General features: G+C 36.5%; 59 protein-coding genes and 1 other RNA gene (1 of these 60 only partly in view). 8 read left to right on the forward strand and 52 right to left on the reverse strand.

Annotation, left to right across the window (positions count from 1 at the left end):
• Positions 1 to 233: 233 nt before the first annotated feature.
• Together ACE3RB_RS10765 and ACE3RB_RS10770 are read left to right on the forward strand one after the other, a co-directional pair.
• Positions 234 to 1,160: a bifunctional riboflavin kinase/FAD synthetase gene (locus ACE3RB_RS10765; protein WP_332386659.1), complete on the forward strand. Its 927-nt coding sequence runs from the start codon at positions 234 to 236 to the stop codon at positions 1,158 to 1,160.
• A complete protein-coding gene (locus ACE3RB_RS10770; RefSeq protein ID WP_374464231.1) occupies positions 1,144 to 2,187 on the forward strand; it encodes an acyltransferase family protein in 1,044 nt (347 codons plus the stop codon). Before ACE3RB_RS10765 ends, ACE3RB_RS10770 begins: the two co-directional genes overlap by 17 nt.
• Positions 2,188 to 2,202: 15 nt before the next feature.
• Here the strand turns inward: ACE3RB_RS10770 and ACE3RB_RS10775 are convergent, their stop codons facing one another.
• Positions 2,203 to 2,694, reverse strand: coding sequence for a hypothetical protein (locus ACE3RB_RS10775; RefSeq protein WP_374464232.1), 492 nt, complete (start codon positions 2,692 to 2,694; stop codon positions 2,203 to 2,205).
• A gap of 73 nt (positions 2,695 to 2,767) precedes the next feature.
• Positions 2,768 to 3,121: an MmcQ/YjbR family DNA-binding protein gene (locus ACE3RB_RS10780; RefSeq protein WP_047433219.1), complete on the reverse strand. Its 354-nt coding sequence runs from the start codon at positions 3,119 to 3,121 to the stop codon at positions 2,768 to 2,770.
• 115 nt (positions 3,122 to 3,236) lie between these two features.
• On the opposite strand from ACE3RB_RS10780, the gene ACE3RB_RS10785 reads away from it, so the two are divergent.
• A complete protein-coding gene (locus ACE3RB_RS10785) occupies positions 3,237 to 3,893 on the forward strand; it encodes an NAD(P)H-binding protein (RefSeq protein ID WP_332386654.1) in 657 nt (218 codons plus the stop codon).
• Between the two features lie 4 nt (positions 3,894 to 3,897).
• Here ACE3RB_RS10785 and ACE3RB_RS10790 read toward each other — a convergent pair whose 3' ends face one another.
• The 12 genes from ACE3RB_RS10790 to ACE3RB_RS10845 all read right to left on the reverse strand — a co-directional run bounded on the left by ACE3RB_RS10790 (position 3,898) and on the right by ACE3RB_RS10845 (position 14,911).
• Positions 3,898 to 4,161, reverse strand: a complete 264-nt coding sequence (locus tag ACE3RB_RS10790; RefSeq protein ID WP_374464286.1) for an ADP-ribosylglycohydrolase family protein — start codon at positions 4,159 to 4,161, stop codon at positions 3,898 to 3,900.
• On the reverse strand, positions 4,083 to 4,787 hold the full coding sequence (locus ACE3RB_RS10795) for an ADP-ribosylglycohydrolase family protein (protein WP_374464233.1): 705 nt from the start codon (positions 4,785 to 4,787) through the stop codon (positions 4,083 to 4,085). The genes ACE3RB_RS10790 and ACE3RB_RS10795 overlap by 79 nt, the downstream gene beginning before the upstream one ends.
• 10 nt (positions 4,788 to 4,797) lie before the next feature.
• Positions 4,798 to 5,373, reverse strand: coding sequence for a glutathione peroxidase (locus tag ACE3RB_RS10800; protein ID WP_131434190.1), 576 nt, complete (start codon positions 5,371 to 5,373; stop codon positions 4,798 to 4,800).
• Between the two features lie 33 nt (positions 5,374 to 5,406).
• A complete protein-coding gene (locus tag ACE3RB_RS10805) occupies positions 5,407 to 6,069 on the reverse strand; it encodes a histidine kinase (RefSeq protein ID WP_374464234.1) in 663 nt (220 codons plus the stop codon).
• A gap of 97 nt (positions 6,070 to 6,166) precedes the next feature.
• On the reverse strand, positions 6,167 to 6,889 hold the full coding sequence (kdsB, locus tag ACE3RB_RS10810; RefSeq protein WP_131434194.1) for a 3-deoxy-manno-octulosonate cytidylyltransferase: 723 nt from the start codon (positions 6,887 to 6,889) through the stop codon (positions 6,167 to 6,169).
• 141 nt (positions 6,890 to 7,030) lie between these two features.
• Positions 7,031 to 8,017: a phosphatase PAP2 family protein gene (locus ACE3RB_RS10815; protein WP_374464235.1), complete on the reverse strand. Its 987-nt coding sequence runs from the start codon at positions 8,015 to 8,017 to the stop codon at positions 7,031 to 7,033.
• 231 nt (positions 8,018 to 8,248) lie between these two features.
• The gene (locus ACE3RB_RS10820) at positions 8,249 to 9,502 is read right to left on the reverse strand and encodes a pyridoxal phosphate-dependent aminotransferase (RefSeq protein ID WP_374464236.1); all 1,254 of its coding nucleotides are present in this window, start codon (positions 9,500 to 9,502) and stop codon (positions 8,249 to 8,251) included.
• A gap of 22 nt (positions 9,503 to 9,524) precedes the next feature.
• Positions 9,525 to 10,436 carry a hypothetical protein gene (locus ACE3RB_RS10825; RefSeq protein ID WP_374464237.1) on the reverse strand — a complete coding sequence of 304 codons (912 nt, stop codon included), beginning with the start codon at positions 10,434 to 10,436 and terminating at the stop codon, positions 9,525 to 9,527.
• A 16-nt stretch (positions 10,437 to 10,452) separates the two neighbouring features.
• A complete protein-coding gene (locus tag ACE3RB_RS10830) occupies positions 10,453 to 12,168 on the reverse strand; it encodes a phospho-sugar mutase (protein WP_374464238.1) in 1,716 nt (571 codons plus the stop codon).
• Between the two features lie 54 nt (positions 12,169 to 12,222).
• Positions 12,223 to 12,924, reverse strand: coding sequence for a GIN domain-containing protein (locus ACE3RB_RS10835; RefSeq protein WP_374464239.1), 702 nt, complete (start codon positions 12,922 to 12,924; stop codon positions 12,223 to 12,225).
• A gap of 417 nt (positions 12,925 to 13,341) precedes the next feature.
• The gene (locus ACE3RB_RS10840; protein ID WP_374464240.1) at positions 13,342 to 14,292 is read right to left on the reverse strand and encodes a glycosyltransferase family 2 protein; all 951 of its coding nucleotides are present in this window, start codon (positions 14,290 to 14,292) and stop codon (positions 13,342 to 13,344) included.
• Between the two features lie 16 nt (positions 14,293 to 14,308).
• On the reverse strand, positions 14,309 to 14,911 hold the full coding sequence (locus ACE3RB_RS10845) for a DUF4199 domain-containing protein (protein ID WP_002979206.1): 603 nt from the start codon (positions 14,909 to 14,911) through the stop codon (positions 14,309 to 14,311).
• Positions 14,912 to 15,042: 131 nt separating this feature from the next.
• On the opposite strand from ACE3RB_RS10845, the gene ffs reads away from it, so the two are divergent.
• An RNA gene (ffs, locus tag ACE3RB_RS10850) (signal recognition particle sRNA small type) lies at positions 15,043 to 15,140 on the forward strand.
• Between the two features lie 118 nt (positions 15,141 to 15,258).
• Here the strand turns inward: ffs and ACE3RB_RS10855 are convergent.
• The 6 genes from ACE3RB_RS10855 to gyrA all read right to left on the reverse strand — a co-directional run bounded on the left by ACE3RB_RS10855 (position 15,259) and on the right by gyrA (position 22,362).
• Positions 15,259 to 15,945: a metal-dependent hydrolase gene (locus tag ACE3RB_RS10855; RefSeq protein ID WP_374464241.1), complete on the reverse strand. Its 687-nt coding sequence runs from the start codon at positions 15,943 to 15,945 to the stop codon at positions 15,259 to 15,261.
• 119 nt (positions 15,946 to 16,064) lie between these two features.
• Positions 16,065 to 16,511, reverse strand: coding sequence for an SRPBCC family protein (locus ACE3RB_RS10860; protein ID WP_374464242.1), 447 nt, complete (start codon positions 16,509 to 16,511; stop codon positions 16,065 to 16,067).
• A gap of 18 nt (positions 16,512 to 16,529) precedes the next feature.
• Positions 16,530 to 17,459 (reverse strand): 1,4-dihydroxy-2-naphthoate octaprenyltransferase, encoded by a 930-nt coding sequence (gene menA, locus ACE3RB_RS10865; RefSeq protein WP_374464243.1) that lies wholly within the window; start codon positions 17,457 to 17,459, stop codon positions 16,530 to 16,532.
• A gap of 74 nt (positions 17,460 to 17,533) precedes the next feature.
• A complete protein-coding gene (locus tag ACE3RB_RS10870) occupies positions 17,534 to 18,370 on the reverse strand; it encodes a 1,4-dihydroxy-2-naphthoyl-CoA synthase (RefSeq protein ID WP_002979196.1) in 837 nt (278 codons plus the stop codon).
• Positions 18,371 to 18,701: 331 nt separating this feature from the next.
• Positions 18,702 to 19,736, reverse strand: a complete 1,035-nt coding sequence (locus tag ACE3RB_RS10875) for a tetratricopeptide repeat protein (RefSeq protein ID WP_374464244.1) — start codon at positions 19,734 to 19,736, stop codon at positions 18,702 to 18,704.
• A gap of 28 nt (positions 19,737 to 19,764) precedes the next feature.
• A complete protein-coding gene (gyrA, locus tag ACE3RB_RS10880; protein ID WP_374464245.1) occupies positions 19,765 to 22,362 on the reverse strand; it encodes a DNA gyrase subunit A in 2,598 nt (865 codons plus the stop codon).
• Between the two features lie 149 nt (positions 22,363 to 22,511).
• Between gyrA and ACE3RB_RS10885 the strand changes: the two genes are divergently transcribed.
• On the forward strand, positions 22,512 to 22,826 hold the full coding sequence (locus tag ACE3RB_RS10885) for a DUF4286 family protein (protein ID WP_041461755.1): 315 nt from the start codon (positions 22,512 to 22,514) through the stop codon (positions 22,824 to 22,826).
• A gap of 40 nt (positions 22,827 to 22,866) precedes the next feature.
• On the opposite strand, the gene ACE3RB_RS10890 is transcribed toward ACE3RB_RS10885, so the two are convergent.
• The 4 genes from ACE3RB_RS10890 to ACE3RB_RS10905 form a co-directional block, all read right to left on the reverse strand.
• Positions 22,867 to 23,082, reverse strand: a complete 216-nt coding sequence (locus tag ACE3RB_RS10890; protein ID WP_374464246.1) for a hypothetical protein — start codon at positions 23,080 to 23,082, stop codon at positions 22,867 to 22,869.
• Positions 23,083 to 23,199: 117 nt separating this feature from the next.
• Positions 23,200 to 23,385 carry a quinol oxidase subunit 4 gene (locus ACE3RB_RS10895; RefSeq protein WP_374464247.1) on the reverse strand — a complete coding sequence of 62 codons (186 nt, stop codon included), beginning with the start codon at positions 23,383 to 23,385 and terminating at the stop codon, positions 23,200 to 23,202.
• A gap of 190 nt (positions 23,386 to 23,575) precedes the next feature.
• Positions 23,576 to 24,067 carry a GNAT family N-acetyltransferase gene (locus ACE3RB_RS10900; RefSeq protein WP_002979187.1) on the reverse strand — a complete coding sequence of 164 codons (492 nt, stop codon included), beginning with the start codon at positions 24,065 to 24,067 and terminating at the stop codon, positions 23,576 to 23,578.
• Between the two features lie 4 nt (positions 24,068 to 24,071).
• Positions 24,072 to 24,584 carry a DUF421 domain-containing protein gene (locus tag ACE3RB_RS10905; protein WP_374464248.1) on the reverse strand — a complete coding sequence of 171 codons (513 nt, stop codon included), beginning with the start codon at positions 24,582 to 24,584 and terminating at the stop codon, positions 24,072 to 24,074.
• A gap of 116 nt (positions 24,585 to 24,700) precedes the next feature.
• On the opposite strand from ACE3RB_RS10905, the gene ACE3RB_RS10910 reads away from it, so the two are divergent.
• Positions 24,701 to 25,246 carry a hypothetical protein gene (locus ACE3RB_RS10910; RefSeq protein WP_374464249.1) on the forward strand — a complete coding sequence of 182 codons (546 nt, stop codon included), beginning with the start codon at positions 24,701 to 24,703 and terminating at the stop codon, positions 25,244 to 25,246.
• A 30-nt stretch (positions 25,247 to 25,276) separates the two neighbouring features.
• On the opposite strand, the gene ACE3RB_RS10915 is transcribed toward ACE3RB_RS10910, so the two are convergent.
• From ACE3RB_RS10915 to ACE3RB_RS10940, 6 genes are all read right to left on the reverse strand, one after another.
• Positions 25,277 to 25,411, reverse strand: coding sequence for a hypothetical protein (locus tag ACE3RB_RS10915; RefSeq protein ID WP_002979182.1), 135 nt, complete (start codon positions 25,409 to 25,411; stop codon positions 25,277 to 25,279).
• A gap of 114 nt (positions 25,412 to 25,525) precedes the next feature.
• Positions 25,526 to 25,930 (reverse strand): hypothetical protein, encoded by a 405-nt coding sequence (locus tag ACE3RB_RS10920; protein ID WP_131434224.1) that lies wholly within the window; start codon positions 25,928 to 25,930, stop codon positions 25,526 to 25,528.
• Positions 25,931 to 26,244: 314 nt separating this feature from the next.
• On the reverse strand, positions 26,245 to 29,076 hold the full coding sequence (gene uvrA, locus ACE3RB_RS10925; RefSeq protein WP_374464250.1) for an excinuclease ABC subunit UvrA: 2,832 nt from the start codon (positions 29,074 to 29,076) through the stop codon (positions 26,245 to 26,247).
• Positions 29,077 to 29,365: 289 nt separating this feature from the next.
• Positions 29,366 to 31,249 carry a type VI secretion system baseplate subunit TssF gene (locus tag ACE3RB_RS10930; protein WP_374464251.1) on the reverse strand — a complete coding sequence of 628 codons (1,884 nt, stop codon included), beginning with the start codon at positions 31,247 to 31,249 and terminating at the stop codon, positions 29,366 to 29,368.
• Positions 31,250 to 31,273: 24 nt separating this feature from the next.
• Positions 31,274 to 31,714, reverse strand: a complete 441-nt coding sequence (locus ACE3RB_RS10935; protein WP_374464252.1) for a GPW/gp25 family protein — start codon at positions 31,712 to 31,714, stop codon at positions 31,274 to 31,276.
• Between the two features lie 166 nt (positions 31,715 to 31,880).
• Positions 31,881 to 33,293 carry an APC family permease gene (locus tag ACE3RB_RS10940; RefSeq protein WP_374464253.1) on the reverse strand — a complete coding sequence of 471 codons (1,413 nt, stop codon included), beginning with the start codon at positions 33,291 to 33,293 and terminating at the stop codon, positions 31,881 to 31,883.
• Between the two features lie 142 nt (positions 33,294 to 33,435).
• On the opposite strand from ACE3RB_RS10940, the gene ACE3RB_RS10945 reads away from it, so the two are divergent.
• Positions 33,436 to 33,933, forward strand: a complete 498-nt coding sequence (locus ACE3RB_RS10945) for a DUF4920 domain-containing protein (protein ID WP_374464254.1) — start codon at positions 33,436 to 33,438, stop codon at positions 33,931 to 33,933.
• Positions 33,934 to 34,139: 206 nt separating this feature from the next.
• Here ACE3RB_RS10945 and ACE3RB_RS10950 read toward each other — a convergent pair whose 3' ends face one another.
• Complete coding sequence (locus tag ACE3RB_RS10950; RefSeq protein ID WP_374464255.1) at positions 34,140 to 35,249, reverse strand: M14 family zinc carboxypeptidase; 1,110 nt, start codon at positions 35,247 to 35,249, stop codon at positions 34,140 to 34,142.
• A gap of 960 nt (positions 35,250 to 36,209) precedes the next feature.
• Here ACE3RB_RS10950 and ACE3RB_RS10955 point away from each other — a divergent pair.
• Positions 36,210 to 36,746 (forward strand): helix-turn-helix transcriptional regulator, encoded by a 537-nt coding sequence (locus ACE3RB_RS10955; protein ID WP_374464256.1) that lies wholly within the window; start codon positions 36,210 to 36,212, stop codon positions 36,744 to 36,746.
• A gap of 461 nt (positions 36,747 to 37,207) precedes the next feature.
• Here the strand turns inward: ACE3RB_RS10955 and ACE3RB_RS10960 are convergent, their stop codons facing one another.
• The 21 genes from ACE3RB_RS10960 to ACE3RB_RS11060 all read right to left on the reverse strand — a co-directional run.
• Positions 37,208 to 38,380: a proline dehydrogenase family protein gene (locus tag ACE3RB_RS10960; protein ID WP_374464257.1), complete on the reverse strand. Its 1,173-nt coding sequence runs from the start codon at positions 38,378 to 38,380 to the stop codon at positions 37,208 to 37,210.
• A gap of 64 nt (positions 38,381 to 38,444) precedes the next feature.
• Positions 38,445 to 39,374, reverse strand: coding sequence for a UbiA family prenyltransferase (locus ACE3RB_RS10965; RefSeq protein WP_374464258.1), 930 nt, complete (start codon positions 39,372 to 39,374; stop codon positions 38,445 to 38,447).
• Between the two features lie 10 nt (positions 39,375 to 39,384).
• Entirely contained in the window at positions 39,385 to 40,311 is a 927-nt protein-coding gene (locus tag ACE3RB_RS10970; RefSeq protein ID WP_374464259.1) for a mevalonate kinase, read from the reverse strand.
• A gap of 187 nt (positions 40,312 to 40,498) precedes the next feature.
• Positions 40,499 to 41,989 carry an MFS transporter gene (locus ACE3RB_RS10975; protein ID WP_374464260.1) on the reverse strand — a complete coding sequence of 497 codons (1,491 nt, stop codon included), beginning with the start codon at positions 41,987 to 41,989 and terminating at the stop codon, positions 40,499 to 40,501.
• A gap of 106 nt (positions 41,990 to 42,095) precedes the next feature.
• Positions 42,096 to 43,274 carry an acetyl-CoA C-acyltransferase gene (locus ACE3RB_RS10980; RefSeq protein WP_002979154.1) on the reverse strand — a complete coding sequence of 393 codons (1,179 nt, stop codon included), beginning with the start codon at positions 43,272 to 43,274 and terminating at the stop codon, positions 42,096 to 42,098.
• Between the two features lie 54 nt (positions 43,275 to 43,328).
• A complete protein-coding gene (locus tag ACE3RB_RS10985; protein WP_374464261.1) occupies positions 43,329 to 43,739 on the reverse strand; it encodes a hypothetical protein in 411 nt (136 codons plus the stop codon).
• A 2-nt stretch (positions 43,740 to 43,741) separates the two neighbouring features.
• The gene (locus ACE3RB_RS10990; protein ID WP_374464262.1) at positions 43,742 to 44,146 is read right to left on the reverse strand and encodes a hypothetical protein; all 405 of its coding nucleotides are present in this window, start codon (positions 44,144 to 44,146) and stop codon (positions 43,742 to 43,744) included.
• Between the two features lie 149 nt (positions 44,147 to 44,295).
• Positions 44,296 to 45,390, reverse strand: coding sequence for a hypothetical protein (locus tag ACE3RB_RS10995; protein ID WP_374464263.1), 1,095 nt, complete (start codon positions 45,388 to 45,390; stop codon positions 44,296 to 44,298).
• 79 nt (positions 45,391 to 45,469) lie between these two features.
• Positions 45,470 to 46,177, reverse strand: a complete 708-nt coding sequence (locus tag ACE3RB_RS11000) for a hypothetical protein (RefSeq protein ID WP_374464264.1) — start codon at positions 46,175 to 46,177, stop codon at positions 45,470 to 45,472.
• Positions 46,143 to 46,697 (reverse strand): RNA polymerase sigma factor, encoded by a 555-nt coding sequence (locus ACE3RB_RS11005; RefSeq protein WP_374464265.1) that lies wholly within the window; start codon positions 46,695 to 46,697, stop codon positions 46,143 to 46,145. Before ACE3RB_RS11005 ends, ACE3RB_RS11000 begins: the two co-directional genes overlap by 35 nt.
• A gap of 114 nt (positions 46,698 to 46,811) precedes the next feature.
• Entirely contained in the window at positions 46,812 to 48,194 is a 1,383-nt protein-coding gene (locus ACE3RB_RS11010; protein WP_374464266.1) for a nucleoside permease, read from the reverse strand.
• A gap of 22 nt (positions 48,195 to 48,216) precedes the next feature.
• The gene (locus ACE3RB_RS11015) at positions 48,217 to 48,816 is read right to left on the reverse strand and encodes a bifunctional nuclease family protein (protein ID WP_332386621.1); all 600 of its coding nucleotides are present in this window, start codon (positions 48,814 to 48,816) and stop codon (positions 48,217 to 48,219) included.
• A 189-nt stretch (positions 48,817 to 49,005) separates the two neighbouring features.
• Positions 49,006 to 49,953: an electron transfer flavoprotein subunit alpha/FixB family protein gene (locus tag ACE3RB_RS11020; protein ID WP_374464267.1), complete on the reverse strand. Its 948-nt coding sequence runs from the start codon at positions 49,951 to 49,953 to the stop codon at positions 49,006 to 49,008.
• Between the two features lie 39 nt (positions 49,954 to 49,992).
• On the reverse strand, positions 49,993 to 50,739 hold the full coding sequence (locus ACE3RB_RS11025; protein WP_374464268.1) for an electron transfer flavoprotein beta subunit/FixA family protein: 747 nt from the start codon (positions 50,737 to 50,739) through the stop codon (positions 49,993 to 49,995).
• Positions 50,740 to 50,984: 245 nt separating this feature from the next.
• Entirely contained in the window at positions 50,985 to 52,001 is a 1,017-nt protein-coding gene (locus ACE3RB_RS11030; RefSeq protein WP_374464269.1) for a T9SS type A sorting domain-containing protein, read from the reverse strand.
• A 223-nt stretch (positions 52,002 to 52,224) separates the two neighbouring features.
• Positions 52,225 to 52,929 (reverse strand): SDR family oxidoreductase, encoded by a 705-nt coding sequence (locus tag ACE3RB_RS11035; RefSeq protein WP_374464270.1) that lies wholly within the window; start codon positions 52,927 to 52,929, stop codon positions 52,225 to 52,227.
• Between the two features lie 79 nt (positions 52,930 to 53,008).
• Positions 53,009 to 53,926 carry a T9SS type A sorting domain-containing protein gene (locus tag ACE3RB_RS11040; protein WP_374464271.1) on the reverse strand — a complete coding sequence of 306 codons (918 nt, stop codon included), beginning with the start codon at positions 53,924 to 53,926 and terminating at the stop codon, positions 53,009 to 53,011.
• A 209-nt stretch (positions 53,927 to 54,135) separates the two neighbouring features.
• Entirely contained in the window at positions 54,136 to 55,515 is a 1,380-nt protein-coding gene (locus ACE3RB_RS11045) for a dipeptidase (protein ID WP_278353239.1), read from the reverse strand.
• A gap of 156 nt (positions 55,516 to 55,671) precedes the next feature.
• Positions 55,672 to 55,944 carry a hypothetical protein gene (locus ACE3RB_RS11050; RefSeq protein ID WP_374464272.1) on the reverse strand — a complete coding sequence of 91 codons (273 nt, stop codon included), beginning with the start codon at positions 55,942 to 55,944 and terminating at the stop codon, positions 55,672 to 55,674.
• 136 nt (positions 55,945 to 56,080) lie between these two features.
• Positions 56,081 to 57,226 carry a class I SAM-dependent methyltransferase gene (locus ACE3RB_RS11055; RefSeq protein ID WP_374464273.1) on the reverse strand — a complete coding sequence of 382 codons (1,146 nt, stop codon included), beginning with the start codon at positions 57,224 to 57,226 and terminating at the stop codon, positions 56,081 to 56,083.
• Between the two features lie 192 nt (positions 57,227 to 57,418).
• Positions 57,419 to 57,522 carry the 3' end of a GxxExxY protein gene (locus ACE3RB_RS11060; RefSeq protein WP_374464274.1) on the reverse strand. The gene runs 280 nt beyond the window's last position, so the window shows 104 of its 384 coding nt (coding positions 281-384); its start codon lies off the right edge, out of view — the gene reads right to left on this strand; the stop codon is at positions 57,419 to 57,421.

Raw genomic sequence — 57,522 nt, forward strand, 5'->3', positions numbered from 1 at the left:
ATTTTACCTTTAATTTGGTTTGCCATTGCTAAATTTTTTCTTGGTGCAAATATAGTGATTCTTCATAAACCCGCAATTGGTAAAAAAAAGATTTTTATCATGCTTTTGCAAATTTACCAATACAGCAATTTCCCCCTCACACACTCATATTTTGCCTTCCGGAAATATTGATACATCGTTATATTGATAGATTGTTACATTATATCTATATTTGCAATCAAAATTTTTCCGTTTTGAAAGTTTTCAAGAATTTTACAGATTATTCCTCACAAAAGCCTTTAGCATTATCTTTAGGAATGTTTGACGGGGTGCATCTCGGACACAAAAGTATTATCGATGAGCTGGCTAAAATAGGTACAGAAAACAATCTGGAAACTGCTATCCTTACTTTCTGGCCGCACCCAAGGTTTGTTTTTAATCCTAATGAAGATTTAAAGCTTCTGAATACCCTGGAAGAAAAGAAACAGCTGGTTGAAAAATATGGCATTGATAATCTGTTCCTGAAAGAATTTGATGAGGAATTCAGAAACCTGACCGGAGAAGAGTTTGTACGTCAGATTTTAATTGATAAGCTCAATGTAAAATACCTTATTATAGGATACGATCATTCTTTCGGAAAAAACAAAAGCGGAAATTTTGAGCTTCTTCAAAAATTGTCAAAAGAACTTGATTTTGAGGTTGAACAAATGGAGGCTATCAATATCCATGAAAACAACATCAGCTCCACAAAAGTGCGTAATGCGCTTTTAGCAGGTAATATTAAAGAAGCCAACGAAATGCTGGGCTATTTTTATTCTGTTTCCGGAACTGTGGTGCATGGCAAGAAAATCGGAAGGACTATAGGATATCCAACAGCCAATATTGATACGGAATCTATCAAGCTTTTACCTAAAAAAGGAGCTTATATTGTAGAGGTGTTTGTAAAAGGCAACCAATACAAAGGAATGCTGAGCATTGGAACCAATCCGACGGTAAACGGAGAAAAACTGACTGTGGAGGTTTATATCCTTGATTTTGATGATGATATTTATGACGAAAAGATTACGGTAAGTTTCAGAGATTTTCTTCATGATGAAATCAAATTTGAAGGTCTTGACAAGTTGATTGAAAGGCTGGATGAGGATAAAAGATTAACACAGGAATATGATTTCAAGGAGTAATAATTTTGACTTTTTAAGGCTTGTTTTTGCAAGTCTTGTTGTCATTACCCATTCCTATGCTCTTTCAGGGGCTGCTCAAGGCGATCCTCTGTCACAACTCACCCATGGACAAATGGAATTTTCTTATCTGGGAGTTCATGGTTTTTTCATTATTTCCGGATATCTGATTTTTAAAAGTCTGCTCCGCTGCAAAGGTCTTCCGGATTTTTACTGGAAAAGGCTGTTAAGGCTTTTCCCCGCACTCCTGGTAGTACTTTGCCTTACCGTATTACTGGCTCCGGCTGTATATGAAAGTACTGTTCCGTATTTAAAGAATACTTCCGTATATACTTATATTCCCCAGAATCTTACTTTATTCTTCCGTCAGAAAGGCATTGATGGCGTTTTTGAAACCAACCCTTATAAGCATAGTATCAACGGGAGCTTATGGACAATCTGCTATGAATTCAGTATGTATGTTATGGTATCGTTCCTTTTCTTTATCCGGGAAAAGACTTTTGTGAAAATTGTTGTCATTCTGCTATTTATATCAAGCTATATTTTAAGCATTTTCCATCCTTATTTTCTTTACGGATTGTTTCACAAGTTGGCATTGGGAAGCAATCATTTTTACAATCTGATGTGCTTTTTCGCCGGAGGAATGGTATTGACTTATCTGAACACCAACAAAAGAACAGAAAACATTCTCATTATACTTTCCTTCATCGTTCTTATAGTGAGCCTATACTTAAACATCTTCAGGTATACCTGTTATATTACCCTGCCTCTGCTTGTCATACTTATTGGTAAGAGCTCTACCCGGTATCTCAATAAGGTAGGAGAAGTGATTGGTGATACATCTTACGGGATTTATATTTATTCCTTCCCGATCCAACAGGCACTGATGTACTTTTTTAAACTGGATACAGCTATGCTTTTTATACTTTCATTACCGCTTTCAATTCTCCTGGGATATATTTCCTGGCATCTGATCGAAAAGAAAGCATTAGGATATAAAGATTTATTTACAAAAAAGGCTATTCCGTGAGAATAGCCTTTTGATTTACTTCAATACTTTTAAGTAGATTTTCTGAGTTTCATTGTTCAGTTTTACATTCGGAAACTGCTTGTCATAGTCTATAACAATATCGCCTTTTTCGCCGGCTTTCCCGTTGCCGTCAGAATCCCAGCTTATCGCCACATAATATTTGGCAGGACCTGCAGGCTTTGGATTAATCTTGCTTTCTGCATCTTCAGGTATAGGCAGATTGATGGTAAAAGGTACCGACTTCTGCTCATATTCCTGTTCTGTAATTAATGTGGCAGGAGCATCAGCCAGTTTTTCGTCTATTCCATATAAGCTTACTTTGAGCAGGGCACTTTTTATGGTGAATTGATCTGTCCCTGAAAATTCTATTTTAAGAGTTCCGGGAGTTTTCTCAGAAGCTGATACAGCAGGTTCTGTTTTTGTGTCAGTGTTTTTATTTACCGGCTTGGTGCAGCTTGTCAGCATCAATGCTCCGGCTGTTACGAATAATAAAAGGTGATTTCTCATTTGTTATTTATTTATTATTAAATATATATTTCACTGCTGAAAGATAACAAATACCATACCCCTGCCTTATTCTCTATAAAGAATTGACTTCATTCTGAGCTTTTTTAGTCAGGGATTTAAAAACCAGATCATAGGATTGGTCAATAAGTTTAAAGATCAAATCTCTTTTCAATCCATCTACTGTTACAGAATTCCAGTGGGTTTTGTTCATATGGTAGGCACCTGTAATCTGTGGATACTGCTCACGAAGCTCTGCACTCCATTCGGGATCTGTTTTTACATTGATTGCCAGTGGCTGCCTTTCAAGACCCATCAATAAAAACATTTTGGTATCTACCTTCATTACAAGTGTTTCATTATCAAACGGAAAACTTTCCGTAACTCCTTTTTTAGCAAGGCAGTAATCTAAAATTTCGTTGGCATCCATATTCAATATGAGTAATGAGTGATCAATAATGAGTAATGATTAAATTAGTTCTTTACTCTTTAATTCAAATTTAGTAAATTTAAGAAAGAAATAATCTCACAAAATCACAATTATTATGAAAGCTCTGGTAATAGGTGCTACAGGTGCCACAGGAAAAGATCTGGTGAATCAGTTACTCAATGATAAAGAATTTGATGAAGTGGATATTTTCGTCAGAAAGCCTGTTGATATTCAAAATGATAAGCTTAAGGTTCATGTTGTGAATTTTGAAAAGCCTGAAGAATGGAAAGATATGGTAAAAGGCGATGTTGCCTTTTCGTGTCTGGGAACAACCTTAAAGGATGCCGGAAGCAAAGAAGCCCAGAAAAAGGTAGATTTTGATTATCAATATGAATTTGCAAAAGCGGCAAAAGAGAACAATGTGGAAGATTATATTCTGGTATCAGCTTACGGAGCCAATCCACAGTCTAAGATTTTCTATTCCAAAATGAAAGGTGAACTTGAAGAAGCTGTAAAACAGTTACATTTTAATAAGATCACTATTTTCAAACCGGGAATGCTTGAGCGAAAAAATTCTGAGAGAACCGGAGAAGTGTTAGGCAGCCGCATTATAAAATTTGCCAATAAGCTTGGGCTGCTGGAAAGTCAAAAACCTCTGCCGACTGATATTCTGGCAAAGGCAATGATTAATTCTTCGAAAATAAAAAGTAACGGTTATTCCAGTATAAAACTGGGGAATATTTTCTGTTTTGCGGAAAAAAGCAACCAATAATATTTTAACTTATCTTCTGTTTTGTTGTATCAATAACCTGCTTGATCCATTTGTAATCGGGTAATTTCCTAAGTTTTAAAATTAATTCATAAGGAATATTTTCAGTTCCGATCAATGTTCCGGCAATTGAAGCGTTGGTATCTGTATCTCTTCCCGAAAAGATAATTTGTTTCAACATTTCTTCCAGACCTAAATCAATAATTTTGGTTGAGCAATAAATTGCAAAAGGAACTGAATTAACAACATAGCCATTATTGCCAATTTTGATATTTCTGAAATTGAAGTGTTATTTCCAATTGAATTGATTTCGATTAAGCTGTCTCTTACATTTGTATCAGGAATTTCTGGAATAATAATATCAAAAAGGTTATTTTTTCCATTCCAATCAGAATTGAGGATAGCTTTTATAGAAAGAAAAACAGCCAAAGCTCCAGAAAAGGCTTCATCATTTCTATGTGTTAATTTACATGCTTCGTAAACATTCTGTCTTGTAATATCTGAGAAAAAAGCAAAGGGAGCAATTCTCATCGCTCCACCGTTTCCAGCAGCAAACTCTCCGATTCGTCCAGCCTGACTCCAATGAAGACCTGCTTCAGTATCTAAAATTGCTTTAAGTGTAGAAGCGCCAATTCCTGTTAATTTGCGACTTCTGTAATATTCTATAAATCTATTGATAAGATTTTCAGGAGTAAAGCTATCAGACAGAACCTCACAGGTTGCCAGTGTCATTTGTGTATCATCTGTAATACTCCAAACTCTTCGCTTTATGCTCTTTTTTCCTAAATAATAAATATGTGAATCATCGGTTTCTACTTCATTTTCATAGCTGCTTCCCCACGCATCTCCAATTGCTCCGCTAATAATACAGGCTTCAAACCGATCCAAAAAATCCATATAATAATTCTTATTTCAGATACTTTGTAATTGCCTCATCTGTTGGCTTTGTAGTGCTTACAAAAGAGTCAATCAGTTTTCCGTTTTCATCAACCAGAAATTTGGTAAAGTTCCAAAGGATGCTTGTATTTTTTACTCCGTTTAGCTCTTTCTCTGTTAAATATTTAAAGATAGGAGCTGTATCATCACCTTTTACAGACACTTTTGCAGCCATAGGAAATGTTACACCATAGTTTTTCTGGCAGAAAGCCCCGATTTCAGTATTCGTTCCAGGCTCCTGTCCGCCGAAATTATTGGCAGGGAAACCTACTACTACCAGCTTATCTTTATACTGTTCGTATACTTTTTCAAGATCTGCATACTGCGGGGTAAATCCACATTCTGAAGCGGTATTGACAATCAGGATTTTCTTTCCTTTGAAATCAGCAAAATTGATTTCTTTACCATCAAGACTTTCTACTTTGAAGTCGTATATTGTTTTTCCCATAAGTTCATTGGTTTTAGCTTTAGAAACTTCACTTTTTTGGTTGGTGCAGCTTTGCAGAAATGCGATGAATGAAAGCAGCAGTAAAAAAATTTTTTTCATTTTTTATAATTTTTTGCAGCGAACCGCAGTTAATTAAAACTTAAAAATATTTGCCGGAAACACTTTGTTGATATCAATTCTGTTAAGCAGCATCACATAATCTCCGTCTTTCTTGGCACTTGAAGATTCTATTCTGAAAGGCATGGTAAGGTTTCCAACTTTTTTAAAATCAGAATATACCAACGTTTCATCTTTTTTCACTTCTTTGATCAGCATATATGTCTTTGCATCAAAATAATACATGTTCTTATTGACATTCTTGGTCAGTTCAACCTTATGGCAGTAGATCTCTCCTACTTTTTCTTTTCCAAGATATCTGGCTTCAAAACCTTTGTTTTCCCAATCAATGAAGTCATTGTCAAAACTTTCCGGAACATATTCAGGGTATTCCTGAAGTTTGTTAGCTGCATAATTCATGGCATAGCCTTTAGTTCCGTCATAGCCTTCAATTGCTGTTTCTTTTCCTCCGACAGTAATCAATGTTTTAGTAAGATTCGGACGCTGCTGATAGATTTTTATCGGATATTCATCTTTGATTCCCAGTATTACTTTTCCCTGAAGCAATACCGAATTCAATAATTTCCAATTGGTTAACCCTCCGGATAATTCAATGTTTTTGTCAATAATTTCCTTTGCGGTCTGTGCAAATACGACATGCGAAAATATCAGTCCGAATACTAATAATAACTTCTTCATTAATTTTATTTATAAATTCAAATATAGGGGGATTTCTGTAAAATTACAAAAAGGCAAAAGAGCGGGTTGATAATTTGCTTTTTTGCCTTCAATATTTTTAAATCAGCTTTCTGGCTTTTTCCAGATCTTCCGGGGTATCTATGCCCACTCCTATGAAATTGGTTTCTATCATTTTGATTTTCATTCCGTATTCAAGATAGCGTATGCATTCTATTTTTTCGGATATTTCCAAAGGTTTCATAGCCAGTTTTGAAAACTGCAGCAAGGCTTCTTTTCTGAAAGCATAGACACCAATATGTTTAAAATAGCTTACATCATAAGAAACTTCCCTGTGAAAAGGAATTACAGAACGGCTGAAATACAAAGCAAAACCATTGTTATCCGTAATCACTTTTACGTTATTCGGGTTTTCTATTTCTTCTTTTTCATGCAGCTGTATTTTTAAAGAAGCTAAAGAGATTTCCTGTTGATCATCATGTCTGAAAACTTCTATCAGCTGCTGTAATGGCTCTAATTTAAGGAAAGGCTCGTCTCCCTGAACATTGATCACGATATCACAGTCTATATGCTGTACAGCTTCGGCAATACGGTCGCTTCCGGTCTCATGCTGGCCTGTCATCACAGCTTTTCCTCCGTTTTTTTGAATTTCGTCAAAAATAATTTCAGAGTCTGTAGCCACAAATACTTCATCAAACAGTCCGGTTTCCACTACATTCTGATACGTTGTGGTAATAACGGTTTTTTCTCCTAAAATCTGCATCAGTTTTCCTGGAAAACGGCTGGCTTCGTAGCGGGCAGGAATAACAGCGATTATTTTCATTCAGTAAAAATATTAAGTAATTCTCTTTAATTCAACAGGTTTCCATTTCAGCATATACCAAGCTGCCATGTTTCCTTTATATTGAGATCAAATGTAGTGAAAAGTATCTTATTTACTATACAAAACAGAGATTTCAGCAGCTTAAAAAGAGAGTTTTACACCTATCATATTGTATTCCCATTGGCGGGATGCCACAAAGTTGAGATTATATTTTGTTTTTCCTATCGTTCCTTCTGATGAAGTATATCTGCTTTTTGAGATTGTTTTTCCGATAAAATATCCCATTAACAGAGCTAAGGGATAATCTGAAGCCCAGTGTACTTTACTCTGCATCATTTGAAAACATAATGCTCCTGCTAAGGTATACCCTACCGGCTTAATCCATTTTGCGTCAGGATAATTGTCTGCAATCACCGTAATACCAGCCATAAAGGTTGTTAAATGTCCGGAAGGCATTGCATCATAATTCGAGGTGTTTTTACTGAATGCTGAAAAGCTCGGAAACGGATTCCATGCTCCTCCTTTATTACCGTTTATCTCAGCAATAAAAGGGCTTTCTCTCCCTGTAATTCTTTTAAGGGTTTGGGTGAAAACTCCGGAAAGAATTAAACTTTCCATCAAACTGCTGGCTGTAGCCTGTGCCTTGTAATCATTTTTGATCAGGCCATAAGTACCAAAACCAATACCTATCAGCACCAAGGTAGAGCCGTTCCCTATCAGATACAAGGTAGACCCGATATCTTTTGGAATTTTAAAGACACCACCTATTTTGTGATAGTTATTATCTTTATCCATTCCCCATCTTTCTCCCAGCTCCCTGGAATTGTCAATAAGCTTTTGATCAAAAGGTAAGAGAATAAGGGTTGCAGCCACTGCTCCTCCAAGATAGTAACCATGATCTTTCGCTATGAAATCTTTATTGGTATTGATAAAATTCCGGGGTAATTTGGTTACAAAATCCAGTAACCTGGGCTTTGGGTAGGTTCTGACAGATCCGTCCTTTAACGTATAGGTTTGTACTTTTGTCAACTCAGATTCCTTTGGAAGTTCTTTTATCTTCAATGTATCAACCTCTTGTGAGCATACCAGTATTGAAACTGGTAAGAGTAGAAATCTCAGTTTTTTCATCGTTGTAATTTTCAACTTTTTATATTTAGGCGTGTAAAATCCCAAAGATAACTCCTGGCTGAGTGTCTTACAAAGCAGTTATTTAACTTTTAATATTTATTTAATTTTTATGTTATCAGTTTAAATATTTAATAAAAACGAATCGACTCTGTCCAGAATGACAATGCTAATACAGGTTCTTGTTTTAACGATGCCATGCCGGACAGAGTCGAAGCATTTATTATCTGAAGGTTACTTTAAATTGTTCAAAGCATTTTCCAGTTTCGGAAGCATCACTTTAATCTCATCCACTGCCAATCCTCCTACAGAAGCACGGAACCAAGGTTCTGATTTTTCTTCCCCGAAAGCTGAGAATGGTACTAAAGCAACACCTGCTTCATTAATTAAGTAAAATACCAGATCTGAAGAGTTTCCGATAACAGCTCCGTCAGGTTTTGTTTTTCCGATATAATCAAGCTTAATGGTAAGATAAAGTGCTCCCATCGGCTCAATACTGTCTACAGAAAGACCTTTTGCTTTCAAATCCTGAACTCCGTTATGAAGAACTTTTAAACTTTCTTCAAGCTTAGCTTTAAAATCGTTAACGAAAGTATTCACGTTATCCGGATTTTCATAGAATTTAGCGGTTGCCTCCTGCTCAGGTTTTGGTGCCCATGCTCCAACGTGTGTCAGAAGCGCTTTCATTTTATCAAGAATATGAGAAGGACCAAATCCCCATCCTACACGAACTCCGGTTGCAGCAAGGCATTTTGAAATACCGTCGATATAGATGGTGTAGTCTTTCATTTCAGGGAAAAGAGAAACAGGATCTACGTGCTCTGCTCCAAAAGTAAGGCAAGAATAGATCTGGTCATACATTAAGTACAACGGTTTTTTATCGGCTCCTCTTTTGTTGTTTTCAGCAATTACCAGTTCGCAGATTTCTGAAAGCTGTTCTTTTGTAAACATTGTTCCAGTAGGGTTCAATGGTGAACAAAGTGCTAATAAAACAGCTCCGTCCAGGTGAGGTCTCAGGTCATCAGCAGTCGGAAGGAAATTGGTTTCAGGTTTTGTTTTTACTTCTACAGCATTGGCTGAAGTAAGGTAAGCGTAGTGATTGTTGTTCCATGATGGTGTAGGATATACTACTTTATCTCCTTCATCTACGATGGTTTTGTATACAGCATAGATCAAAGGTCTTGATCCTGCAGTAATTAAAATATCCTCAGGTGAGTAATCCAGGTTCCATCTTTTTTTAAGGTCTTTGGAAACTTCTTTTCTTAAAGATAAAAGTCCGTTTGCAGGAGGATAGTTCGTCAGATTATTCTGATAAGCTTTCTGAATCTCTTCCTTCAGCAATGCCGGAATAGGATAGATATTAGAATTCAGATCACCAATAGTAAGATTGGCAATTTCCGCTCCCTTTGCTTTTAAGTCATTTACTTCGTTACCAATTTTTACAATTTCAGAACCGATCAGGTTCGCTGCTAATTTTGAAACTTTCACTTTTTTTTATTTAAAATTTATATTATCGTTCGCTGTTGATCTTCTCATATATTTGATCTACCGGCATTTGAGCATCAAAAAGGGCTATTGCTTCTTTTGCTTTTTTTGCCGTGTTGGAATTCGGATATTTTTTGATAATCCTGTTAAATTCCGCTCTGTTTTCATCGTACAGTTTTCCGGTCCCTTTATCCAAATCTCTTTCGAAGGTGGGTGTATTATCCATTCCTAAAAGATAATCAGACAAATACATCTGATATCCCGGTTTCACATCCTTTACAAGCTTACTTCCAGGATATCTATTCATAAAATTCTCCCAGAATATCAGCCTGTCTCCCAGCTGTTCCCAGGAAATTATCAGTCCTGCGTCCGCGGCATAATTGGATTCGCTTTCTTTGTCATTCTGTAAAATATAGGCTTCATAATCCGGAGTTACCTTATTCTTAAACAAAGAAGAATAATATCCCGGGACAGTCCATATTTCAGTCATTCCTTCTCCTACTTCCCTGAATTCAAGACCTGCTTTTTTCAGTTCTGAAGCTATCTTTTTAATATTGTCCGGAAAGTTGTACCGATCCTTATCTGGATCATAATAATTCACATATTTATCCAAAATATCAGCATGCAAATTCATCAGACATTCTGTATACTTATCTCTTATTTTTAAATAATCTTCATATACTTTGTCATTCTGTTCCGGATTGTTTCCAGCCATTTCTTTTTCGATTTTTGTCCGGTACCATTGAAGAGACGTGATATAATCCTCCGTTTTGCTGGCAGGTGAACAGGCTGTATCTATCGGTTTGTACTGATCTTCTTTGGATTCAGTTCGGGCAATTGAATCACTTTTCTGCTTTATTCCTGCAGCTGCTGCTTCCTTTTTACAGGAAATTACAGCTGCAGAGAGTAAGCAAACTGCTATTATTTTTTTAATCATCTGCTGCTTCGGAAAATTAATCCAGTTTCAAATCTGTTTTAACGGCTCCGATTTTAGCTTCCAATGATTTTAATTTGTCTCTGAAATCTGCTTCTGAAGTGATAGAATCCTTTACAGAAACATAAAACTTGATTTTTGGTTCTGTTCCTGATGGTCTCACGCATACTTTTGTTCCATCCTGTGTGTAATAGATCAATACATTGGATGCAGGAATATCATTCATTACTTTTTTCTCATTTGTAGAAACGGTAAGGCTTGTCTGTTCCTTGAAATCCTTAACTAGCTCTACCGGTGATCCAGCAAGTTCTTTTGGAGGATTTTCACGGAAGTTTTTCATCATATTCTGAATCTCTTCAGCACCCTCTTTTCCTTTTCTTACAATATTGATTAATCCTTCGTAATACATTCCAAGATCTTCATAAATCTCGATCATGTACTGATACATTGTCCTTCCATTGGCTTTACACCAGGCTGCAATTTCACATGCTAAGAGGATACTTCCGCAGGAATCTTTGTCACGAACGAAATCTCCGGTCATAAATCCGAAACTTTCTTCACCACCACACACAAATTTCTGCTTTCCTTCTGCTTCACGGATCATTTTTCCGATCCATTTGAATCCGGTAAGGCCTACTTTACATTCAACTCCGAATTTTTGTGCTATGTCAAAGAAAATATCCGAGGTCACAATCGTAGAACCTATAAATTCTTTTCCTGTAATTCTTTCCTGCTTTCTCCATTCATTCAGGATATAGTAAGTAAGGATGGTATTGGTTTGGTTACCGTTCAAAAGCTGCATTTCGCCATCAAGGTTTCTTACTGCAATCCCTAATCTGTCTCCGTCCGGGTCTGTTCCGATCACAATGTCTGCATTGGTAATTCTTGCCAGATCCATTGCCATTTCAAGTGCTGCAGGTTCTTCCGGATTTGGAGAATCTACTGTCGGGAAATTTCCGCTTGGGATCATCTGCTCTTTAACAAGATCTACTTTTTTGAATCCTGCTTTTGCAAGGGCTTTAGGAACGGTTGTATAGGTTGTTCCGTGGATAGATGTGAAAACAATATTTAAATTTTCTTTTCCAACATTCTGATAGGTAGAGTTTTCAATGCATGCATCGATATATACATCGTCCTGCTCCTCTCCGATCCATTCGATCAGATCATCATTTCCGTCAAATTTAATTTCTTCAAATTTTACAGAATATACTTCTTTAATAATGGCTTCATCATTAGGTGGAACAATCTGTGCTCCGTCGTTCCAGTATACTTTGTAACCGTTATATTCCGGTGGATTATGAGAGGCTGTCAATACAATTCCTCCGTTACATTTTTTATCACGAACGGTGAAAGATAATTCAGGTGTCGGTCTGTGGTCTTTGAAAAGCAATACTTTAATTCCGTTTGCTGTCAAAACATCTGCCACCAGCTTCCCGAATTCTTTTGAGTTATTACGAACATCATAAGCGATGGCCACTTTAATCTCTTCACCTTTGAATTGCTGCAACATGTAGTTAGCCAATCCCTGTGTAGCCTGTCCTAATGTATATTTATTCAAGCGGTTGGTTCCTACTCCCATTATCCCGCGCATTCCTCCTGTCCCGAATTCCAGTTCTCTGTAGAAAGAATCTTCCAGATCAGGGGAATTGCTGTCAATCAGTAATTGTACAGCATCTCTCGTTTCTTTATCGAAGGTATCACTTAACCAAAGTTTCGCTTTTTCTAGTGTATTCATATTTATATGTTGTTCTTTATAGTTGTAAAGTTCCTGCTTTTAATAATACTGTTTTTAATCCAGTTTTTTGTTTTCGACCTTCGTCGTCTTATCAATTTTAAACGCCCTGATCGGATCGTTATAATAGACAAATTTTGCGGTATTCTGAATATGTCCTTTTAAAGAATCTTTTACATTTACTTCTGCATAATTCCCGTTTTTAGAATCAATATTCAGATTGGTGATCTTCCAGTAAGGAGCAATTAAACTCGCTGTATCTGAGATTTTTATAACCGCTTCTTTTGTTAATCCTAAAAAATTAGCCCGGCTTCTGTTCTGCATTTCCACTTCTGCCCTTCTGGTGTTTACAGATCCCATGAAGCTGGCATTATTCTTCATAGCAAGCCTGAAATTATCAGTTTTAATTTCGCTTGAAATATTCATCTCTACAGAGTCTGAAACCGCTACTTTTTCAAGGTTATATTTTGAATAGATTGTTACATTATAAAAATCAACTCCCTTTGTCCCTCTTTTTTCTTTAATGAAAAGCGTTTTGTCTTCTACATCCACATCCAGATTGTTAGCTACATTCGGGTAAGTTTCTATTTCCACAAAATTTTTAGGCCCTCTGGCATAAAATACACGGAATTTTCCTTCCAGATCAAGGTTGACGAATTCCGGTACATCCACATCTTTCTTCTCAATATTTCCTTTTGGAGAAACTTTTCCGCAGGAAACCAGTGCCGCCAGCATTAATGTGTATACAACTTTTTTCATATTTAATTTTAAATATTCTATATTACAATCGCAACGATTTTTACTGAAAATCTCTGAAAGGTTTTTCTCCCGTCTTACCGGACCTTCAATAATTACTTCGAACAAAAATAGGATTAAAATTTCTAAAAATCTTTGTCTTTTGACAATAAAATACCTGATAATTTTCAATTTTTAGGCTTTTGAAAGAAAGTCTGTTCTGATTCTCTTTTCCTTACATTTTATCTGATCAGTTCAAAATACAAAAAGCACTCTGTCTTGTAGAGTGCTTTTATTTATTGGGATTGAAATAATTATAACATAATTAGTTGTGATCTAACTACATGTTAGTATTAAACCACAAATTGCACTAATTTGAACACTAATATCACAAGCACTCTTAGTGTCATTTGTGAAATATTCGAGTTATTAGTGTTTAAACTATATCACCTCATCAATATTATAATTCTTATGCTCGCGGTTGGTTCTGATAATCATTTCTCCTAAGAATCCTGCGATAAAAAGCAGTGTTCCCATAATCATCATTGTTAGGGCAATATAGAACCATGGATTATTGGTGATTAAATGTCCGTAAATTCCTCTGGCAACGTCAATCAGTTTAGAAATTCCCAGCCAAAGTGCAGAGAGGAAACCGACAATAAACATTAAAGTTCCTACTGCTCCGAAGAAATGCATTGGTCTTCCCCCGAAACGGCTTACAAACCAAAGGGTTATCAAATCCAGAAATCCTCTGATAAATCTTTCCGTTCCGAATTTGGAAGTTCCGTAAGGTCTTGCCTGATGCTGTACCTCTTTTTCGGTAATTCTTCTGAAACCCGCATTGGCAGCCAATACCGGGATATACCGGTGCATATCTCCATATACATCAACAGATTTCACGACCTGTCTTTTATAGGCCTTCAGACCGCAATTGAAATCGTGAAGATAAACTCCAGATACTTTTCTTGCTGCAGCATTGAATAGTTTTGACGGAATATTTTTCGTCATTACATTATCAAAACGCTTCTTTTTCCAACCGGAAACGATATCATAATTATCATTGATCACCATATTATACAGCTCCGGAATTTCTTCAGGGAAATCCTGTAAATCGGCATCCATGGTAATCACCACATCTCCGTTTGTTCTTTCAAAGGCGGCATGAAGCGCCTGGGATTTTCCATAATTTCTGGAAAATTTAATAGCGTGGATCTGAGGATGCTGTACTTTCATATTCTCAATAATGCTCCACGACAAATCCGTACTTCCATCGTCTACAAACCAGATTTCATAAGATAAACCATTGGTTGTGCATACTTTATCGATTCTTGAAAAAAGCTCTTCCAGAGAGTCTTCTTCGTTCAGTAACGGAATAACTATAGATAAATTCATTTAATTTTAATAAAAATTAGGCTTGATTTGTTTCTTCGGGCTGATGTATTGTTCTTGTTCTGAAAAATGCTCCGAAAAACACCGACAAAACTACGTAAAATATAAGAATTGCTGCAAAATATCCTGAAAAATGACTCGCAGTCAGCATATCTTTTCCTTTAACTGCTTCAGGAGTGAAGCTTTGTAGTCTTTCTTTGTATTTCTGATCCAGCTCATCAATATCTTTCTGATGTTTCAGAATTTTTCTTGCAGAGGTATATTCTGTATCCAGTTCTGATTTTTGTCTTTGAACATATTGATAGTTCAGCAGGCTTTTGGCAGCAGGATCTACAAAGTTTAAGAAAGCATAAATGCTGAAGATGGAAAGAATTCCTCCGATGAACATCGGTACGAATGCTCTTTTGAAAGCTTCTTTGAATTTTACCACTCTATGTTTGTTCCAGTAAGATTTTACAGACCAGAAAGCTGCCCCTGCATACAAAACAGGCAAAAGAAAAGCATTGGCTTTCAGAGAAATATCAAAATAATTGATTCCTGAGAAAAAAGTATATACTACAAAGAAAACGATCATTGTAGCGATAAAAAGTATAATTCCTAGTGTTGATGGACTTTTCGTCATATTTAAATTTTTAGAAAAAAGTTGAAAAATTTTCCCTCTAAATGTCAGGCGATTAGCTTTACCACTGCATTTTTTCAACTAATTTTCTCTAATAAAGTTTTGAAGTTTATAAAATATTCCTACCTTTGCAATGGCAAGTCCTAAACAACCAGCTCCTGAGAATCCTCCAGGGTGGGAACGCAGCAAAGGTAATCGGTCGTAGCGGTGTGATTTAGGTAGCTTGCCATTTTTTTTTTGATTTAAAGTAAGAAGAGAGGTAATTTGATAATTATCTTTTTTTGTTTTTAATACCTTACACATCATTTTCATTTTTCTAATTTTCAGATTACCTCCGGTTCCGTTATTGATTAAAATTCGAACGTCTCTCCTAATTTCGGTAAAATCAGTTCTACATTTTTATCAGCAAAATGCTTTAATGCACTTTCATGATTGATTTCAATAGCAGGAAAGGTATCAAAATGGCATCCGATTACTTTCGGTGTTTTTAACAGTTCTGCAGCTGCAAAAGAAGCTTTTCTCGGGCACATTGTGTAGTGACTTCCGATGGGAAGGATAGAAAGATCGATGTTTCCGTATAATCTCGGGAACAGCTCCATATCCGCCATTACTCCTGTATCCCCAGCCAAATAGATGTTCTTACCTTCAGGAAGTCTGAAGATATACCCTACAGGAACGCCTCCGTAGCTTCCGTCCGGGAAAGAACTTGTATGGTGAGCCGGAACCATGGAAATTTTAAGATCGTCGATTTTTGCCGATCCTCCAAGGTTCACATCATCTGTATTTTTAGCCTGCTTGAAATATCCGCATACTTCAGGAACCCCAATGATGGTAGCTTCAGGATAATGCTGCAATACTTCTCCTACATCGGCAATATGATCACCGTGCGCATGAGTTAACAGGATGTAATCGATTTTTTGGGCAGAAATATCAAAACCTGATTCTGCTTTTTTGTAGTTGTAAAAAGGGTCACTCAGAATTGTTTTGTCCTTGTACGTGAACAGGAAACAATTTTGCCCTAAGAATTGTATTTTCATTTTAAATTTAGTTTCAATTATTATTAAACACAAATGACTCAAATAATTTCACAAACAGCACAATAAGATCAGTGATATTCATGAAAGCATTCGTGCCATCCGTGTTGTCTTTAATCTAATTATTTCGATGGGAACTTATCCTCAATCAGATTGAGTTTTATTCTATGCTCCAGATAGGCTTTGCAACCGTCTAATACCGTTGTAAAACCTCCTGTATTGTCATTAATTACTTTCAGCAGATCTTCACCTGCCTGGCTGAATCCGTAGCTTTTAATGATAACGAGAGTTCCTTTTTCCATGGTTCTGAATTCATAGTCTACGTTTACTGAAGGCTCTCCCCATTCTGTTCTGATCAGTTGGTTCGGAATAATCTGGTGAACCTTCACTACATTTTTTACTCCATACATTTCCCATTCCCAGGTAACGGTCTTACCTTCTTCCAGTCTTCCGGTAGATTTGGTAAACCAGAAATTAGTGGTCACTTCCGGATTGATAAATGCTTCAAAAACATCTTCAACCGGTTTTCGGATAAGCATCTGAGCTTCAACATATGCATTAGAATTCATGATATAATATTTTGGATTTTAGTGAAATAAATTAAGTCCGGCTGCTGTAAGGATTGCCATTACAAAGGTCATGATCCCTACCTGCTTTAAATATTGATCTAATTCTTTCGGCTCTTTTACAGATAAAATCTTTCTTCTCAGTTTTGATAACGGGAATAACAGAATCATTACAATGAAAACATAGTAGTTCTGCTCCTGCATGAATCCGTTTATTCCTAAAAACGTAAGAATAAGCAATAATGGAAGCTGTAACAGCACCATTTCGTAGATCATTGCATTTTTGAATCCTATTTTCAAAGCAAAGCTGTTTTTCCCTGATAGTCTGTCGCTTTCAATATCTCGCATATTGTTCAGGTTAAGAACCGCCATACTCATCATTCCAACGGCTGTTCCCGGTAATAACATATCCCAGCTGAAAGTTTTTGTAAACAGGAAATAGCTTCCACACACAGAAACAAGCCCAAAGAAGATAAACACAAAGATATCTCCTAGCCCCATGTATCCGTAAGGCTTTTTACCTACAGTATACCCAATGGCTGCCAGAATACTTGCCACTCCCAATCCTATGAAGATATAGAATTCATTCATATAGTTTGGAATGAAAGCTACATACAGTAAAGCAATGGTTGCAATGAATGATAATGCTGCGAAAAGAATCACTGCATTTTTCATTTGTTTTGCCGTAATTTTCCCTGAGGCTACCGCTCTTGCTTCTGCTTCATTGATTCTTTTGGCATCGGTTCCTTTTACCCCGTCACCATAATCATTGGCATAGTTTGATAAAATCTGGTATAAAAGCGTTACCAAAAGGGCAAGGGCAAAAATCTTCCAGTCCCAGGTTCCTCCTTCTCCGTAAAGCCTCCATTTTGCAATGAAAGCTCCCATAATAATCCCGCTTAAAGAAAGCGGCAAAGTCCTTAGCCTTGCGGCTTTTATCCAATCCGTCATAAATTTATAAGTAATGAGCAATGGGTAATAAGTAATGAAAAATATTGCTCATTACTTATTACTCATCACTAATGTTATGATATCCATTGATCTTCTCCGAAATTAGGTTTTCTCTTTTCAAGGAATGCATTTCTTCCTTCTTTAGCCTCTTCTGTCATATAAGCCAGACGGGTAGCTTCTCCGGCGAACACCTGCTGCCCTACCATACCATCGTCTGTAAGGTTCATCGCAAATTTCAGCATTCTGATAGAAGTCGGAGATTTTGCCAATATTTCCTGAGCCCACTCGTACGCTGTATCTTCCAGCTCTGCATGAGGAACTACCTTATTTACCATTCCCATTTCGAAAGCTTCCTGAGCGGAATAATTTCTTCCTAAAAAGAAAATTTCACGGGCTTTTTTCTGTCCTACCATTTTAGCAAGATAAGCAGAGCCATACCCACCATCGAAACTTGTAACATCAGCATCTGTTTGTTTGAAAATAGCATGTTCTTCACTTGCCAAAGTAAGATCACATACAACATGAAGTGAGTGTCCTCCACCAACTGCCCATCCCGGAACCACTGCAATAACCACCTTTGGCATAAAACGGATCAGACGCTGAACTTCAAGGATATTCAAACGGTGTCTTCCGTCTTCTCCTACATATCCCTGGTGTCCTCTGGCTTTCTGATCTCCTCCGCTACAAAATGCCCATCCTCCGTCTTTGGGACTTGGCCCTTCTCCTGAAAGCAATACAACCCCTATGGAAGGATCTTCATAGGCATCATAAAAAGCATCGTATAATTCCGAAGTTGTTTTGGGTCTGAAAGCATTACGTACCTCAGGTCTGTTGAAAGCAATTCTTGCAACTCCGTTACATTTTTTATAGGTAATATCTTCGTATTCCTTGGCGGTTTTCCACTCGATCATCTTATAAAATTTTTCTCAAAGATACGGAATTACAGAGAATTTCTGAAGGTGAAATTTAAGGTTCATTTCTATAAAAAACAGAAATTTTGAATGCATAAATTCGGTATGAAGAATTTTCAGCAGAAACTGTATAGGAGGGCTGGTAACAAATTAAACCTAACAGGTTTTAAAAACCTGTTAGGTTTATAGATTTTAATTCAAAATTATAACAGATCTAAAAGCTCCTACATGAAATATGAAATCCGGATAAGAACTGCAGCCAGCACTTTCTGTTTAAATAAAAAACCGGAACAGAAATGTTCCGGTTTTTTATCTGTTGTTATCAAAATGATTATTTTGCTCCAGCAGCTGTAAGTTCAGCTTCTTTAGCTTTCATTTCTTTAACTTTATCCATGTTTTTAGTTACTACATAAATTTCTTTTAATGCAGAAACCGCATCAAGACTTTTTGGATTGGCTTTATACCATCCTTCAGCGTATGGTAAAGCTTTTGCAAATCTTTCTCTTCTTGCGTCGATCAGTTTAGAAGCTTCATCCGGCTTGTCTTTTCTCAATGCATTGATTTCACCTACTACTTTAGCATCGTCACCGATCGTAGTGTATACTAAGTTCTGATATGCATCAGAAAAGTCAGGTTTAAGCTCAACTGCTTTTTTGAACGCTTCCAAAGCATCGTTAACTGTAGCTGGGTTTTTAGCCTGCATTACTCCAAGGTTGTACCAGTTTGTAGCATCGTTAGGGTTTTTAGCTAACTGCTCTTTCAATCCTGAAACGAATTTGTCTGTATTTCCTGACTGAAGGTATGCTGTAGTCTGAGCTTCTTTAAGCTTTGCATTATTAGGAAACTTTGCCAATCCTTTTTCGATAACAGCAAGAGCTTCCGGTTTTTTCACATTAAGAAGTAATGAAGCAAGAGTCTCATATAAATCCGGTTCTATACTTTTTGTCTGTTCTGTTTTGAAATCAGTATAGTCTGAATTTTTCTTCATCAGCTCCCACGTTGCTTTATCAAGATTTACAACCTGTCCTGTTTTCTTTTCTTTTGCAGTGTAAGTAGTTTCTACTCCTGTAAATCCGAAATTAACAAGATCTGTATATATTTTGATAGACTGGTCACTGTTATTGGCTAACGCATGGCTCAATCCCGCATAATACATATATATTTTGTTGTCTTGTCCGTTAGCTTTCAATAAGTCATAAACTTCAATAAACTTAGGTGCTGCAGCTGCATAATTTTTTGCATTGTATGCATCCATAGCGGCCTTGTTGGTTTCCTGAAGCTGAGCGTTCAGAGCATTGGCATCTTTTTTCTGCCCAAAAGCAAAAGCAGACGCTACGATAGCCATTCCTAAAATTAGTTTCTTCATAATAACTATTTTATATTAATTGTACAATTTATTCTTCAGAATCAGAATTCTCATTTTCCTCTGCTGAATCTTCATTTCCAGCCTGAGGTACTGTATTGTCTTCCTGGTTATCAAATAGCGATCCTACAACTCCTTCTTCTGTTTCTTCAAGTTCTTCAGAATCTTCTTCTACATCTTTATCCATTTCTACTTTTGCAATGGCTGCAATTTCGTCATTTTTCTTAAGGTTGATCAGTTTTACTCCCTGAGTATTTCTACCCATTACTCTCATCTCATCCATTCCCATTCTGATGGCAACACCGGATTTGTTGATAATCATCAATCCATCTTCGTCTGTTACGTTTTGAATAGCAATCAGATTACCTGTTTTTTCAGTAATGTTCAGAGTAATAACTCCTTTTCCTCCTCTGTTGGTAATTCTGTAGTCTTCTACTGCAGTTCTCTTACCATATCCTTTTTCAGATACCACAAGTACTGTTTCGTTTTCTACATCGTTCACAACAATCATACCAATAGCTTCGTCACCATCTTCAAGCAAGATTCCTCTTACCCCGATAGATCCTCTACCTACTTCTCTTACCTTCTCTTCAGGGAAACGGATACATTTACCATTTTTGGTAGCGATCATGATCTGAGAATTTCCGTTTGTCAGGTAAGCTCCCAATAACTGGTCATTATCTCTGATCTCAATAGCATTCACCCCGTTTACTCTCGGTCTTGAATAAGCTTCCAATGATGTTTTCTTGATGGTTCCGTTTTTGGTTACCATCACAACGCTCATTTGATTTACATATTCGGAATCTTTAAGGTTATTGGTTCTGATATAAGCTTTGATCTTATCATCCGGTTCAATGTTGATAAGGTTCTGCACTGCTCTTCCTTTTGCTGTTTTGGAGCCTTCCGGAATTTCAAATACTCTTAACCAGTAACATCTTCCTTTTTCTGTAAAGAACAGCATATACTGGTGGTTGGTTGCAGAAACAATATATTCAAGGAAATCGGAATCCCTTGTTGTTGCTGCTTTATTACCTACACCTCCTCTGCTTTGGATTTTATATTCTGAAAGTGAAGTTCTCTTGATGTATCCTGCATGAGAAATAGTAAGAACTACAGATTCGTTCGGGATAATATCTTCGATAGACATTTCTCCTCCTGAGTAATCTATTTCAGTTCTTCTTTCGTCTCCGTATTTTTCTTTGATCTCAAGTAATTCTTCTTTGATGATCTGGAATCTTCTCGGCTCATTCGCTAAGATGTCTTCCAAATTCGCGATTTCTTTCATGATCGCATCGTATTCATCACGGATCTTATCAAGCTCCATTCCCGTAAGACGGGCTAATCTAAGATCAAGGATTGCCTGCGCCTGGATATCAGAAAGCTCAAAAGCTTCAATCAAGCCTTCTTTTGCAGCCTGCGGGTTCGCACTGTGACGGATAATAGAAATAGCTCTGTCTAAAGCATCCTGAGTGCCAATCACTTTCATGAAGCCTTCAAGGATATGTGCTCTTTCTTTTGCTTTTTTAAGCTCAAACTGAGTTCTTCTTACAATGACCTCATGTCTGTGCTCTACAAAGTGATGAATGATATCTTTAAGGTTCAGCTGCTCCGGTCTTCCGTGTACCAATGCAATATTATTTACACTGAAAGAAGTCTGAAGTGCTGTATATTTATATAATAGGTTAAGGACAACATTCGGAATGGCATCGTTTTTCAATTCGTAAACAATACGAAGTCCTTTTCTGTCCGATTCGTCTCTGATCTCGTGGATACCAGGAATTTTTTCGTCCTTAACAAGCTCTGCTGTTCTGGCAATCATTTCAGCTTTGTTCACCTGATAAGGGATTTCAGTAACGATAATAGCGTTTCTGTTTCCGATTTCATCAAAGTTAACTTTAGCTCTTAAAACCACTCTACCTCTTCCTGTATGGAAAGCGTCTCTTACTCCATCGTAACCATAAATAATACCTCCTGTAGGGAAATCCGGAGCAATAATATGCTGCATTAATTCATCGATCGTAATTTCTTTGTTATCGATATAAGCACAGATTGCATCTACAGATTCTGATAGGTTGTGCGGTGCCATATTGGTTGCCATCCCTACTGCAATACCTGAAGTACCGTTTACCAAAAGATTCGGAACTTTTGTCGGCATCACTGTCGGCTCCTGTAAGCTGTCGTCAAAGTTATTCTGAAAATCAACCGTTTCTTTGTCCAGGTCTGAAAGAACCTCATCAGAGATTTTTTTCAGTCTTGCCTCAGTATAACGCATTGCTGCAGGAGGGTCACCATCCATAGAACCGAAGTTACCCTGCCCGTCTACCTGGGGATAACGTAAGCTCCAGTCCTGAGCCATTCTTACCATAGCATCATACACAGAGGAATCTCCGTGCGGGTGGTATTTACCCAAAACATCCCCAACAATTCTCGCAGATTTTAAATATTTTCTATTAGAAAACACCCCTAGTCCATACATACCGTAAAGTACTCTTCTGTGAACGGGTTTCAAGCCGTCTCTTACATCCGGTAGCGCTCTGGAAACGATAACCGACATCGAATAATCGATATAAGACGACTTCATTTCATCAACAATGTTGATAGGAATCAGTCTTTCTCCTTCTTTTTGCATAAACAAATTTTATTGTAATGATATTCAGACCCTTAGCTGTAAGTCCGAAAATTATTTATTTCCAATTTTTATTAACGGGCTAATTTACGAAAAAAATGCCGATTTTTGCTGTAGAATTTATCCAAAAAATCTTAAAAATTCATAAAAATATGAGCGTATTAAGTATAACTTTCCACTGTACAAAAGACAGGCTAGAAGAATGGGAAAATTATATTGATGAAACACTGGTTTTAATGACTGAAAACCTGATGGATGTAAGCAAATATATTCTTTCTGAAGTGCACAGCGACTTTATTGAGGAAGGAAAAAATTATAATCTCCTGCTAATTTTTGATAATAACGACCTTCGTGAAGATTTTATTAAAAGTGAACTTTTGAATATTTCCGAAAGGATTGAGAAAAAGTTCGGGCAGGAAGTGATGGTTTTTAACACTTTTCTTAATCCGAAAAAAACAAGATTATAATAATCATAAAAAAGCACTGAAAAAATTCAGTGCTTTCTTTTTATCTGTGATTTCCATGACCGTGACCTTTGTGATGTCCATGTCCGCGATCATCATAAATATACACTTTCTTTACCTGGCCTGGTGCGTAGTACCTCGCACTTCCGCCATAATACCTTTTTGCATGACCTGGCGGCATTCTTCTTCCATGATGCTCATGTACCACACAAGAGGACAACAACAATGCTACCACAGCTGCTCCTGCGATTTTAAACATACTTTTCATTATTTTCACTTTTTCAATTTCGATAGCGAAATATATCAATGATAATGCCAAAAAGTATTTAAATCAACATCATGCAGATAAAAATCAACTGTTAATTTTTATTCCTGATTAGTGACCATATCTTTTTTTCACTTGTCCCGGAGCATAATCTTTTGCGCTTCCACCGTAGATTTTTTTAGCCTGGCCCGGCGGAAGTCTCTTGGTCTGATATCCATATCCATTATCATAAGCGACACACGATGTCATCATCGATACTATAATAACAGCTCCTGTAATTTTAATGATACTTTTCATTATTCCCACTTTTTCAAATTTGAGTTAATATAACAATGGTAATGCCAAAAATTAAAGTCCAGGGTTTAAAGACGGAATATACAGTGTGTTAAGGTCAATGGTCAATTTTGCTTCGCAAGTCAATAGTGAATTTTGTTATGGAGATAGTTTGCTGCTTATTAAACAAAATCATCAATTATAATTTATAATTCTAAATGATTTCACTTCTTTTTTCCATCAGAATAACGTCTTTCCACTCTCCATTGAGCTTCCCAATTTTTTTACGGATACCTACCATTCTGAAACCGTTTTTCTGATGAAATTTAATAGAAGTTTCGTTTTCGGAGAAGATATTGGTCTGTAATGTCCAGAATCCGTGATCTTCGCTGTCTAAAATCAATTTTTTAAGCAATACGGAACCCAGTCCCTTTCCCTGGTATTCGTTATCAAAATAAATGCTTACTTCTGCAACTCCTTTATAACATTCTCTTTTGCTGACCGGTTTTAAGGCACACCATCCCACAACTTCGTTATTTTCATTTTCCAACACCCAGCGGCAGTCGTTAAAATATCCCATGCTCCAGGCTTCAGCAGTTGGGACTTCTGTTTCAAAAGTGGAAATTCCACCGTCTATTCCCTGGCGGAAAATTTCCAGGACTCTGGCCTCATCAGTGGGAAGCATTTCTCTTAATTCGTAATTCATCGTTTTAGTGATATTTTCTTTTGATTTTTCTTTTAATTCTTGAATAATGGGTCTGCTTGCTTTTTTCATCCTGCGAAACAACACTGATATTTCCGTCCACTTCCAGTACAGACAGCTTTACATCATTTATATTTTCAATTCCATGTTCCCTTATTGCTTCTTCAAGCTCGCTTTCTGTGATTTTTACACGGTTCAGAGCTGCCTGGTCTGCTATTCCGTCCCTGATAAGAACAACCGGCTCATCTTCCATAAAGGTCTGAAAGGAACGGCTGGAAAACATAAGTCTTTTTAAAATGAAATTGGCAAGAAACAAAACGAGTGCTGCAACAATACCACCCTGCAAAGAAGTATCGGGCCCTACCATCGCATTCTGAACAGCATTTGAAATCAGCAGTAAGAGTACTACATCACCTGCATTGAGCTGTGAAAGCTGGTTTTTACCAAATAAACGGATGGCAATTACCATGAAAAGGTAAACGCAGAAGGAACGGACAGCAACGTTAAGAATAGGATCCACAATTTTTTTATCTGCTCAAATGTATTGATTTTTGTGATTTGCGAAAAATAATTTATTGACGGTTGGTATAAATTTTGACATCTGGATTGTGAATTTCGATATTATAAAAATACATCATGAAAAAATTATTTCTCCTTTCAGGGCTCTTTCTATTGTTTACATCCTGTAAAAAGAATGAAGTACAACCTGCTTTAACCCAAGATTCAGCCATCAATGCAAAAGTAAATGAGCTTTATACTGCTTACGGAAAATCTAATGAAGCAATTTACAACCAACCCATTCCGGAAGATTTGTTTTCCGCAGATTTAAAAAAAGTTTTGGAAGAGGCTATCAATGATTCAAAAGCAGACATAGAGAAGGTAAAAAACAGTGATCATCCTGATGAAAAACCCTTAATCTTTGAAGGTGCTGTTTTTTCCAGTTTATATGAAGGGTTTACAGGTTATAAAATTAAATCAGTCAGGATAAAGAATACCACTGCAGAAGTACCGGTGGCATTTGAATACAACCTTTCTTCACCTAAGGTAGCATGGACAGATACCATACGTCTGACAAATACAGGGAAAGAGTGGAAGATAGATAATATTACTTTTGATACAATAGGGAATTCCAGGGATCTTAAAGCAAGATTAACAGAATTTGTTAAAAGTACAAGACAATAGAAAAGCCGCTTTTAAAAGCGGCTTTGTTTTTTACGGGCATTGAACGATTGGAACATCGCTGCAAATTACTTTATTTGCCCATTCGCAAAATGTACAGTATTTTACCGGCTCTCCTCCGTTCACTGACTTCAAATCTGATTTTGTCAGTTTCTTTAAATTTTTCATATAGTTCTAATTTTATGGTAGCCCAAAACTAAAACATATCTGTTTATTCTTTATTACAATTTAATCTTATAAGGTTTCATTATTCACACATTTTTGAATAATATGCAATAAATATTATCTGCTGTGAATTTCGACTGTCACAGGCATTACATAAGTATAGGCAACCATATTATCAGTCAGTTTTTTACGGTCTACTCTATAATCGAGATCGCTGAGTACCGTTTCAATTTCCCTGCTTACGGTTTTGCAGTCTCCTGTAGAATGAACATTAACGATTTTACCGTTTTTGGCAATATCAAATTTAACCACTGAGTTTACGGTTCCCTGTTTATAATCAGGATTGGTAAGATCAAAGTTGGCTTCCAGTTTATTTCGGATATCATTAAACGTTTCACTTCTATTCAGTTGAATTTCCTGAATGGTACTATGATCTGTAGTCTGAGCTTTAGCAGTGTTTAAAACAGCAGCAAATCCGCAAACAAAAAGTGAAGCAATGCATATTTGAATTCTATTTTTCATAACTAACTGGTTTTAAATATTATACTAACCTATTTTTGTATCTCTTACCCAAAGTTATTAAAAATAATTCATATTAATTTTACATTCAGTTAACATTGAGTTAACATTAAAATACAATTTACTGATTATCAGATAAATAATTTTCAAAAATAAATGAAAATTTAATATTGGAGTTAGATTTTTAAGCATAAAAAAGGCTAAACCTGAGAGTTTAGCCGATTATTATGTCAATCTTTAATTTAAAAGTTGATCAATATTTTGAAATAAATTATTTAAATTCCTTCGGAATGACAAAATACTGAATAATTTTATCTTTACTCCAGTTCTCTCTTCAAAAACTTCCCAGTCAAACTTTTCTTAGACTTCACAATTTCTTCAGGAGTTCCCTGTGCAACGATCTGTCCGCCATGTTTTCCTCCTTCAGGTCCAACATCAATAATATGGTCAGCTAATTTGATCACATCCATATTATGTTCGATGATGATGAATGAGTTTCCAAGTTCTACCAATTGATTAATAGCATCCATAAGGATTTTTACGTCTTCGAAATGCAATCCTGTTGTTGGTTCATCAAGGATATAAAGGGTGTTTCCCGTTTGTCTTTTTGCCAGTTCGGTTGCCAACTTGATACGCTGTGCTTCACCTCCTGAAAGGGTTGTCGACTGCTGTCCAAGGGTAATATATCCTAATCCTACATCCTGCAATGTTTTCACTTTTGAAAAAATCTTAGGAATCGGCTGGAAGAAATCTACTGCTTCATTAATGGTCATATCCAGTACATCAGAAATTGATTTTCCTTTATAGCGAACTTCCAGAGTTTCCCTGTTGAAGCGTTTTCCGTTACATGTTTCGCAATGAACATAAACGTCCGGAAGGAAATTCATTTCAATCACTTTCAATCCTCCACCCTGACAGGTTTCGCATCTCCCGCCTTTCACGTTGAAAGAGAATCTTCCCGGCTTATATCCCCGGATTTTACTTTCCGGCAGTTCGGCAAAAAGATTCCTGATATCGGTAAACATTCCTGTATAGGTTGCCGGGTTCGAACGTGGTGTTCTTCCAATTGGTGTCTGATCTACGTCTACAATTTTATCAATATTCTCTAATCCTTCAATTTTTTTGTAAGGTAACGGCTCCTGGACCGCTCTGTAGAAATGTTTGTTCAGGATTGGATACAGAGTTCCATTAATCAGAGACGATTTTCCGCTTCCTGAAATTCCGGTTACAACAACCAGTTTTCCAAGAGGAATATCCAGGGTTACATTTTTAAGATTGTTTCCTGTAGCTCCTTTTAATAAAATATTTTTACCGCTTCCTGCTCTTCTTACTGCAGGAATTTCAATCTTTCTTTTACCATTGATATATTGAGCCGTGATGGTATCTGCTTTCACCAGATCTTTCGGTTTCCCCTGCCAAAGAATCTCTCCACCAAATTTTCCGGCTTTAGGACCAATATCCAGCACCTCATCAGCTTCCAGAATCATGTCTTTATCATGCTCTACCACCAATACAGAGTTTCCGATATCTCTGAGGTTTTTCAGGGAGTTGATCAGCCTTTCATTATCTCTCTGGTGAAGTCCGATGCTTGGTTCATCAAGGATATATAAAACATTCACCAGCTGAGATCCGATCTGTGTTGCCAGACGGATTCTTTGCGATTCTCCTCCTGAAAGGGTTTTTGAACTTCTGCTCAGACTTAAATAATCTAACCCTACATCCAGCAAAAACTGAAGCCTGGTTTCGATTTCTTTTAAGATCTCATGAGCGATGATTTTATTTTTTTCTGAGAATTTATCTTTAACATCAGCCAGCCAGTCTTTTAAATCCGCTAAGCTTAAAGCATTCACCTCTGCAATATTCTTTCCATCAATTTTAAAACTTAAACTTGAAGGCTGAAGACGGGTGCCATGACATTCCGGGCAGGTTTCTTCTGTCGTAAAATGTCTTTCCAATAAAACAGCTTCATATGAGTCTCTGTCATCAATAATCTCCTCCATGAAAGCAATCAGACCATCGAAACCTATTTTTATTTTTTTGGTAATTCCGGCGTATTTCAGATCTTTATTGAACTCTTTATGACATCCGTTGTAGATATAATCCAGTGCTTCTTCCGGAATATCTTTTAAAGGTGTTGTTAACCCCAATCCGAAAATCTCAAGAATATTTTTAATCTGTGACAGTATCCATTTGTTAGATTTGATATCTTCCAATGGCAATAATCCTCCCTGATTGATGGATAGTTTTGGATTATCTACGAAATAATCTGTATTGATCTTTTTGATGGTCCCTAACCCTTTACAGTTCGGACAGCTTCCTTTCGGTGAGTTGAATGAAAAAGTATTTGGTTCAGGCAGTGCCAGAGAGTGTCCGGTTTCTGCATCCATCAGGTTTTTCGAAAAGTACTCAATATCTGTACTTCCCAGCTTCTGGATACCGATAATTCCTTCTCCCATTTCCATTGCGGTACGCAATGATTTTTCCATTCTGCTTTCTGAGGCATTTTCCTCGATGATCCAACGGTCAATGACAATATCGATATCGTGGGTTTTATAACGGTCAAGTTTTAAATCATATTCAATATCCTGCAGCTCACCGTCAATTCTTGCCTGTCCGTATCCTTTTTTAGCCATCTGAACAAAGAGCTCATGGTAATGTCCTTTTCTGGAACGAACAACCGGTGCCAAAAGCATGATTTTCTCTTTTTTATAATTTTCTTTGATGGTCTCAAGAATCTGATCTTCGGTATAACTCACCAGTTTTTGCCCTGTAGACAAAGAGTAAGCGTCCGAAACTCTTGCATACAAAAGACGCAGGAAATCATACAGCTCGGTAACCGTTCCTACGGTAGAACGAGGGTTTTTATTGGTGGTTTTCTGCTCAATGGCAATAACGGGAGAAAGTCCTTCAATTTTATCTACATCAGGACGCTCCAATCCGCCCAGAAACTGGCGTGCATAAGCAGAGAATGTTTCGATATAACGACGCTGGCCTTCGGCAAAAATGGTATCAAAAGCCAATGATGATTTTCCACTTCCGGAAAGGCCGGTAATCACGACCAATTCGTTGCGTGGAATTTTTACGTTAATATTTTTAAGGTTGTGTTCACGTGCCCCGTAAACTTCTATATATTCTGTTGATTTACTCATAATTTGGGGTGATTTTGCCTGAAAATCACAACGTGCAAAAATACGAAATTTTATAGACTTTTTTTGAATATAAAAGGGATAAAAGTTTCATAAAAAATTCTTAGTTTTTGTTAATGGAATAAATAGAAAATTGAATTTCTACAGAATGATTTATACGTTTTGGCCAAAATCAATTAAAAAGCTTATTGGATAAAAAACGGGCTAAAGCCCGTTTCTATTGATATGATTCAAAAAATGCCGTATTAATAACGGCATTTATATTTTAAACTGATTTAATTTTCTTTAAAGATTACATATCCTGGAAATCAACATCTTCATTGGTAATCCTTACGATGTATTCGATTCCGTCGATGGCCTTGGAAATAATCTGGTTTCTGATAATATTGGCCATATTTTCCCAGTAGGCTCTTCCATAGAAGGAATAATTCTGAGGAACAATCTCTACCTCAACGGTTCTTACGAAACCTTCTTTCGGTTTGTTGCTGATCATTGTCCCCCTTCTTACCCTTACTTCTTTTACCTCATCTTTCAGGATCATACGGCAGTAGTTTTTAACATCTTCCAAAGAAATAATTTTGTCTCTGGTTGTCAGCGCATACTTATAAGCCTGGATACTGTCTGTTCCTTTCTGCTCTTCAGCTCCGCCTAATGTTTCTGTAAGCAGTACAACCGTCTGGGACTTTAACTGATTGGAAAGCTCAGTTCCCGGACGCATATGATTGGCCAGAGTACAGTGTGTTACCCAGAAAGAAGCATAAGTATGATCTGTTTTTTCTACAGGCTCCATAATCACGTAGTTCAATTCCTGTCTGATATTCCTTTTGGCATTGTTTACTTTCTGTACCATGGATTTCATTTTATCGGACATTTCGCTGAGAACTCCTTTTACATTATCTCTGTTCAAAAGGGAAAATGCAGCAATCTCATCCCTTGTCAGTTCCAGAACATTGGCAATCATATCCACCGCATTTCTGCTGGTAAAACGTTCCATACCTCCTTTTCTTACGGTGTATAAACCTTTTTTAAGATCATCAGCCGGAGTGAAAGGGATTTCGGTATATTTTCTTCCGTCACCGTCCTGTACTTCATCCACATACAGGAAGTGCTCCCCTTCATCTGTTACCAAAGGAATATTATTCCCCATGATATCAAGGCTGTATTCTGTTTTTTTCCAGCCTCTGTTGTATATCGGGAAAGTATTCAGAACAAAGGAAAAATTGTCAAGGATTTCTGCTGAAAATTGTGGTGGAAACTCAAAAGTAAGCCACAGATAACATTTATTATCCAGGAATTTAGTGATTTCTTCTTTTCCTGCCAGGAAATCAAGGTTCTGCGGAAGCTCTCCCGGTTCTGAAAACAGGCTTTGGGAGATCCCTGTCACTTCAATAAACTTATGGCGGTAAATGCTTTTAATATCTTCAATGACCTTATTTCTGATGGATTGTTCTTTGAACATCTGTTCGTAACCATCCGAATGACTTTCTGTAAGATAACTTAATCCTTCCCTTACAAACAATGGATTACCATTGCTTGATACAGTGATGTAAGGCAATAATTTATATACAAAATCAAGATGCTCAAAAGCCGGATTGGAGCAGAAAATGCTCAGGTATTTGGGAAAATTTTCACTTACATATTTGCTTACGTCTACTCCTATTGTGATTTTTCTGTAATCTTCCGGCCGGCCCTGAAATCTTGCAATAGGAATTTTATTAAATCTGTCATCAATGCTGTAACAGGTATTTCCTACAAACATGACAGACGTATGAACTTTATTGATTCTTACATTTCCTACAGGAGTAAAAGGAATGTTCAGCTGCTTGTCCGATTCTGATTTTACTGTGGACGTCATTTGTTTACGGAAGAAGAATTCCGTATGTTCCAGTAAAATTTCAGAAGACTCATAAGGCTGTGTAAAAGCCACGGAATGAGCCGGGATAGGATGTGTATAAATAGAAGGTGTAAGCAGTTTTGCTAGTTTTTCCAATATACGGGCATTTACTGTCTGTATTTCATTATTCGCTTTGAAAACTTCTGTACTGAATGCATCTATCAGCAGTTTTACAAAAGGATCTAAAGACTGCGGGCTTTTTAATCCCCATACTTTAGTTGCATTCTGCAGCATTCTTGCTTTTACAGATTCTTTGGAATAAATATTCTGATCTAAATTCATAATTTTCTTTCGCTGTTAAAAATATTAATCAATAGACATTGGACTCAGAAACAGTTCTGTTGAAAAACTGAAACGTTCTCCTGTTTCCTCCATTTTTGCATTGATGGCAATTCTTACTTTCTTTTTAATTTCGGTGTGTTCTTTAGTATCATAGCTGTGCTCTACAAACTGTATATGAGCATCAATCTGCGGGTTCACGATTCTTGGTTCATATTCCTGAATCTGTCTTCTCAGGCTTTTGATAAAAACGCTTTCCCAGATGGCACTTGTAACTCCATTATCAAATTCAAGGTTCCAGACATCGTTTCCATAGTTTTCATCGTATCTGTTCTCTCCTTTTTTGGTAGTGATCAGCAGCATAATATTGTGTGCAATGCTTTCCCCCATATCGCAGGTATCGATACTTCCGCATTCGGTCATTAAAGTAGACGGTACGAAAGGCATTCTGTAATTTGGTGTATCCATAACTTATTGTTTTTACTTCATGGTCCTGTTTAAAAACGAAATACCAAAATACGCATTTTCGGCAAATAATGGCTACAATACTTTAAAATATTATTGAAAAATAAGGGCCTTCAACCTGAATTGAAAGCCCTGAATCTTTTATATCTCTTATCTTTTATATTATATTTTACTGATCTGCCTTTTTACGGTTGATAAAATAATACACCGGAAGCCCGAGCAATACCAGTATAAAACCAGGCCATGTATATTGCTGCTTGTAAATCAGCAATAAGATGCAAAAACAGGTTCCTATCAGAAGGTAAATAACAGGCGTTACCGGATAAAGCCATGTCTTATAAGGTCTTTCCAGATCCGGCTGTTTCATTCTTAAATAAATAACTCCAAAAACCGTAATCATATAGAAAAGAACGATTACGAAAGAGATCATATCCAGCAAATTTCCGTACTGCCCGCTCAGACACAGAATAGAAGCCCAGACTCCCTGCATCCATAAAGCATTTTCAGGAACTTCATTTTTATTGTTTTGTACTGCTGATCTAAAAAACATACCGTCTTTTGCCATCGTCTGGAAAACCCTGGCTCCTGCCAGAATGAGTCCGTTATTGCATCCAAATGTGGAAATCATCACCAATAAAGCGATAATAATGGTTCCCGCACTTCCAAATATATTCTGAGAGGCTGCTACTGCTACCCTGTCATTGGCTGCAAATGCAATACTATCTCTATCCAAAGCATTCAGATAGACATAGTTTACTGCGATATAAAGAATCATTACGGCAGAAGTACCATAAATCATGGACTTTACCACATTCTTTTTAGGATTTTCAATTTCACCGGAAACAAATGTTACGCTTTCCCAGGCAACAGAGCTGAAAACAGAGCCTACCATTGCGGCGGCAATTCCCCCAAGCAGAGTCATTCCTCCGATAAGTTCCCAGCCTTCCTTCAGGAAATTACCACTCAGATCTTTTTTAAGATTATTAAAAGAATCTGTTCCCCAGCTGAAGTTTTCTGATAAATGAGAGATGTCTACCAATATAAAACCGGCAGCAATTAAGCCTAATAATGCAATAATTTTGGAGCCTGTAAAGATATTCTGAAGTATTTTACCACTTTCTACTCCCCTGGTATTAATGTAGGTAAGCAGCAAAATCACACCAATCGCCAGAATCTGGATCCATGTTATTTTAAATTCACCACTTTGAAAAATTGGGGCAGCATCATTCAATGACGGAACTAAATAAGCGGTAAATTTTCCAAAAGCCATTGCCACTGCAGCAATAGTTCCGGTCTGTATTACCGTAAACAGCCCCCATCCGTAAAGGAATCCCATTTTTTTTCCGAAAATCTCTTTCAGATAAGTATATTGCCCTCCGGCTTTCGGAAAGAGTGCAGAAAGTTCTCCGTAGCTTATAGCTGCTGCCACAGTCATCACTCCCGTAATGACCCATACTATAATCAGCCAAAAACCTGATCCCAGGTTTCGCATCATATCAGCGCTTACAATAAAAATTCCGCTTCCGATCATCGATCCCATCACCAGCATGATGGCATCCCATAGTTTCAGTTTTTTCTGCATAGTCAAGTATAGGGATCAAATATAATCAAATCTGCCGTTGATTTTCAAATTTGTTGAAAATTCCTTAAAACAACTGCCTTTTGTTATTCTTTATTCCGTTATGATTCAATTTTAATTAGTATTTTTGGAAAAAATATTAAACATGAAATTCAAAGCAATATTATTTGGTGCAGCATTAACAGCTTCGTCATTAGCATTTGCCCAATCCGGTCCTCCGGAAGGAAAGGCTTTGGTAGGTGATACTTATGGAAATCAGGTAAGTTCATCCGCTGAATCCAAAGCGATCACAGCAGATAAATTGAATAAAAAGCTTAAAAAAGACAATAAAAAAGTCGAGAATATTGCTGTTAAAGGAAAGGTAACTGATGTCTGCGACAAAAAAGGATGCTGGCTAACCATTCAGACGGAAGACAACTCTAAGTTTTTTGTAAAAAAGAAAGACTATGCTTTCTTCGTACCTACAGCTTTAAAAGGGAAAAATGTAGTATTGGAAGGGAATGCGGAGAGAAAAGTAACTTCTGTGAATGAGCAGAAACATTATGCGGAAGATGCTAAAAAGCCTCAGTCTGAAATTGATGCGATCACTCAGCCAAAAGAGGAAATCAGGTTTGTAGCGAACGGGATTAAAGTGGTTAACTAATCTTTAGAGGAATCGACATTCTAAAATTAAGTTTTGGCTAAAGCCGGATGAATATTCATTAAGCTAAATTGGCTAAAGCCCATTCCTATTGAATAACATTATAATTTGAGTGGACAGCCATTTGAATTTTGGAAATTAGTTATAAAAAGTTTCGGCAGCCCTGAAGGGCTGCCGAAACTTTTTATGAGGAGATTATTTAAAGTCTTTTAATCTTCTATTTTAAAATCTACAACCGCATCCAGTTTAGGATATTTAGTTGCAGAAATAAACTTCTTTCCGGTACAGTCTATTTCAAGCCAGCCTTTTTTTTGTTTCACATCTCCGGCCTCCATTACGAAAGGTATAAAAGAAATATCATCCTTTCCTTCTTCTTTGATTTCCCTGTATTGAACGGCAATATCCAGAATACATTTATGGTCAGTATTCAATTTTACATTTCTGTAAATAATATCATAATGGGTTTCCCTGTTCTCCGGGATTTCAAGGTATGTTTCCCAGCCTGTAATATCAGAATTCAGTTCACTGATCGCTTTCAAGGCATAATAAAGGGCAATGGTATAATATTTTCTGGTTCCTTTTCTGGTATAATCATCCACAAAGTGTCCGCCTTCAAATAAAATAGTCGGCATTCCGGCTTTAATGAAATTATCACCTGTAGAAGTCGGATAGAATTCATCAGAATATCTTCCGATCTGGTTAGGAATCATTTCCTTCAAATGATTGTATACCCTTCCGATAACCGCCATACATTTTTTCCTGTTTTCAGTCACAGTACGTTCTACATTTTCAGACGGAGCTAAAAAGGAAAGTGTAGCAGGATGAATGCCATCAGTTGTAAAAATGGTTCTCTGCTCATGAAGGTTTAAAGCATAATCATATTTTTTGGAAGCGGCTGCTTTTTTCAGGAATTTAATCTCTTTACTTGCTTCGTTATGAAAATCTCTGTTCAGATCGATATCGGCTGCATTCAGTCTGGTCCATCTTTCAGATCCGTCGGGATTCAGCATGAATATAAAATCCAGTCTTATTTTACTGAATAAGTCTTCTTTTATTTCCGGAGCTTTATCAAGACTTACCAAAAGATCAAGCATCGCATGGGTAGCATTGGATTCATTCCCGTGCATTTGTGACCAGGCCAGTACCTGAATGTTTCCGGTTCCGATGCTTAGCTGATAAATCGGCTTATCTAAATAAGATGTTCCGATCTGCTGAATGTAATCGCTGAGATTTGCCTGTAGATAAGAAAATAATTTTTCAGGGGAAATATAGCGATTTGAGAAATCGGGGTTTTGAGAATAGATCTGTTCAAAATTCATTTGCAAAATAATTTACAGGAATCAAATTTAGCCATTTTTAGGTTAAAATTTAAATTACCATTTGTAAATATTAGTAAAATAGCTGAATTTACATTTGACATTTCAGTTAAAAGCGGATTTACAAAATTTAACCTGCATCAATTTTGAGTTAATTAATCAAGTTAACTTTTGTAACATTATTAAACAGCACAGATGGACAAATTGTCTGTGGATAAAATTGTGGATTGCGAATAATTTAATTGAATATATTTAAAATGCTTAAATTCAATTAGTTATGAAATTTATTTAAATTATATTTATAACTATACTTGAAGTAAATATAATGCTGTATAAGGCTGATTGAGCGTTATTTTTTTAAACATCTTAATTGTGGAAAACTTAGATATCTATTCATATATACAAATGTAAATACTCGGAAAATCAGAATTTTTGTGGAATAATTTTAGTTTTTACCGATTTTTTCCAGGAATTTTAATCTATAGAAAAATAAGTAGTTTATCAATAAGATACTTTCTCCAAATTGATGCTTATTTAGGCCAAAAAAGCGTATTTACATTAGTAATTTACCTTTGTATATAGAAAATAAGTGTCTATTAATCATATAAATATGGTGTTAAATCAGTTTATCTTATGAGAAATGGATTAATAATGTAAATAAAGAATTTCAATAAAATTTTAAGGATTAAAATACCTAACAAATAGCAATAATTTACAGTATTAAACCTATTTTTTAGTATAATAAGTTGTTTAACCGATAAAGCTATAGAAATTACTCGTGACAGGATTTTAGAAAATTTTAGTCTTAAATACAATTGTAATTAGTATATAATGTATTGATTTATAATATATTAATATTGATTTACAAATGTATATAGACAAAAATCAAATTTATTTACATTTGTATTTTGCATTTGTAAATTATAAGAGTTACATTTGTAAAATAATTAAAGGCATATTTTTATGAGTTTAAATGAAAGAATTTCAAAAATTATAGAGTATTCCAATCTTACTCCTTCTGAGTTTGCTGATGAGATTGATGTGCAGCGTTCGTCCATTTCCCATATCACATCAGGAAGAAACAAACCGTCTCTTGAATTTATCCTAAAAATAAAATCCCGTTTCCCGGAACTTTTATGGGACTGGCTGGTTACCGGCGAGGGTGAGATGCTGAAGTCCCAGCTGCCGGAAACAGAAATTAATGAAGAATATACTGAAGAGGAGAAAATAAAAACAACTCCACTACCCGATCTTTTTACGATGATGAATGATGATGAGGAATTCGGAAGTGAAGAGACGGAAGCAGAAACTCCGAAATCAAGTGCTGGAGAATCGGTTATAACGGCCAATGATAAGGCTCCGGAAAAAATATCGGATTCTCAGCGATTAGAAAATTCTGGTGAACAGATTTTAGGTCAACTATTTGGTAATCAGCAAAGTAAAATAAAACGTATTGTTCTCTTTTATGAAAATGGAAAATTCGAAAGTTTTGAGCCTTAAAAAACCTGATCAGAGAAATGATCAGGTTAAAAAATATTTGAAGAAGAAAACTAAAGCTATTGCTTTATTTTATTTTTAAAATTTTTGACAAGGTATCAACTGATGGAATTTATATCATCATCATCTGCTCCTGTTTATAATTTATAAAGCCGGTTTTTAAGGGGGTAATTACTGTGGTTTACCATATGGGTAAGATGTCTATGGGACTTATCACAGTCAGTGAAAACATTTTCATTTGTTAGTTTTTATGTCTTTATCAAATATAAATATTTAAAATCAAATCAGCAATAAAAATATAATTATTTTAACATATAATCAATGTAAACAATAAATGGATTGGTTATTATTAAATTAACTTAAATTTCCAATTCTTGATTCACTAATTAGCACTATTTAAGCAATTAACCCAATAAAAAAGACCCGCAAAACTGCAGGTCTTTTTTATTTATTGAGAACAATTATTATGATTGTTTCTTTCTTCTTTCCAGTTCTTTTTTGATGAGTCCAAGCTCTCTTCCGGTTTGTCCGGCCACAGAGGTGTTTTCCTGGGCTCTTCTCGTCAAATAAGGAACAACATCCTTTACAGGTCCGTATGGAAGATATTTAGCCACATTATAGCCTTTATCTGACAAATAGAAGGTGATATTATCACTCATTCCGTAAAGCTGTCCGAAATAGACATGTGGATTACCGTTTTCCAGAGATTTTGCCTTCATTTTATCCATAATCAGCTCCGAAGATATCTCATTATGAGTTCCGAAAAATGCTGAAACCTTATCCAGATGCTCCATTACAAAGTCGATTCCTGCATTATAGTTTTTATCTGAAGCCTCTTTTGTCGGCTGAATCGGATCTGCATATCCTTTTTCTGCTGCTCTGGCTCTTTCTTTTTCCATATAAGCACCACGAACGATTTTATAACCGATGAAGTAATTTTTCTCTCTTGCTCTCTGAAGATGAGCTTCCATATATTCCAGCCTTCCGGTTCTGTACATCTGGATGGTATTCCAAACGATAGGCTTCTGCTGGTTATATTTCTCCATCATCTCTTCGCAAAGGTGGTCTGCAGCGTCCTGCATCCAGGTTTCTTCAGCATCTACCATTACTTTTTTATCGTTCTCATGGCAAAGACTACATACTTCATCAAATCTTCTCACTACTCTTTCCCATTCTTCTTTCTGGCTTGTAGTAAGCTCTGCCCCTTTTCCAACAGCTTCATAAAGATCAATTCTTCCAAAAGCGGTAGGCTTAAATACGATAAAAGGAATTGCCGGATTTCCTACCGAGAATCTTACAATATCCTTAATTTCCTTGCAAACTGCATCAAAAGTTTCCTCATCTTCTTTTCCTTCAATAGAGTAATCGAAAATACTTCCAACCCCTCTTTTGAAAAGCTGCTTCACAACTTTCATACTTTCTTCACGGGTTTCACCTCCGCAGAACTGCTCAAATAAGGTATTCTTTACAATTCCTGTAACGAAAGGAAAATTGTTATGTACTGTGAAATTCAGAACAGATGTTCCAAGGCTTGTAAGAGCGGGCTGTTCAATCATTTTAAACATCCAGTAAGCCTTTCTCAATTGTGCATCAGACTTGTCTGCAAATGCAATTTTAGTATCATTAAAAATGGGCATTCCTATTTATTAAATTTAGTTTTGCAAAGGTAATAATAACCTCAGTTTATTTAAAAGAATTTTTTTATAATTTATGCTCTATTCCGTTTAGGAGCATTGCTATAATTCCTACGAAAACCCAGAACCGTAATATATTCAATGTAAAGAAGTTACTCCTCCGGGAAGCATTTATAAGAAGATAAATACATACAATCATGACAAAAAGGCCGCCGGCAAAATAATATGCCATGAATCCGCTAATACCGGTTTTTGTAATAATCTTCATAGAAACTACCATGGTAATTATTAATAAGGAGGTCAGAATGATTTTTGTATTTCTGGTTTTAAAATAATTAGGAATGGTAGTATATCCGAATGCTTTATCAACACTTCGGGTAAGGGTATCTTTCACAATATCAATACATAACAAAATAAGGAAAAGAAAAACAGCCATCAGGAATACCTTTTTGGAAAAGGTTTCGTAATATACCATCATTCCAAAGAACGGATACAGTGTGAGACTGACAAAAGTAAGGTTGTTTAGTATCAATATTCTGCTCAGTTTATGGCTGTAAAACCACATAAAAAACTGATAGATTACAAAAAAAACAAAAACGTTATGGGAAATCATCCAGGCAATCCCCAAAGAAACAGCACTCAGCGCCAGGTAGGCATACAGGAAATATTTTTGTTTGATAAAGCTCTGAAGCCTTGTTCTGAATGGTTTTACCACATGATCTTTCTCAAGATCATAGAACTGGTTGATGATACCGCCAGCCAGGATGGTAAGGACGGTACAAAAAATAATACCGTGTACTTTGAAATCAAATACGAAATTTCTGAAAGATTCATCCTGATTAAACAGGAAAAAAGTAGAAACATAGAGGGCAAATGTCAGCAGGGCAGCTACAAAAAAGCGTGCTCCGAGCAAAAAGCCCACGAATTGTGAAAATCTGTAAAATAGAGATTTTGAGAGATAGTCTTTAGATTGGAAAGGTTCTTTTTCAGAATTCATTCCAGGCTGTTTAAAATCTGTAAATCACTTCTTTCTGGAAGCCTTCAAGCATTTTTTCTGCTTTTGCATAGTCTTTGGTAAATCCTAAGATATAGCCGCCTCCACCGCTTCCGCAGAGTTTCAGATAATAAGCGTTAGAATCCAGTCCTTTTTTCCAGATATTAAAGATACTTTCAGGGATCATAGGACGGAAATGTTCATAAGCCCAATAAGAAAGCTTCTTAAGATTTCTGAAGAAAGGGTTCATATCTTTTTTAAGGAAAGAATCAATGCATGCATTATTGTAACGGATGAACTCTTCTTTCAGGGTTTTTCGGAAACCTTCTGTTTTCATCTTTTCAAAGAAAATCTGAATCATAGGTCCTGTTTCTCCTGTCATACCGGAATCAATCAGAAATATAGCTCCTTTTCCTTCTTCACCTTCGGGAATATTTACCCTGTCTAAATTTTCTTTATTTTCGATAAGAATCGGCAGGTTCATGTAGCAGATCAGTGGATCCATTCCTGAGCTTTTGCCATGGAAATAGCTTTCCATTTCACCAAAAACAGCTTTTAATTTTTTAAGATTATCCTTGGAGATGTTCTCAGGATTAAGTTTACTGACTGAATATTTTTCAAAAATAGCAGCTACCAGCGCTCCGGAACTTCCCACTCCATATCCCTGCGGAATATTGGAATCAAAAAAAAGTCCGTTTGAAATATCTTTTTTGAAACTCTCAATATCCAGCTTAAAATCGTCGGAAAGATCAAGTTTTGTAAGAAATTCAGAATATTTCTGCAGATGCCTGTTGGAATTAAGCTCAAATTCAGAAGCCAAACCGGAAAACTTTAAAGTCCCTTTATAGAAGCTGTAAGGTACTACAAGCCCCTGGGAATCTTCAATCATTCCATATTCTCCAAACAGGATGATTTTTGCATAAAATAAAGGGTTGGTCATTTTGACAATAAATCTTTTTGCAAAGTTAAAATTATTCCGCTGAATATAAGCAAAACTCAGGCCGAATTGTTTTCTATTTTACTTTCTTCAGTTCTTTTATTAAAAATACGAAATAAATATGATAAATAAATATAATTTTAAAGAAAAAGACAATAAAAAAGACGTCAAAAATAACGTCTTTTCAATTTTATAGTGTTTCTCTGTCTTTTCTCATTTTGACCTTAAGGAATCGTATTAAAATAAGACCTGCGCCAAAAAATATTGTCATAGACAGTGCGGCAATACGCATGTTATTGAAATGTTCGATGAGCGTTGCGAAGATAAAGGTTCCGATAATGATCGCAATTTTCTCCAACACATCATAGAAACTGAAGAAGGTTGTATTTTCCATGGAATCTTCAGGAAGCAACTTTGAGTATGTAGATCTTGACATCGCCTGAAGCCCGCCCATTACAAGGCCAACCACTGCAGCTACCCCATAAAACTGGTATTCTACCGTAGGATTTTCTTTGTTAAGGAAATAAGCCCAGATACAAGCTATGATCCACAGTATGATAGCAATTGAAATAACATTTTTATTACCGATTCTCTTAGATAATCTTGAGAAAATAACAGCTCCGATAATCGCTTCAATCTGGATGACCAGAAGTGTTCCGATCAGTTTATCCTGAGCCAGGTTGATTTCACTTTTCCCAAATAAGGTTGCCATCAGGAAAATAGTCTGCATTCCTACGCTGTAAAAGAAGAAACTTGACAGGAAGAATTTCAGATTTCTGTCTTTGAAAAGCTCTCCGCCTACTTTGAACAGTTCATGGAAACTTTCTTTTGCAATGTCTTTATAAAAGCTAAGATTATCTTTCAGTACTTCGAAAAAGCCTCCCTGCTCTTCGTGCTTTTTGAAGATATTTTTATAGTTCAGCAATACAAGATCTTTAGGAAGCTTATCTTTTACATCCCCAAACTGAGGAAGGTGCTTGAAAGTATATTGAGAAAACCCGAACCACCATGCTCCTGTAAGCAGGAAGCTGATTCTTGTAAACAGTAATTGCTGAGCAGCTCCTTTGGCAAAAACCTGAATCAGTACCAAACAGATCACCACTAACACTACAGAGCCGATATATCCGTAAACATATCCTCTTGCAGAAAGAGCATCCTGCCTGTCCGGTGTGGCAATATCAGGAAGGAACGAGTTATAAAACACCAGGCTTCCCCAAAACCCGACACTGGCCGTAATGCTGAATAGAAGCCCCAGAAAGACATTATGCATTCCTGTAAACATAGCCAATCCCATACAAGATGTTGCCCCCAGATAACAGAAAAACTGCAGGAAAGATTTTTTGTTTCCGATGGTATCTGCTAAAGAAGATAAAAACGGCGACAACAATACTACAATAAAAAACGATATGGTAAGTGAATACCCATATACAGCATCCGGCTGATATCCTTCTCCAAAAATTTTGATCGTATGCCTTACCGGGACATCAATCCAGGATTTTGTTTCTGCTACGTATTCTTTTTTCTCGTAAGCAGTGGTAAGGATAGAATAATAAATGGGGAAAATGGTAGAGGTAATAACCAGGGAATACACGGAGTTTGCCCAGTCATATACAGCCCAGGCCTTCATAATCTTCGGATTATTCTTTATGTTTTTAGGCTGTCGATTCTCAGTTTCAGACATTTCAAATAAATATTAGTAGCACAAAAATAAAAAAACCATTAAGAAATGGATAAGTTTTTAAAAAAATTATCGATTCCTTAATGGCAATATATTCTGAAACAGAATATTAGATATTTTCAATCACGATAGCAGAAGCACCTCCACCACCGTTGCAGATTGCTGCGGCACCGTATTTTGCGTTATTTTGCTTCAATACGTTAATTAAAGTTACAATGATTCTTGAGCCTGAACTTCCCAGAGGGTGTCCTAATGCTACAGCACCTCCGTTTACGTTTACTTTGGCAGCATCCAATCCTAAGATTTTATTGTTCGCCAATCCTACTACTGAAAACGCTTCGTTGAATTCAAAGAAATCAATATCTGAAATTTCCAATCCTGCTTTTTTAAGAGCAATTGGTAACGCTTTTGCCGGAGCAGTAGTAAAGTTTTCAGGCTCCTGAGCGGCATCAGCATAAGAAACGATTTTCGCAAGAGGCTTCAGTCCAAGTTCTTCCATTTTTTCTTTGGAAACAAGGATCAATGCAGAAGCTCCGTCATTCAAAGTAGATGCATTTGCTGCTGTTACTGTACCTTCTTCTTTTTTAAATACGGTAGGAAGTGTTGAAATTCTGTCGAAGTTTACTGCTTTGTATTCTTCATCTTCAGCAAAGATTACTGGTTCTCCTTTTCTCTGAGGAATAGAAACCGGTACAATTTCTTCATTGAATTTTCCTTCGCTCCATGCTTTTGCAGATCTTTTGTAAGATTCTATTGCGAAGTTATCCTGATCTTCTCTTGTAATATTATAGTCTGCAGCACATTTTTCTGCGCATACACCCATATGTACTTTGTTGTATACATCTGTAAGACCGTCAAGTACCATTCCGTCAAGCATTTTGATATCGCCTAATTTAGTAGCCACTCTTGCATTGTAATAGTGGGGAACCAAAGACATATTCTCCATACCTCCTGCAACAATTACGTCCGCATCACCGGCTTTGATTGCCTGAGCAGCCATTGTTACAGCCTTCATCCCTGAAGCACAAACTTTATTTACTGTAGTAGATGGTGTATTGATTGAAAGACCTGCTCCTAAAGCAACCTGACGAGCCGGCGCCTGGCCTTCTCCTGCCTGAAGAACATTCCCCATATAAATTTCCTGAACATTATTTGGGTCTAAACCGATTTTATCTAATGCTCCTTTTACGGCAGTTGCTCCCAGTTTTGTAGCCGGAACTGTTGATAAGCTTCCCATAAAACTCCCCATGGGTGTTCTTACTGCGGAAACAATGAATACTTCTTTCATGTATATAATTTTTATTTTAGCTAAGGGAGCTCATTCCCTTTTTATAGTTTGAATTTATTTTACTTTTACGTACACCACATCAAATTGGGTTCCTTCAATTTTAGTATTCACTTTCAGAAGGTTATCCTGAGTGGCTACAATTTTATTATTGAAGACGTCTCCTATCTGTGCAGGATCATTTTTATCTGATTTTTCCATCACGATTGCTTTGTAATTGCAATCATCCACAAAAACCAGTGTCGATTTGATATAATCTTTTCCATTATTCAAATATTCAGTCTGAATATTATCCTTAATGGTCATATGCCATATTCCTTCCGGATAATTGGGTCGTACAAATTTTCCTTCTTTTATATTGGCGCATTTAGGCGGATTATCCGGCTTTTTCTGTCCTGTTGCCTGGGCATCTACCTGGATAGCTGCTGCCAGCAAAATTCCTGCTGAAAATATTTTTAAGAAATTCATTTTTATATCTGTGTTCTATTGTTTACTTTTTTATTTCCTCCTGCGAAAATCATCATCAAAGCACCTGAGAACTCTACCGCCCATCCCCATTTCAGCTTAACAATTCCTGCAAAGGTTTCCTGCCATGATTTGAATGGTAAAAAGCTAAAGTATTGAAGCGACTGCATTTTCACAGCAACTAAAGTAAATCCGAATAAAAGGATAAGCAGAATACCAAAAAATCTAACGACTCCGGCACTGTTGTTTACAATCCCAAAAACTGCACATGCAGAAAAAATCCAGCACATAATAGCCAGATAATGATCAAGCTTCCAATAGTTCCAGTTTCCGATGACAGGCACATGTACCAAGGGTAAAAAGCTGCCCACGATGACTAAAATTAATCCTAATAACTGAATATTTTTCATATTTACTAAATTGCCAAAATACAAAAAAAAACACACTTTCGGATCGTGTGTTTTAAAAATACAATTTTACGATACAAACGTTCGTTAGTCGTAAAAAAACAATACTATTTTTAATTATTAACTAAAGAAATAATTTATTTATTGTTAAATTAAAAATTAACATTTGCGATTTCTATACCAATCTGAAGTCCATATTTTTTCTTCAGCAAAGCATTGTTATTGAAAGCAGGAGTAAAATCTTTCTGAACAAACAGATTAAATCCGCCATAACTGATTCCCAATTTTCCTCCAAAGATAAAATCGTTCAATCCATGCATCATTTTTTCCCTTTCTACAATTCTGTCAGAATATTCATTGGAGTATTTGATATAATTAAGGTTTCCTACTTTAATTCCTCCGTAAATACCTAAGATGAGGGCCAGCTGATTCTTTCTGTTATCCAGATATTTTACGCCTTCATATTCTTTATATTTCGGAGATAAAACAAATTTCAGGTCTACCGGAATGGTTAAATAGGTACTGTAAAGAGCTGTTTTTTTAAGATTTCCACGATCGAAATCACCTATGAATAAGTTGTTTTTATCCTGCTTAAAGACCTGTCCGTATTTGGGCGTATACAAATCAGACCTCATCCCAACCCCGAAACGATAAAAAAACGGGCTGGTATAGCTTCCTATCTGATTTCCATACCACAAGCCAATCTGCCAGGAATTGATAACCGTATTTTTGACATCTGAATCTTTATTATAAAAATTAAAAGGTTCATTTTTTGCGGTCAGGCCTGCTCCTATTATACCAATGGTAATTTCAAACGTCTGCAGATAACTTTTGGGATTATTATTTTTCTGTCTTTCATTGAATTTCATATTGATCCCATTGAATCCAAGCCAAAATTGATTTTTTCCCGGTTTTAAAGAATCATTTGACTTAAAGACAGCATCTTTTACAAGTTCTTTGGTCGCCAACTCCAGATCTTCTTTATTGGCGTCGATTTTTTCATTAATAATCTGCTGGTATTTGGTAGCAACTGCTGTACGTTGTTGTTGTTTTTCATCGGATGTGATTTTCTTTTTCTTAAAATCCTTATCGATTTTATCCAGTTCTGAATTCATCTTTTCTTTTTCAGCACCGACAATACTGTCGATTTTTTTTGAATAGAAGCTCAGATTATTTTCAGGAGATTCCTGAGCAAATCCATAACTGAAGGCCATTACAGCAGCCAACAGTGTTAATTTTGTTTTCATATTTTACTAATTTTAAGACAATATTGAGGTTCTGTCCCTTTTTCTGGGGGCAGTTTTTTGTGATAAAAAGATTGATTGCTTATTTACTTTCCAGTGAATCGGAATAAACTGTCATTCCTAAAACTTTAAAAGAGCTGGGACTTTTAACCTTAATTTTAGTGATATCCAACGCACCAAATTTCCTGATGTCGGTTCTGTGTTCTTCCCGCTTTTTTTGAAATTCTCTGCCCTGCAGAAGCTCATCGGCCTTTATATATTCAGTCTTCTTCTTTTCTGCAATAGACACCGGTTCAGGCACTATTTCAATGCTTTTTTCCAATACCGGAGCTTTAATATTCTCATTGGCTACTATAACCTGCTCTTCCCGACTGCCGGGTAACGTCTTTTCCTCTAAAATTTCTTCATGCTGATAAAATTCCGGAATATTCAGATTTTCTTTTACTGTTTTCTGATTTTTCCTGTTTTTTACTTCTGTATCCTCAGGGGTATTTATATCAGGGTTGGGAAGAGCTATTTCTACCTTTTCTTTTGCATGTTCTGTATGAGCTACAGGATTATTGAGATGAGCAGTATGATTTTTATTAAAATAAAGTAATGCTCCTAATGAAAGCAGCAGAACTACAACAGCAGCATATTTCAACCACTGGAATGGCTTTTTAAGGATCAAAATAGAACTCTTTTCTTCTTTCTGGTCAATTTGGTCTATCTTATCCCAAAGATCTGCGGAAGGCTTTATTTCAAGCTTTTCGTAATCAGATTTTAACTGTTTCAGGAGTTCTTGTTTCATTTTCTTTTGCTTTTAAAAATTCAGCGAGCCATTTTTTTGCTTTACTCAGCTGGCTTTTACTGGTTCCTTCGGAAATATTGAGGATCTTAGCAATTTCACCATGCTTTTTCTCCTCAAAGACATAGAGATTAAAAATCAGTCTGTAACCTACCGGCATTTGGGAAAATATTTCTTCAATATTGATTTCTTTCGGATATTCTTCCGCATCTGTTTCGATGTAATTATCTGCAATTTCCACGTCTGCATAAAGAATATTTTTATTCTTCCGGAGGAAGGTGATAGCGTCATTCACAATAATTTTTCTGAGCCAGAACGGAAAGCTCTTCCAGTCTCTGCATTCATGAATCTTCGTGAAACATTTCATAAATGCACTCAGGAGAATATCTTCCGCATCATGAAGATTGTTAACATAAGAATTTGCAATGGCCAGCATTTTGGGAGAAAACATCTCGTAAAGAGCCTTCTGCCCTTTCCGGTCTTGCTTTTTAGCCAATAAAAAATTCTCTTCGATGTTCTTCATGGATTTGTTTCTATTGATAAGACGCTATGCTTTACAAAAGGTTGCCTTGAAAATAAAAAAAATTGCATTTTTTTCAAAAATGCAATTTAATATCTTTATAAATATTGGTTTAAATTAATGTTTTACAGATGAAACATCTTCCGGGTTATGTTTGTGTTTAAACAAAACAGCAAAGAATATTGCCAGTACTAGTGCATAGATAGCAAAAGAAAGCCATATCTGATGCCAGTCTTTTACCATCACTACAGAAGATAGTGTACCATCTGAATTAACAGCAGCATTGAAACTGTTCTTCAAAATTTCCAGAAAAGTAGGATTATCAGGGCTGGTTTCAAGATAAGCAGACAGATCTGCAGCGGTTGAAAACTTATGGGTAAAGAATTTGTCGATTGCCCATCCTGCAATATAACTTCCGAAAACAGCTCCGAAACCGTTCGTCATCATCATGAATAATCCCTGAGCTGAAGAACGTATTTTTTTGTCAGTAGTTGTTTCTACGAAAAGTGAACCGGAGATATTAAAGAAATCGAAGGCCATTCCGTATACAATACACGAAAGAATGATCAACGAAAGTCCGAACCCTTCCGGAACTCCATAGGCAAAGAATCCGAATCTTAAAACCCATGCGAGCATTGACATCAACATTACTTTTTTAATTCCAAATTTCTTCAGGAAGAAAGTAATTGCCAAAATAAACAATGTTTCTGAAACCTGTGAAATTGACATAATGATGGTAGATCTCTGTACTACGAATGAATCTGCATACTTAGGAAAATGGGCAAATTCACTTAAGAAAACATCTCCATAGGCATTGGTAAGCTGAAGTGCTGCTCCCAAAAGCATGGAAAACATAAAGAACAATGCCATTTTATAGTTTCCGAAAAGCTTAAAGGCATTCAAACCTAATTGTTCGGATAATGGTGAATTTTTATCAATCAGTTTTTGCGGCGGACATTTTGGTAATGTAAGCGCATAGATTCCCAGGAATATTGCTACTGCTCCTCCTATATAAAACTGTCCTTCTGTAGCTTTGTTTCCACTAAGGTTGGTGATCCACATGGCAACAATAAAGCCAATAGTTCCCCATACACGAATCGGCGGGAAGTCTTTCACTACATCCAGATTGTTATTTTTCAGGATTGTATAAGAAATTGAATTGGCCAGTGCGATGGTAGGCATGTAGAAACACATTGCCACAAGCATTACCGAGAAAAAAGAATTAGGATCTGCGGAATGAGGCAGTATGAAAAGAATAACCCCATAAAGAATGTGCAGTACTGAAAATATACGTTCAGCATTTACCCAGCGGTCAGCAATAATTCCAGTAATGGTTGGCATAAAGATGGACGCAATTCCCATTGTTCCGAAGACAGCTCCAAACTGAGTTCCGTCCCAATGTTTTGTGCCAAACCAAAAGTTTGCCATCGTAATCAGCCATGCTCCCCAAACAAAAAACTGGAGGAAACTGAGGATGGTCAGTCGTAATTTTAAATTCATAGTTTATATAAAAAGTATCTCTTTAGTCAATTTTCTTTTTCCTCCTCTTGATTTCTTCCTGGATCTCAAGGGCAGTATCATAGTCTTCTTCTTTCACGGCTTCATCCAATAGTTTCTGAAGCTCCTCCATAGAAAGAGATTTTAGATTATCTTCTGTCTGTACAGTTTCTGAGAACGACTGGTCTTCTTTTGAAACATCTTCCAGCTCCAGTAAGATTCCTGCTTCATTTAATACCTGTTGGGTTGTAAATATGGGAGCATCAAATCTTACAGCCATTGCAACAGCATCAGAAGTTCTGGCATCAAGAATCAGTTCTTCTTCAGTCACTTTATTTTTAAAGTTAATATTGGAGAAAAATACTCCGTCTACAATCTGATAAATAATGACAGAAACCAATTCATAATTGGCAGAAACTATAAATTTTGTGAATAAATCATGGGTAAGAGGACGCGGCGGATGAATATCTTTTTCCAATCCTAGAGAGATAGACTGGGCTTCGAAGTTTCCTATAACAACAGGTAATTTTATGTGTGTTTCTTCATGCTCCAGTAACAATGCGTACGCGCCTGATTGAGTCTGGCTGTACGATATTCCGCGAATAATTAGCTGTTTATAATCCATAGCTACAAATATAGATTAATTTTTTGTTGTGTTTTCACTTTTTTACGCAAAAATAAAAGCCCGGAAAGCCGAGCTTTTATTTGTATTGTTGATGATTGTCAAACGTCAATAGTAAATTTTGCTTCGCAAGTGAATTATTTAATTAAAAATTGACGAGCAAAGCGAATTGACTATTCACAATTCACGTTCTTATCCTTTAATTGCTTTAATCTTCTCTGTTAATGCAGGAATAATCTGGAAAGCATCTCCTACTACTCCATAATCAGCAGACTTGAAGAATGGTGCTTCAGGATCACTGTTGATTACTACGATTGTTTTTGAAGAGTTAACCCCTGCAAGGTGCTGGATTGCTCCGGAAATCCCTACTGCAATGTAAAGGTTTGGTGAAATTGCTTTACCTGTTTGTCCTACGTGCTCTGTGTGAGGTCTCCATCCGATATCAGAAACCGGCTTAGAACATGCTGTAACAGCTCCTAAAACGTTTGCCAGATCTTCGATCATTCCCCAGTTTTCAGGACCTTTCATCCCTCTACCGGCAGAAACAACGATTTCAGCTTCTTTAAGGTCTAATTTACCTGAGCTCTGCTCGTGAGAGATCACTTTGGTATCTTCATTCGCTACAGATAAGTTTTTCACTTCTTCTGAACCTGATACCGCATTTTCTTTAACACCGAAAGCATTTTGAGAAACCGTAACGATTACCCCGTTTCCTTCAGCTTTAGCATGCATGAAACCTTTTCCTGAGAATGCTCTTCTTTTTACCTGGAAAGGAGAAAGACTTTCAGGAGCTTCCAATGCATTAGTGATTAAAGAATAATTTTTCATTACAGCAAGCATAGGAGCAACAGAAGAAGCATCAGTAGTGTGAGGGAAAACGATGATATTTCCGTCTGCCACTTCGCTTACTGCTTGTGCAAATGCTTTTGCTGAGAAGTTCTTAAGACCTTCGTCTTTGATATTGATTACGTTTGACGCTCCATATTTGTATAATAAATCTGAAGAGTCAGTTGGGTTTACAGAGATTGCTGTAACGGTATCTCCTGCCTTATCAGCGATAGCTTTAGCATAAGAAACTGCTTCGAAAGCCGCTTTTTTGTAAACTCCGTTTATATTTTCTGCGTATACGAATACTGCCATTGTTTTACATTTAAAAATTAAAGATTGAAAATTTAAAGATTAGATTACTTTAGCTTCTTCGTGAAGTAATCTTACCAATTCATCCAGATTGTCAGGAGAAACCATTTTCACAGCTGCTCTTGGCGGAACACTGTCATAAGATACACCCTGAACTTTTACTTCTGAAGAAGAAGGCTCTACTACCTGCAATGGTTTTGTTCTTGCAGACATAATTCCTCTCATATTCGGGATGATAAGATCTTTCTCATCTACCAATCCTTTCTGACCTGCAATAACTGCCGGTAGTTTTACTGAAATAGTTTCTTTTCCGCCTTCAATTTCTCTTACTGCAGTAGCTTCGCTTCCGTTTACGTCTAATCCTACTGATGCATTTACAAAAGGCTGGTTCAATAACTGAGCTACCATTCCCGGAACAGAACCTCCGTTATAATCGATAGATTCTTTTCCGCAAAGGATAAGATCATATCCTCCGTTTTGAGCTACGGCTGCAATTTCTTTTGCTGTAGAATAACTGTCTTTCGGATCAAGATTTACTCTTACTGCATCATTGGCACCAATAGCCAGAGCTTTTCTGATTACAGGTTCTGTAGCAGCATCCCCTATGTTGATTACTGTTACTGTTGCTCCCTGAGATTCCTGAAGTTTAACCGCTTTTGTCAATGCAAATTCATCTAGAGGGTTGATCACCCACTGAATTCCGTTTTTGTCGAAAGCAGATTTATCTGCTGTAAAGTTAATTTTAGAAGTAGTATCCGGAACACTACTGATACAAACTAATATTTTCATATGTTGCTTATTGTTTTTATTGTAATATGTAACCTTACGGTTTCATGTGTACTATTTTATTTTTTCCTTTGATGCATCAATCCATGATGATTTTTGCAGAGATTCTGTTTGAATTAATTTTTGCTAATATAAGCAAAAAATATATTATGCATGCATAATATATATTGATTTGCTATTCAGAGCATTAAAATTAACAAAACGCCCTGAAACAGGGCGTTTTTATGCTATTAAAATAATGATCGGTATTATTTTTTAATGAACTTTTTAGAAAATTTGCTTCCCTTAATTTCCATGCTGATGATATAAATTCCGGGGGGCAAATTTCTGATATCTATTTTATCATGATCAAAATGCATATCCTTTTTTCTTCCTGCAATATCAACAATTTCAATTTTAGTGACAGGCGATTCAGATTGTATATGAATAAAATCAGTTGCAGGATTCGGATAGACTGAAACATTGGGATCTTCTGCCACAGCCTCTCTGGTTACCAGTGTCGCATTATTTGTTGCGGTTACCATATAGTCATCAAAAGAAGTGATATGTGCTACGGTATTCCCTGCACCAGCTACTGATACAAAATCCAGCTCAAAAGGATCTACACCCGCTGCTGCCGGAACATGCGTGGATGCAGGCCCATAAGTAACCCCTCCAGGCGTTGTCCACGTAACTGCTCCTGTAGTTTTATTAAATGTACAGTTCAGGGTAATCCAGGTATTAGGTGGGTAGGAATAGGCAGGTGGCTCCAGATAAAAAAGATAGTTCCCTGTTACTCCATTTGCTATTTTAGTGTAATATGCAATTCCTACAAGTCTCTGTGTATCATACTCGTATCCTGCGCCAAGCAGTGTTTTATGAGTTGTCCCGTCATATATTAAAACGGTTCCTCTTCCCACACCTCCTGTGGGACTTCCTGTGTAAAGACTAAAGCTCAGTTTAAGAATATCATTTCCGGAGGTTCTTGCCGCCCAGGCTGTTCCCAGCCCGTTCTTCCACATATATTTTGTTGCTGATGCACCCGCACTTCCGGTAAGCTGTAGAGATTTTCCGTGGGAAGCATCTATATTCACAATCTGTGCTTCTGAATTTGAACCTCCGGGAAAATCTGTGTAAAACCCTCCTTGTCCTGGAACAGATGCAGTGATATCCGTTCCGACATTTCCGATGGTATAAGCATTAAAATTGTCACTTTCCAGTGTCTGGGCATTCAATGTTTGAAATAGAATCAACAGGAATGCATTAATTGATAGAAAATTTTTCATATAATATTTTTAATTCAGATTCAAACTTACTTCAGTTTAAAAATGAAATCAATACCAGTTATTAGGTAGATTTACCGATAAGACACCGTATTCCTGAAGATTACAGCTGACCAGACATCAGAAATCCTAAACTGCGTACGAATAAAAATATTGTTGATTAATGCATTAGAGGTTAATTTGATAATTCAAAAGCATTTATTACAGAGATACTTCAGTGCTATCACTACAAAGGTTTTGTTGCCCTGAATTCTATTTTACTTGGCAAAACCCGTGGATTCATCTTCAGAATATCCAATACGAGATTCCCCATATCTTCAGGCTGAATCTTCCAACTGTCCTTTTCTGAAGGAACATTTCCATTGAAATGAGTTGCTACAGAGCCCGGCATAATCACCGTAGATTTAATATTGTATTTTCTTAGATCAATCATGGCGGCCTGCGTGAAACCTACCACCCCGAATTTTGAAGCATTATATCCTGTTCCGTTTTCAAAGAAATTGGCACCTGCCAGACTGGAAATGGTAATATAATAACCTTCTGTTTTTTTAAGTTCTTCCACAGAGGCTTTTAAGGTATAAAAAACACCCGTAAGATTGGTTTCTATCATATCGTTCCACTCTTCTGCAGTCAGCTCATCTACGGGCTTAAAAATCCCCAATCCTGCATTTGCAACCACATAATCCAGTCTTCCGAACTTTTCAATCGTATATTTTACCGCTTCCTGTTCACTTTCCAGATTTCTTACATCAGAAACAATTCCCAATACGTTTTGTGAGTACTGTCTGAGCTCTTCTTCCGCCTTCATGACATCCTCTCTTTTTCTTCCTGAAAATGCGACAGAGATGCCATTTTCAAGCAAAATTCTCGCAATTCCGAAACCTATTCCTTTAGTTCCTCCTGTTATATAGGCTGTTTTATTTTCTGGCATATGATTAAAATTTTAATTCTCTAAAATAACAAAAACACCCCAATCGGAGCGTTTTGTTGATACTAAGATTTATCAGGAATTATTTTTTGATGAACTTCTCTGTAAAATTTCTTCCGTCTGTTTCCACATTCAATAAGTACGTTCCGGAAGATAGATTTTTCACATATACCTGATCACCACTTACAGTTACATCCATTCTTTTTCCTGACAGGTCATATACTTCAATATGCCTTATTTTGTAAACAGTTGTGATCTTTATAACTTCTGTGGCAGGATTTGGATAAATAGATAATTTTACTTCATTTTTAACCGGATCTTTTGTTGATAAAGTTGCCTGGTTATTGATTTTAATGTTATCAATATAGGCAGAACCCAAGGCATTATTGTGTACAAAGCGAAGCTGGTTTATAGGTAAAGAGCTTGCTGCCGGGCCGGTATAAATCAGCAGATCATTAAGGTAATATCTGACATCCGTAGCGGTCCCTACTACTTTTATCCGATACCAGATATTAGGCAGCCAGGTTGAAGGTACAGCAATCAGGTTCTGTATGCCGGATACCATATTCAGGAGCTTTACCAATCCGGTTTTTTCGAAATCCAGCCTCACAACAAACTGGTCATCCATATCATTTACTCCCTGAAAACCAAAATCAGAGCCGTTAAGCTGTGACATATTGATGTCGAATGATACAGAAAAATTGTTGTAGGAAAGAGGTGTCGACAAGTTATAAAACACTCCGATAACAGGAACACTCTGGGTACCGTAAGTATTTTCTTTGACAATTTTCAGGGAGCTGCTGCCATCGCTTGCCTTATCCAGGCTGATGGTCTGGTGGGTTACGTTTTGAGGAACACCTCCAGTGGGAGTACTGATCCATCCTGCCTGTCCATTGATATCTCCAATGTTGAACCCCTCAGTAGACTCAAAGGATATGGACTGCTGTGCACAAATGCAAACTGATAGTATTAAAAATGCAATTGAGTAGTATTTTTTCATAGTAATTCAAGTTTTGTATTAAAAATATAAACTTTCCATGAATGGTGAAATAACTTATTGCAAATAAAAAATAACGCTTTTATTATCAGGGAATTTATTTTTTCAGCCCTTTAAAAATATGCTTCTAAATGTATTTTATGATAGAAAATAAAACAAAAAATAAGGTATCTCTTCTCAGAAATACCTTATCATACCTTGTTTTTGTTTAATTATTTTGAATAATTCTCAAAAAATAACGGAATACTTTCAATCCCTTTATAGAAATTGAATAGCCCATAATGTTCGTTTGGAGAGTGAATTGCGTCAGAATCCAATCCGAATCCCATAAGCACAGACTTAGCGCCTAAAACCTGCTCGAACATCGCTGTAATCGGAATACTTCCCCCTCCTCTGTATGGAAGTACTTCTTTTCCGAATGCTGATTCCATTGCTTGTTTTGCTGCAGCAAATTCTTTGGTATTCGTTGGTAAAACATATGGCATTCCTCCGTGGTGAGGAGTAACTTTAACTTTTACTGTATCCGGAGCGATTTTTTCAAAATATTTCGTGAATTTTTCCGTGATCTCCTGCGGAGTCTGGTAAGGAACCAAACGCATTGAAATTTTAGCAAAAGCTTTTGAAGGAATTACTGTTTTTGCACCTTCTCCTGTATAACCTCCCCAGATTCCGTTGCAGTCTAAAGTAGGACGGATAGATGTTCTTTCTAAAGTTGTATATCCTTTTTCCCCTTCGATATTGCTTAATCCGATTGATTTTTTGAATTCTTCCGGATTGTCCTTCAGTTTATTCATTTCAGCTCTCTCTGCATCTGAAACCGTTTCTACATTGTCGTAGAATCCGTCAATGGTGATATGACCGTTTTCATCAATTAGATTAGCAATCATTCTTGAAAGAACGTGGATCGGGTTTGGAACTGCTCCTCCGTAAAGCCCTGAGTGTAAATCTCTGTTTGGACCTTCCACTTCTACTTCCACATAACTCAACCCTCTTAAACCTGTTGTAACAGTCGGTTGTTCGTTACTGTAAATATGTGTATCGGAAATCAGGATACAATCGCAGGCTAATTTCTCTTTATTTTCATTTACCCAGTCGCCTAAGCTTACGGATCCTACTTCTTCCTCTCCTTCTAGGATAAATTTAACGTTGCAAGGAAGAGCATTGGTTTTCATCATAGCTTCGAAAGCTTTCAGGTGCATGAAGAACTGCCCTTTGTCGTCTGCGGCACCTCTGGCAAAAATTGCTCCTTCAGGGTGTAATTCCGTTTTCTCAATATAAGGCTCAAAAGGCGGCTTAGTCCATAATTCCAACGGATCTGCCGGCTGAACATCATAATGCCCGTACACCAATACTGTTGGTAAATTTTTATCTAAAATTTTCTCTCCGAAAACAATTGGATATCCTTTGGTCTGGCAAACTTCAACATGATCAGCCCCTGCATTTTTAAGGTGCGCTGCCACTACATCTGCACATTTCAAAACGTCATCTTTATACGCGGGATCTGCAGAAATAGAAGGAATTCTCAATAACTCAAATAATTCATCCACGAAACGCTGCTTGTTTTCGTTAATGTAATTTAATGTCTCTTGCATTGTAAAAATTTATTTTGTTAAAATTAAAAAAAATGGCCGGCAGGGGCAAACAAAAAGGCAGGATTTTCCCAACCTCATGTTAATGAGCCGTATAGCACTCTTTTTAATAAAAAATGCCCTGCAGAAACAGGGCAATTATATATTTTGTACTTGTAATTAGTGTTCAGCTTTTGGAGCTTTCTCAGCTTCAGCAGGTTTTGCAGCCGCAGTACTGTCTGTTTTCGGAGCAGCAGCTTCCGGTTGTGCAGGAGTAGTTTCTTCTTTGTGCTCTGCAGCAGCTTCATGCCCGTGAGCTCCTCCCTGAGGATCATCAGAATATCTTTCTACTCCTTCTTCAAGTTTCAAAGCACCTCTGTTTCCTCCTTGCGGAACTTTTTTACAGCTTACCGCCACCGTTGCAATCGCCAAACATATCACTAATTTTTTCATATGTAAAATTATTTTTTAAAGGTAATATGAAACCGCACTATTTTCAGTCTGTATAATCTTCCAAACAGCAAGCGATCTCATGCTTAAATTTTTGATTGCCCAAAAGTAAGAAATCCTGCTTTTTTCGGCAACATTTTTATACTGATTTTAATATAATTTTTCCTTTTTTGGATTGTGTAAAAATAAGATACCGGTCTCCTCCATCTTTTAAGCCATATTTCTTTTTGATTTCTTCAGGTTTTAAAGGGTAATTTTTTGAAATAATATTAAACTGATCTTTTTTCTTAATACTTTTAGAATCAATCATTACCATTTCAAAAATTCTCCCCGGGAAGTTTTCTATTTTTTCACCGGAAGTATAGAGATGGCTATTCGGGTGAAGCTTTTTTAATCCGAATTTCTGGGAAATCAAATTAAAAACTCCTGCTTTCAAAACAGCATTATTGGGGATATAAATGTATTTTTCAGGTTCAGAGTATTCAGCCTGTGCAGTTTCTTCTTCCCCAAATGTGTAATTAAAGGCAGCTTCATTGCTTTCAAGATTTACGCAATTGCAGAGAATCTTGCCCGTATTTTTGTTGGAAAGAAACACCACTACTTCTTTTACATCGTTTTTCAGGGCAATAATATCAATCTTTACAATACCCGGCAGCACTGAAACAAGGTATTTAAGATCAATGAGCGGGGAAAGTTTAACGACTACCAGATTGGAAACAGACTGTAATTTTTCTTGAATTTCAAGAATATCCGGAGAAAGATCTTCCAAAAGGAAAACTTTGTTTTTATTCTGGTCTCTTCTCGCCGGATCAAGATAAATAATATCAAAATGTTCCTGATTTTCGTTTAGGAAATCTTCAAGTTTGCTGTTGATAAATTTTGCCTGACGGCCCAGGACCTTCCAATTATGCTCAACAATGTCCAGAAGTTCTGTATTCTGCTCTACTAAAGTAATATCGTCAAAGTTTTGAGACAGGTAGTATGCATCAATGCCAAAACCGCTTGTCAGATCAATGAATTTATTTCCTTTTAAAGTTTCCGATTTGTAAAGGGCTGTTTTTTCTGATGATGACTGCTCTAGGTTAAGCTGCGGTGGAAAAATGATCCCTTCTTTCAACAGAAAAGGAAATTTTCTTTCGGCAACCTGTTTTCCTTTGATCTGCTGAACAATTTCATGCATGGATACCTCCGGAAACGGGGATTTTTTAAGCAGTAATGTGTGTAAATCTGTATTCAGATTTGCATTGATGTAGTTTTGGATTTCTTTGTTTATTAACTTAACCACAGATGACACCGATTTTCACAGATGTTTATGTTTTATTTATTATCTTCTATTTAATTATTCAGTCTATTTTTCACAGAACAAGAATGTTCACTGATGTTTATGTCATATTCTTATTCCAATACAGATATAATCATAAAAAATATACGCAATCATCTGCGAAAATCAGTGTCATTCGTGGTCATTAGAATGATGTTAGTCTAAATTTCCTCTTACTTTCCGAAAAATACTTTTACTAATAAAATCAGTATTAAAGTTCACCAAAATTCCTAATTTCAATCCTGTTAACTTTAGATAGG

The organism is Chryseobacterium sp., assembly GCF_041914225.1.
Classification (GTDB): Bacteria; Bacteroidota; Bacteroidia; order Flavobacteriales; family Weeksellaceae; genus Chryseobacterium.

Bases quoted from the DNA above. Each gene is read 5' to 3' on its own strand.
- ACE3RB_RS11045 (WP_278353239.1), bottom strand. From the start codon at position 55,515: ATGCAAGAGACATTAAATTACATTAACGAAAACAAGCAGCGTTTCGTG.
- ACE3RB_RS10945 (WP_374464254.1), top strand. From the start codon at position 33,436: ATGAAATTCAAAGCAATATTATTTGGTGCAGCATTAACAGCTTCGTCA.
- ACE3RB_RS10875 (WP_374464244.1), bottom strand. From the start codon at position 19,736: ATGAAGAAACTAATTTTAGGAATGGCTATCGTAGCGTCTGCTTTTGCT.
- ACE3RB_RS11050 (WP_374464272.1), bottom strand. From the start codon at position 55,944: ATGAAAAAATTAGTGATATGTTTGGCGATTGCAACGGTGGCGGTAAGC.
- ACE3RB_RS10995 (WP_374464263.1), bottom strand. From the start codon at position 45,390: ATGAAAACAAAATTAACACTGTTGGCTGCTGTAATGGCCTTCAGTTAT.
- ACE3RB_RS11020 (WP_374464267.1), bottom strand. From the start codon at position 49,953: ATGGCAGTATTCGTATACGCAGAAAATATAAACGGAGTTTACAAAAAA.
- ACE3RB_RS10885 (WP_041461755.1), top strand. From the start codon at position 22,512: ATGAGCGTATTAAGTATAACTTTCCACTGTACAAAAGACAGGCTAGAA.
- ACE3RB_RS10815 (WP_374464235.1), bottom strand. From the start codon at position 8,017: ATGAAAAAACTGAGATTTCTACTCTTACCAGTTTCAATACTGGTATGC.
- ACE3RB_RS10845 (WP_002979206.1), bottom strand. From the start codon at position 14,911: ATGACGAAAAGTCCATCAACACTAGGAATTATACTTTTTATCGCTACA.
- ACE3RB_RS10935 (WP_374464252.1), bottom strand. From the start codon at position 31,714: ATGGATACACCAAATTACAGAATGCCTTTCGTACCGTCTACTTTAATG.
- ACE3RB_RS10785 (WP_332386654.1), top strand. From the start codon at position 3,237: ATGAAAGCTCTGGTAATAGGTGCTACAGGTGCCACAGGAAAAGATCTG.
- ACE3RB_RS10795 (WP_374464233.1), bottom strand. From the start codon at position 4,787: ATGGATTTTTTGGATCGGTTTGAAGCCTGTATTATTAGCGGAGCAATT.
- ACE3RB_RS11035 (WP_374464270.1), bottom strand. From the start codon at position 52,929: ATGCCAGAAAATAAAACAGCCTATATAACAGGAGGAACTAAAGGAATA.
- ACE3RB_RS10895 (WP_374464247.1), bottom strand. From the start codon at position 23,385: ATGAAAAGTATCATTAAAATTACAGGAGCTGTTATTATAGTATCGATG.
- gyrA (WP_374464245.1), bottom strand. From the start codon at position 22,362: ATGCAAAAAGAAGGAGAAAGACTGATTCCTATCAACATTGTTGATGAA.
- ACE3RB_RS10920 (WP_131434224.1), bottom strand. From the start codon at position 25,930: ATGAAAAATAGAATTCAAATATGCATTGCTTCACTTTTTGTTTGCGGA.
- ACE3RB_RS10870 (WP_002979196.1), bottom strand. From the start codon at position 18,370: ATGATCGAGTGGAAAACCGCCAAGGAATACGAAGATATTACCTATAAA.
- ACE3RB_RS10965 (WP_374464258.1), bottom strand. From the start codon at position 39,374: ATGAATTCTGAAAAAGAACCTTTCCAATCTAAAGACTATCTCTCAAAA.
- ACE3RB_RS10840 (WP_374464240.1), bottom strand. From the start codon at position 14,292: ATGAATTTATCTATAGTTATTCCGTTACTGAACGAAGAAGACTCTCTG.
- ACE3RB_RS11005 (WP_374464265.1), bottom strand. From the start codon at position 46,697: ATGAAGAACATCGAAGAGAATTTTTTATTGGCTAAAAAGCAAGACCGG.
- ACE3RB_RS10825 (WP_374464237.1), bottom strand. From the start codon at position 10,436: ATGATTAAAAAAATAATAGCAGTTTGCTTACTCTCTGCAGCTGTAATT.
- ACE3RB_RS10985 (WP_374464261.1), bottom strand. From the start codon at position 43,739: ATGAATTTCTTAAAAATATTTTCAGCAGGAATTTTGCTGGCAGCAGCT.
- ACE3RB_RS10950 (WP_374464255.1), bottom strand. From the start codon at position 35,249: ATGAATTTTGAACAGATCTATTCTCAAAACCCCGATTTCTCAAATCGC.
- ACE3RB_RS10970 (WP_374464259.1), bottom strand. From the start codon at position 40,311: ATGACCAACCCTTTATTTTATGCAAAAATCATCCTGTTTGGAGAATAT.
- ACE3RB_RS10775 (WP_374464232.1), bottom strand. From the start codon at position 2,694: ATGAGAAATCACCTTTTATTATTCGTAACAGCCGGAGCATTGATGCTG.
- ACE3RB_RS10835 (WP_374464239.1), bottom strand. From the start codon at position 12,924: ATGAAAAAAGTTGTATACACATTAATGCTGGCGGCACTGGTTTCCTGC.
- ACE3RB_RS10960 (WP_374464257.1), bottom strand. From the start codon at position 38,380: ATGCCCATTTTTAATGATACTAAAATTGCATTTGCAGACAAGTCTGAT.
- ACE3RB_RS10940 (WP_374464253.1), bottom strand. From the start codon at position 33,293: ATGCAGAAAAAACTGAAACTATGGGATGCCATCATGCTGGTGATGGGA.
- ACE3RB_RS10990 (WP_374464262.1), bottom strand. From the start codon at position 44,146: ATGAAAAATATTCAGTTATTAGGATTAATTTTAGTCATCGTGGGCAGC.
- uvrA (WP_374464250.1), bottom strand. From the start codon at position 29,076: ATGAGTAAATCAACAGAATATATAGAAGTTTACGGGGCACGTGAACAC.
- ACE3RB_RS10770 (WP_374464231.1), top strand. From the start codon at position 1,144: ATGATTTCAAGGAGTAATAATTTTGACTTTTTAAGGCTTGTTTTTGCA.
- ACE3RB_RS11010 (WP_374464266.1), bottom strand. From the start codon at position 48,194: ATGAATTTAAAATTACGACTGACCATCCTCAGTTTCCTCCAGTTTTTT.
- ACE3RB_RS10930 (WP_374464251.1), bottom strand. From the start codon at position 31,249: ATGAATTTAGATCAGAATATTTATTCCAAAGAATCTGTAAAAGCAAGA.
- ACE3RB_RS10780 (WP_047433219.1), bottom strand. From the start codon at position 3,121: ATGGATGCCAACGAAATTTTAGATTACTGCCTTGCTAAAAAAGGAGTT.
- ACE3RB_RS10855 (WP_374464241.1), bottom strand. From the start codon at position 15,945: ATGAAAATACAATTCTTAGGGCAAAATTGTTTCCTGTTCACGTACAAG.
- kdsB (WP_131434194.1), bottom strand. From the start codon at position 6,889: ATGAAAATAATCGCTGTTATTCCTGCCCGCTACGAAGCCAGCCGTTTT.
- ACE3RB_RS10860 (WP_374464242.1), bottom strand. From the start codon at position 16,511: ATGAATTCTAATGCATATGTTGAAGCTCAGATGCTTATCCGAAAACCG.
- ACE3RB_RS10975 (WP_374464260.1), bottom strand. From the start codon at position 41,989: ATGTCTGAAACTGAGAATCGACAGCCTAAAAACATAAAGAATAATCCG.
- ACE3RB_RS10805 (WP_374464234.1), bottom strand. From the start codon at position 6,069: ATGAAGAAGTTATTATTAGTATTCGGACTGATATTTTCGCATGTCGTA.
- ACE3RB_RS10830 (WP_374464238.1), bottom strand. From the start codon at position 12,168: ATGAATACACTAGAAAAAGCGAAACTTTGGTTAAGTGATACCTTCGAT.
- ACE3RB_RS10900 (WP_002979187.1), bottom strand. From the start codon at position 24,067: ATGAATTACGAATTAAGAGAAATGCTTCCCACTGATGAGGCCAGAGTC.
- menA (WP_374464243.1), bottom strand. From the start codon at position 17,459: ATGACGGATTGGATAAAAGCCGCAAGGCTAAGGACTTTGCCGCTTTCT.
- ACE3RB_RS10890 (WP_374464246.1), bottom strand. From the start codon at position 23,082: ATGTTTAAAATCGCAGGAGCAGCTGTGGTAGCATTGTTGTTGTCCTCT.
- ACE3RB_RS10980 (WP_002979154.1), bottom strand. From the start codon at position 43,274: ATGAAAGAAGTATTCATTGTTTCCGCAGTAAGAACACCCATGGGGAGT.
- ACE3RB_RS11000 (WP_374464264.1), bottom strand. From the start codon at position 46,177: ATGAAACAAGAACTCCTGAAACAGTTAAAATCTGATTACGAAAAGCTT.
- ACE3RB_RS10955 (WP_374464256.1), top strand. From the start codon at position 36,210: ATGAGTTTAAATGAAAGAATTTCAAAAATTATAGAGTATTCCAATCTT.
- ACE3RB_RS11040 (WP_374464271.1), bottom strand. From the start codon at position 53,926: ATGAAAAAATACTACTCAATTGCATTTTTAATACTATCAGTTTGCATT.
- ACE3RB_RS11030 (WP_374464269.1), bottom strand. From the start codon at position 52,001: ATGAAAAATTTTCTATCAATTAATGCATTCCTGTTGATTCTATTTCAA.
- ACE3RB_RS10800 (WP_131434190.1), bottom strand. From the start codon at position 5,373: ATGAAAAAAATTTTTTTACTGCTGCTTTCATTCATCGCATTTCTGCAA.
- ACE3RB_RS10915 (WP_002979182.1), bottom strand. From the start codon at position 25,411: ATGAAAAATTTAAAGAAACTGACAAAATCAGATTTGAAGTCAGTGAAC.
- ACE3RB_RS11025 (WP_374464268.1), bottom strand. From the start codon at position 50,739: ATGAAAATATTAGTTTGTATCAGTAGTGTTCCGGATACTACTTCTAAA.
- ACE3RB_RS11015 (WP_332386621.1), bottom strand. From the start codon at position 48,816: ATGGATTATAAACAGCTAATTATTCGCGGAATATCGTACAGCCAGACT.
- ACE3RB_RS10910 (WP_374464249.1), top strand. From the start codon at position 24,701: ATGAAAAAATTATTTCTCCTTTCAGGGCTCTTTCTATTGTTTACATCC.